Source organism: Sanguibacter gelidistatuariae (assembly GCF_900096585.1).
GTDB lineage: Bacteria > Actinomycetota > Actinomycetes > Actinomycetales > Cellulomonadaceae > Sanguibacter > Sanguibacter gelidistatuariae.
Genome location: NZ_FMYH01000002.1, coordinates 211,494 through 267,198 on the forward strand (window position 1 = coordinate 211,494; position 55,705 = coordinate 267,198).

General features: G+C 68.0%; 50 protein-coding genes, 6 tRNA genes and 1 pseudogene (2 of these 57 only partly in view). 30 read left to right on the plus strand and 27 right to left on the minus strand.

What is annotated here, in order from left to right; all coding sequences use genetic code 11:
* A protein-coding gene (locus tag BLQ50_RS05730; protein ID WP_093182000.1) for a DUF7144 family membrane protein crosses the window boundary here: on the minus strand, positions 1-199 show its 5' portion. Its footprint begins 194 nt before the window's first position; 199 of the gene's 393 nt are visible here — the first part of the coding sequence; it begins with the start codon at positions 197-199; its stop codon lies off the left edge, out of view.
* A 133-nt stretch (positions 200-332) separates the two neighbouring features.
* Between BLQ50_RS05730 and BLQ50_RS05735 the strand changes: the two genes are divergently transcribed.
* On the plus strand, positions 333-1,226 hold the full coding sequence (locus tag BLQ50_RS05735; RefSeq protein ID WP_093182002.1) for a formylglycine-generating enzyme family protein: 894 nt from the start codon (positions 333-335) through the stop codon (positions 1,224-1,226).
* Positions 1,227-1,247: 21 nt separating this feature from the next.
* Here the strand turns inward: BLQ50_RS05735 and BLQ50_RS05740 are convergent, their stop codons facing one another.
* Complete coding sequence (locus tag BLQ50_RS05740) at positions 1,248-1,457, minus strand: hypothetical protein (protein ID WP_093182004.1); 210 nt, start codon at positions 1,455-1,457, stop codon at positions 1,248-1,250.
* Between the two features lie 113 nt (positions 1,458-1,570).
* Between BLQ50_RS05740 and BLQ50_RS05745 the strand changes: the two genes are divergently transcribed.
* From BLQ50_RS05745 to BLQ50_RS05755, 3 genes are all read left to right on the plus strand, one after another.
* Positions 1,571-4,234, plus strand: a complete 2,664-nt coding sequence (locus BLQ50_RS05745; RefSeq protein ID WP_093182006.1) for a helix-turn-helix transcriptional regulator — start codon at positions 1,571-1,573, stop codon at positions 4,232-4,234.
* Positions 4,235-4,337: 103 nt separating this feature from the next.
* Positions 4,338-5,012, plus strand: a complete 675-nt coding sequence (locus BLQ50_RS05750; RefSeq protein ID WP_093182008.1) for a GAP family protein — start codon at positions 4,338-4,340, stop codon at positions 5,010-5,012.
* Between the two features lie 61 nt (positions 5,013-5,073).
* Complete coding sequence (locus BLQ50_RS05755) at positions 5,074-5,715, plus strand: malonic semialdehyde reductase (RefSeq protein ID WP_093182010.1); 642 nt, start codon at positions 5,074-5,076, stop codon at positions 5,713-5,715.
* Between the two features lie 81 nt (positions 5,716-5,796).
* Here the strand turns inward: BLQ50_RS05755 and BLQ50_RS05760 are convergent, their stop codons facing one another.
* The 6 genes from BLQ50_RS05760 to BLQ50_RS05785 form a co-directional block, all read right to left on the minus strand.
* Positions 5,797-6,756, minus strand: a complete 960-nt coding sequence (locus tag BLQ50_RS05760; RefSeq protein WP_093182587.1) for a carbohydrate ABC transporter permease — start codon at positions 6,754-6,756, stop codon at positions 5,797-5,799.
* Between the two features lie 46 nt (positions 6,757-6,802).
* Positions 6,803-7,765 carry a carbohydrate ABC transporter permease gene (locus BLQ50_RS05765; protein ID WP_093182012.1) on the minus strand — a complete coding sequence of 321 codons (963 nt, stop codon included), beginning with the start codon at positions 7,763-7,765 and terminating at the stop codon, positions 6,803-6,805.
* Positions 7,766-7,851: 86 nt separating this feature from the next.
* Positions 7,852-9,258: an ABC transporter substrate-binding protein gene (locus BLQ50_RS05770; RefSeq protein WP_093182014.1), complete on the minus strand. Its 1,407-nt coding sequence runs from the start codon at positions 9,256-9,258 to the stop codon at positions 7,852-7,854.
* A 2-nt stretch (positions 9,259-9,260) separates the two neighbouring features.
* Positions 9,261-10,997 carry a glycoside hydrolase family 13 protein gene (locus tag BLQ50_RS05775; RefSeq protein ID WP_175559036.1) on the minus strand — a complete coding sequence of 579 codons (1,737 nt, stop codon included), beginning with the start codon at positions 10,995-10,997 and terminating at the stop codon, positions 9,261-9,263.
* Between the two features lie 237 nt (positions 10,998-11,234).
* On the minus strand, positions 11,235-12,254 hold the full coding sequence (locus BLQ50_RS05780; RefSeq protein WP_093182017.1) for a LacI family DNA-binding transcriptional regulator: 1,020 nt from the start codon (positions 12,252-12,254) through the stop codon (positions 11,235-11,237).
* 80 nt (positions 12,255-12,334) lie between these two features.
* Positions 12,335-12,979, minus strand: a complete 645-nt coding sequence (locus tag BLQ50_RS05785; protein ID WP_217629111.1) for a TetR/AcrR family transcriptional regulator — start codon at positions 12,977-12,979, stop codon at positions 12,335-12,337.
* A gap of 114 nt (positions 12,980-13,093) precedes the next feature.
* Between BLQ50_RS05785 and BLQ50_RS05790 the strand changes: the two genes are divergently transcribed.
* Both BLQ50_RS05790 and BLQ50_RS05795 read left to right on the plus strand, forming a co-directional pair.
* Positions 13,094-14,566, plus strand: coding sequence for an MFS transporter (locus BLQ50_RS05790; RefSeq protein ID WP_093182019.1), 1,473 nt, complete (start codon positions 13,094-13,096; stop codon positions 14,564-14,566).
* Positions 14,567-15,009: 443 nt separating this feature from the next.
* Positions 15,010-16,371, plus strand: coding sequence for a DEAD/DEAH box helicase (locus BLQ50_RS05795; protein ID WP_093182591.1), 1,362 nt, complete (start codon positions 15,010-15,012; stop codon positions 16,369-16,371).
* Between the two features lie 18 nt (positions 16,372-16,389).
* Here the strand turns inward: BLQ50_RS05795 and BLQ50_RS05800 are convergent, their stop codons facing one another.
* Positions 16,390-17,481: a DNA glycosylase AlkZ-like family protein gene (locus BLQ50_RS05800; protein ID WP_093182593.1), complete on the minus strand. Its 1,092-nt coding sequence runs from the start codon at positions 17,479-17,481 to the stop codon at positions 16,390-16,392.
* 192 nt (positions 17,482-17,673) lie between these two features.
* Here BLQ50_RS05800 and BLQ50_RS05805 point away from each other — a divergent pair, with 192 nt between their 5' ends.
* Positions 17,674-18,069: a hypothetical protein gene (locus BLQ50_RS05805; RefSeq protein WP_093182020.1), complete on the plus strand. Its 396-nt coding sequence runs from the start codon at positions 17,674-17,676 to the stop codon at positions 18,067-18,069.
* A gap of 491 nt (positions 18,070-18,560) precedes the next feature.
* Here BLQ50_RS05805 and BLQ50_RS05815 read toward each other — a convergent pair.
* From BLQ50_RS05815 to BLQ50_RS05825, 3 genes are all read right to left on the minus strand, one after another.
* Positions 18,561-18,632: transfer RNA gene (locus tag BLQ50_RS05815), tRNA-Val, on the minus strand.
* 142 nt (positions 18,633-18,774) lie between these two features.
* Positions 18,775-19,632, minus strand: a complete 858-nt coding sequence (locus tag BLQ50_RS05820) for an aminotransferase class IV (protein WP_093182023.1) — start codon at positions 19,630-19,632, stop codon at positions 18,775-18,777.
* Positions 19,629-20,747 carry a chorismate-binding protein gene (locus BLQ50_RS05825; RefSeq protein WP_093182025.1) on the minus strand — a complete coding sequence of 373 codons (1,119 nt, stop codon included), beginning with the start codon at positions 20,745-20,747 and terminating at the stop codon, positions 19,629-19,631. The genes BLQ50_RS05820 and BLQ50_RS05825 overlap by 4 nt, the downstream gene beginning before the upstream one ends.
* 221 nt (positions 20,748-20,968) lie before the next feature.
* On the opposite strand from BLQ50_RS05825, the gene BLQ50_RS05830 reads away from it, so the two are divergent.
* The 3 genes from BLQ50_RS05830 (at position 20,969) to BLQ50_RS05840 (ending at position 21,252) form a co-directional block, all read left to right on the plus strand.
* Positions 20,969-21,040 (plus strand) — tRNA-Gly (locus BLQ50_RS05830).
* 44 nt (positions 21,041-21,084) lie between these two features.
* Positions 21,085-21,155 (plus strand) — tRNA-Cys (locus BLQ50_RS05835).
* Between the two features lie 22 nt (positions 21,156-21,177).
* Positions 21,178-21,252 (plus strand) — tRNA-Val (locus tag BLQ50_RS05840).
* Positions 21,253-21,623: 371 nt separating this feature from the next.
* On the opposite strand, the gene BLQ50_RS18575 is transcribed toward BLQ50_RS05840, so the two are convergent.
* Both BLQ50_RS18575 and BLQ50_RS05850 read right to left on the minus strand, forming a co-directional pair.
* Positions 21,624-21,791 (minus strand): hypothetical protein, encoded by a 168-nt coding sequence (locus tag BLQ50_RS18575; protein WP_175559037.1) that lies wholly within the window; start codon positions 21,789-21,791, stop codon positions 21,624-21,626.
* Positions 21,792-21,912: 121 nt separating this feature from the next.
* Positions 21,913-22,401 (minus strand): hypothetical protein, encoded by a 489-nt coding sequence (locus BLQ50_RS05850; RefSeq protein ID WP_093182028.1) that lies wholly within the window; start codon positions 22,399-22,401, stop codon positions 21,913-21,915.
* Between the two features lie 396 nt (positions 22,402-22,797).
* On the opposite strand from BLQ50_RS05850, the gene BLQ50_RS05855 reads away from it, so the two are divergent.
* Positions 22,798-23,445 (plus strand): type IV toxin-antitoxin system AbiEi family antitoxin domain-containing protein, encoded by a 648-nt coding sequence (locus tag BLQ50_RS05855; RefSeq protein WP_093182030.1) that lies wholly within the window; start codon positions 22,798-22,800, stop codon positions 23,443-23,445.
* A gap of 1,013 nt (positions 23,446-24,458) precedes the next feature.
* Positions 24,459-24,788: a hypothetical protein gene (locus tag BLQ50_RS05860; protein ID WP_175559038.1), complete on the plus strand. Its 330-nt coding sequence runs from the start codon at positions 24,459-24,461 to the stop codon at positions 24,786-24,788.
* A gap of 6 nt (positions 24,789-24,794) precedes the next feature.
* Here BLQ50_RS05860 and mgtA read toward each other — a convergent pair whose 3' ends face one another.
* On the minus strand, positions 24,795-27,485 hold the full coding sequence (mgtA, locus tag BLQ50_RS05865) for a magnesium-translocating P-type ATPase (protein ID WP_342672052.1): 2,691 nt from the start codon (positions 27,483-27,485) through the stop codon (positions 24,795-24,797).
* A 45-nt stretch (positions 27,486-27,530) separates the two neighbouring features.
* Entirely contained in the window at positions 27,531-28,553 is a 1,023-nt protein-coding gene (locus BLQ50_RS05870; RefSeq protein ID WP_175559039.1) for a universal stress protein, read from the minus strand.
* A gap of 243 nt (positions 28,554-28,796) precedes the next feature.
* Between BLQ50_RS05870 and BLQ50_RS05875 the strand changes: the two genes are divergently transcribed.
* The 3 genes from BLQ50_RS05875 to BLQ50_RS05885 all read left to right on the plus strand — a co-directional run bounded on the left by BLQ50_RS05875 (position 28,797) and on the right by BLQ50_RS05885 (position 32,267).
* Positions 28,797-29,777: an Acg family FMN-binding oxidoreductase gene (locus BLQ50_RS05875; RefSeq protein ID WP_093182035.1), complete on the plus strand. Its 981-nt coding sequence runs from the start codon at positions 28,797-28,799 to the stop codon at positions 29,775-29,777.
* A 180-nt stretch (positions 29,778-29,957) separates the two neighbouring features.
* Positions 29,958-30,548, plus strand: coding sequence for a DoxX family membrane protein (locus BLQ50_RS05880; protein WP_093182037.1), 591 nt, complete (start codon positions 29,958-29,960; stop codon positions 30,546-30,548).
* A gap of 141 nt (positions 30,549-30,689) precedes the next feature.
* Entirely contained in the window at positions 30,690-32,267 is a 1,578-nt protein-coding gene (locus BLQ50_RS05885) for a GAF domain-containing sensor histidine kinase (RefSeq protein WP_175559040.1), read from the plus strand.
* Positions 32,268-32,299: 32 nt separating this feature from the next.
* On the opposite strand, the gene BLQ50_RS05890 is transcribed toward BLQ50_RS05885, so the two are convergent.
* Positions 32,300-32,935 (minus strand): LuxR C-terminal-related transcriptional regulator, encoded by a 636-nt coding sequence (locus BLQ50_RS05890; protein ID WP_093182040.1) that lies wholly within the window; start codon positions 32,933-32,935, stop codon positions 32,300-32,302.
* A gap of 462 nt (positions 32,936-33,397) precedes the next feature.
* Between BLQ50_RS05890 and BLQ50_RS05895 the strand changes: the two genes are divergently transcribed.
* The 3 genes from BLQ50_RS05895 to BLQ50_RS05905 all read left to right on the plus strand — a co-directional run bounded on the left by BLQ50_RS05895 (position 33,398) and on the right by BLQ50_RS05905 (position 36,012).
* Positions 33,398-33,468 (plus strand) — tRNA-Cys (locus tag BLQ50_RS05895).
* A gap of 22 nt (positions 33,469-33,490) precedes the next feature.
* Positions 33,491-33,565, plus strand: a tRNA-Val gene (locus BLQ50_RS05900).
* A 299-nt stretch (positions 33,566-33,864) separates the two neighbouring features.
* A complete protein-coding gene (locus tag BLQ50_RS05905; protein WP_093182042.1) occupies positions 33,865-36,012 on the plus strand; it encodes a DEAD/DEAH box helicase in 2,148 nt (715 codons plus the stop codon).
* 598 nt (positions 36,013-36,610) lie between these two features.
* Here BLQ50_RS05905 and BLQ50_RS05915 read toward each other — a convergent pair.
* On the minus strand, positions 36,611-36,946 hold the full coding sequence (locus tag BLQ50_RS05915) for an ArsR/SmtB family transcription factor (RefSeq protein ID WP_093182043.1): 336 nt from the start codon (positions 36,944-36,946) through the stop codon (positions 36,611-36,613).
* Between the two features lie 77 nt (positions 36,947-37,023).
* Here BLQ50_RS05915 and BLQ50_RS05920 point away from each other — a divergent pair, with 77 nt between their 5' ends.
* Positions 37,024-37,476, plus strand: coding sequence for a nuclear transport factor 2 family protein (locus BLQ50_RS05920; protein ID WP_093182045.1), 453 nt, complete (start codon positions 37,024-37,026; stop codon positions 37,474-37,476).
* A gap of 156 nt (positions 37,477-37,632) precedes the next feature.
* Here BLQ50_RS05920 and BLQ50_RS05925 read toward each other — a convergent pair whose 3' ends face one another.
* Positions 37,633-38,028 carry a hypothetical protein gene (locus BLQ50_RS05925; protein ID WP_093182046.1) on the minus strand — a complete coding sequence of 132 codons (396 nt, stop codon included), beginning with the start codon at positions 38,026-38,028 and terminating at the stop codon, positions 37,633-37,635.
* Between the two features lie 618 nt (positions 38,029-38,646).
* Here BLQ50_RS05925 and BLQ50_RS05930 point away from each other — a divergent pair.
* Positions 38,647-41,322, plus strand: coding sequence for an arylsulfatase (locus tag BLQ50_RS05930; RefSeq protein ID WP_245700928.1), 2,676 nt, complete (start codon positions 38,647-38,649; stop codon positions 41,320-41,322).
* Positions 41,323-41,350: 28 nt separating this feature from the next.
* Positions 41,351-41,542: pseudogene (locus BLQ50_RS05935) on the plus strand (response regulator transcription factor); the annotation flags it as partial.
* Positions 41,543-41,741: 199 nt separating this feature from the next.
* Here BLQ50_RS05935 and BLQ50_RS05940 read toward each other — a convergent pair.
* Entirely contained in the window at positions 41,742-42,110 is a 369-nt protein-coding gene (locus BLQ50_RS05940) for a VOC family protein (protein WP_093182051.1), read from the minus strand.
* A 62-nt stretch (positions 42,111-42,172) separates the two neighbouring features.
* On the opposite strand from BLQ50_RS05940, the gene BLQ50_RS05945 reads away from it, so the two are divergent.
* Entirely contained in the window at positions 42,173-42,631 is a 459-nt protein-coding gene (locus BLQ50_RS05945) for a MarR family winged helix-turn-helix transcriptional regulator (protein ID WP_093182052.1), read from the plus strand.
* A 41-nt stretch (positions 42,632-42,672) separates the two neighbouring features.
* Positions 42,673-43,077: a VOC family protein gene (locus tag BLQ50_RS05950; RefSeq protein ID WP_093182053.1), complete on the plus strand. Its 405-nt coding sequence runs from the start codon at positions 42,673-42,675 to the stop codon at positions 43,075-43,077.
* A gap of 18 nt (positions 43,078-43,095) precedes the next feature.
* On the opposite strand, the gene BLQ50_RS05955 is transcribed toward BLQ50_RS05950, so the two are convergent.
* Positions 43,096-44,355: an amidohydrolase gene (locus tag BLQ50_RS05955; protein ID WP_093182055.1), complete on the minus strand. Its 1,260-nt coding sequence runs from the start codon at positions 44,353-44,355 to the stop codon at positions 43,096-43,098.
* Positions 44,356-44,730: 375 nt separating this feature from the next.
* Between BLQ50_RS05955 and BLQ50_RS18290 the strand changes: the two genes are divergently transcribed.
* Together BLQ50_RS18290 and BLQ50_RS05970 are read left to right on the plus strand one after the other, a co-directional pair.
* Entirely contained in the window at positions 44,731-45,096 is a 366-nt protein-coding gene (locus BLQ50_RS18290) for a hypothetical protein (protein WP_139185756.1), read from the plus strand.
* Positions 45,097-45,132: 36 nt separating this feature from the next.
* Positions 45,133-45,468: a YnfA family protein gene (locus BLQ50_RS05970; RefSeq protein ID WP_093182059.1), complete on the plus strand. Its 336-nt coding sequence runs from the start codon at positions 45,133-45,135 to the stop codon at positions 45,466-45,468.
* A gap of 48 nt (positions 45,469-45,516) precedes the next feature.
* Here the strand turns inward: BLQ50_RS05970 and BLQ50_RS05975 are convergent, their stop codons facing one another.
* Entirely contained in the window at positions 45,517-46,284 is a 768-nt protein-coding gene (locus tag BLQ50_RS05975) for an alpha/beta fold hydrolase (RefSeq protein ID WP_093182061.1), read from the minus strand.
* Positions 46,285-46,455: 171 nt separating this feature from the next.
* Between BLQ50_RS05975 and BLQ50_RS05980 the strand changes: the two genes are divergently transcribed.
* The 4 genes from BLQ50_RS05980 (at position 46,456) to BLQ50_RS05995 (ending at position 49,655) form a co-directional block, all read left to right on the plus strand.
* Entirely contained in the window at positions 46,456-48,066 is a 1,611-nt protein-coding gene (locus BLQ50_RS05980; protein WP_093182063.1) for an MFS transporter, read from the plus strand.
* Positions 48,067-48,151: 85 nt separating this feature from the next.
* Positions 48,152-48,715, plus strand: coding sequence for a potassium channel family protein (locus BLQ50_RS05985; protein ID WP_217629113.1), 564 nt, complete (start codon positions 48,152-48,154; stop codon positions 48,713-48,715).
* Between the two features lie 112 nt (positions 48,716-48,827).
* Positions 48,828-49,310: a DUF6325 family protein gene (locus tag BLQ50_RS05990; protein ID WP_217629114.1), complete on the plus strand. Its 483-nt coding sequence runs from the start codon at positions 48,828-48,830 to the stop codon at positions 49,308-49,310.
* Between the two features lie 33 nt (positions 49,311-49,343).
* The gene (locus BLQ50_RS05995) at positions 49,344-49,655 is read left to right on the plus strand and encodes an SHOCT domain-containing protein (RefSeq protein ID WP_093182064.1); all 312 of its coding nucleotides are present in this window, start codon (positions 49,344-49,346) and stop codon (positions 49,653-49,655) included.
* A gap of 21 nt (positions 49,656-49,676) precedes the next feature.
* Here the strand turns inward: BLQ50_RS05995 and BLQ50_RS06000 are convergent, their stop codons facing one another.
* From BLQ50_RS06000 to gad, 5 genes are all read right to left on the minus strand, one after another.
* Positions 49,677-50,348: a hypothetical protein gene (locus BLQ50_RS06000; protein ID WP_093182066.1), complete on the minus strand. Its 672-nt coding sequence runs from the start codon at positions 50,346-50,348 to the stop codon at positions 49,677-49,679.
* Positions 50,345-51,754, minus strand: coding sequence for a hypothetical protein (locus BLQ50_RS06005; protein ID WP_139185757.1), 1,410 nt, complete (start codon positions 51,752-51,754; stop codon positions 50,345-50,347). The genes BLQ50_RS06000 and BLQ50_RS06005 overlap by 4 nt, the downstream gene beginning before the upstream one ends.
* Positions 51,755-51,793: 39 nt before the next feature.
* Complete coding sequence (locus BLQ50_RS06010; RefSeq protein WP_093182069.1) at positions 51,794-53,179, minus strand: DUF2252 domain-containing protein; 1,386 nt, start codon at positions 53,177-53,179, stop codon at positions 51,794-51,796.
* The gene (locus BLQ50_RS06015) at positions 53,176-53,664 is read right to left on the minus strand and encodes a DUF1269 domain-containing protein (protein ID WP_093182070.1); all 489 of its coding nucleotides are present in this window, start codon (positions 53,662-53,664) and stop codon (positions 53,176-53,178) included. The genes BLQ50_RS06010 and BLQ50_RS06015 overlap by 4 nt, the downstream gene beginning before the upstream one ends.
* Before the next feature lie 105 nt (positions 53,665-53,769).
* Positions 53,770-55,170: a glutamate decarboxylase gene (gad, locus tag BLQ50_RS06020; RefSeq protein ID WP_093182072.1), complete on the minus strand. Its 1,401-nt coding sequence runs from the start codon at positions 55,168-55,170 to the stop codon at positions 53,770-53,772.
* A 373-nt stretch (positions 55,171-55,543) separates the two neighbouring features.
* Here gad and BLQ50_RS06025 point away from each other — a divergent pair.
* Positions 55,544-55,705: part of a DUF222 domain-containing protein coding region (locus BLQ50_RS06025; protein ID WP_217629115.1), annotated on the plus strand (this coding region is incomplete at its 3' end). The annotated region continues 883 nt past the right edge of the window; the window shows 162 of its 1,045 annotated nt.

Genomic DNA, 55,705 nt, shown 5'->3' on the forward strand with positions numbered 1-55,705 from the left:
CGAGGATCACGCCATAGATCAGGTGCACCCAGCCCCAGCTCTCGACGTCGAAGACGACGAGGCCGACTCCGGTGTCGACGTAGGCGTTGTCGCGTCCGAGGACCGCGACCAGCCCGGTCATGACGTTGAGCACGCCGGACGCCATGATGAGCAGTGCTGCGAACCAGATCCACCCAACCCACGCTGTTGCACGGGACATGAGAACTCCTCCCAGGTGAGCCCCGCCGCGGTGGCGGGGTCGGCCACACCCGGCGGAGCCGGGCGTTCGTCCTCTCAGCGTGCGACGGCCACCTCGCCGGGACATCACCCACAAACGGTGAGATAGTCGCGATATGGAGTTCGTCCAGATGCGAACCGTCCCCGGCGGGTCATTTCTCATGGGTTCCTCGCGCTTCTACGCAGACGAGGGTCCAGTGCACCCGCGCCAGGTGGAGTCCTTCGAAGTCGACGTCCATCCCGTGACGAACGTCGAGTTCGCCGCGTTCGTCGAGGCCACCGGGCACGTCACCGTCGCCGAGCGAGACCTCGATCCGGCGCTCTATCCCGACGTCGCCCCGGCCGACCTGCTCCCGGGGTCGCTCGTCTTCGTGGGGACACCGGGGCCCGTACCGCTCGACAACTGGCGGGCCTGGTGGGACTGGGCGCCCGGGGCGAGCTGGCGCCGGCCCACCGGTCCCGGCTCGGACCTGGAGGGCAAGGACGACCACCCGGTGGTCCAGGTGGCCCTGGCTGACGCCGAGGCCTACGCCGCCTGGGCGGGGAAGTCGTTGCCGACCGAGGCGGAGTGGGAGTACGCCTCCCACGGCGGGCTCGACGTCGGGCCCTATGCCTGGGGCGAGGAGCCCCGTCCCGAGGGGCGGCTCATGGCCAACACGTGGCAGGGGCGCTTCCCGTACCAGAACACCGGCGCGCTCGGCTGGGTGGGCACCTCCCCCGTGGGGACGTTCCCGGCCAACGGGTATGGCCTCCTCGACATGATCGGCAACGTCTGGGAATGGACGACGACGGACTACGCCGCGACCCACGTGGTCCACTCCTGCTGCTCACCGACGCCGACATCCGACCCGACGACCATCCCCCGCAAGGTGCTCAAGGGCGGTTCGCACCTGTGCGCCCCGGAGTACTGCCTGAGGTACCGCCCGGCGGCCCGCTCCCCCCAGGCGGTGGACACCTCGACCACGCACATCGGGTTCCGCTGCGTGCGGCGCCCCGCGACCCGGGCGTGAGCGTCCGCCTCGCCTGGTCCCTCAGGTGGCGGGCACGTCCGGAACCGACCGCATCTCGCTGACCCGGAGGCCAAGATCATGGAGCAGGACCACCACACCGCTCAGCGCGGCCGTGTCCGGCACCCGGCACACCAGGTCGGTGTGGTTGCCGTCGGGGGTCACCGTGACGTCGACGAAGTCGTAGAGCATGACCGCGTCGACCCGTCCCACGACTCGAATGAGGTAGAGCACTCCCGTCCCCTCCCTCCGCGTGGCCCCGGTTCCCTCACCCACACTGCCCGCAGGCGACCGGAGGCCACCTCATGCGCGCAGGATGAGGGCAACCGCCCCGTCGGGGTGCGGACGTGACGCCTGCCGCCGCCGCGGACGGTCACCGGCTCCCGGCCCGCAAGATCCACCCGCCCCCGCCGCCGTCCCTGCACGTCGTCCGGGGCGCGGCCGGCGCACGCCTGGCGGAGGGCGTCGAGGCGACCTCGGTCACCCTGCTCTCCGCCCCGACCGGGTACGGCAAGTCGACCCTGCTCGCCGCGTGGGCCACGTCGACCGCGCGGTCAGTGGCGTGGCTGACGATCGACGAGCTCGACAACGATGCGACGACCCTGTGGCTCGGCATCCGCGGCACCCTCGCGGCCGCCCTGGCGCGTGACGGGCGCGGGGACCCCGTCGACCTGGCCGACGCCGCACCTCCCCACCATCCCGACGACGCCGGTCCGGCGATCGACGACCTGGTCTCCCGCCTCGACGCGCTCACGCACCCCCTCGCGCTCGTCCTGGACAACGTGGACGAGATCCGCGACCCCGAGCCCCGAGCCATGCTTGACCGGCTGCTGCGCTACGCCCCGCCGAACCTGCGCCTGGTGCTCTCCGGGCGGTTCGACCCCCCGCTGGCGCTCCAGCGGGTGCGGGCCGCCGGCCAGCTCACCGAGCTGCGCCATCAAGACCTGCGGTTCTCCGCCCACGACGCCCTCCGGCTGGCCGAGCTGTGCGAGGTGCCGCTGACAGCGGAGGACCAGCGGGACCTGCTCAGCGCGACGGACGGGTGGCCGGTCGCCGTGAAGATGGCCCTCGTCGCGATGGCGCGCTCGCCGGCTGCGCTCACCCTCAAGCCGCTGCTCAGCCCGACGAGCCCCATCGCCGACCTGCTCGTCACCGACATCTTGGCCGGCCTCGGCCCCGAGCTGGCTCAGTTCGTCCTGCGGGCCACCACGTGCCGCAGGGTCGACGCCACGCTGGCCGACGCCCTCAACGGCGGGGACGACGGGGCGCGGCCTCTCGCGGAATGCGTGGACCGCGGTCTGTTCCTGGACCGGCAGGCCACGGACGAGGGGGAACCTGCGTCCTACCGGTGGCACGACTTCTTCGCGGCGCAGTGTCAGGCCAAGCTGGCTGGTTCGCGCCCCCAGCACTGGCGCGCGCTGCACCGCAGCGCCGCGCACTACTGGCGCCAGCGGGACCTGGACGAGGCAGTCACGCACGCCCTGCGCGGGGGCCGCCCGGCGCTGGCCGCCACCTACCTGCACGAGCGGTGGATCGAGCTCGTGCTGCGCGGGGACCACACCCTGCTGCTGACGCTGTGCCACCGGATCCCCGCCCCCCTCGACGAGAGCCCCGAGATGCTCCTGCTCATGGCCGTGTGCCACTACCTCGACGGGGACCAGACCCAGGCCGACCTCCTGCTGCGCCGCGCGGCCTCACGCAGCCAGGCGCCCGAGCGCAGCCCCGACGCCGAGCACCGCTTCGCCCTGCTCGAGCAGCTGCTCGGCGTCGTCATGACCAGGAGCCACCCCGATCTCGCGACGATGGCGACGATCGGGGAAGATCTTCTGCGCACCCCGCACCCGTCCAAGGACGCGGTCGTCCTCGCCGGGGCCGAGCACATCGTGGGCCAGCTGCTGGCCCGGGCGGGCCGGCCGGCCGCGGCGACCGCGCTGCTCGAGGCCTCGACCGCGGTCGCCATGTCGCGGTCGATGACGGCGCTGCGGCTGGCCGGGGAGTCCGAGCTGTCCCTCCTGGTCCGCGAGCGCGAGGGCTGCGGGGCCGGTCGCCGCGCCGCGCGGGCCGTCCTCGACGAGGCGGGACGGCTCGGCTGGTCGGGCACCCCGATCCTGGCCCCCGCCTGCCTCACCCTGGCCCTGTGCGAGTACGACCGCGACGACCTCGGCGCCGCACAGGTCTGGGCCGCCCGCGCCCTGCGCACCGTCCAGCGCGGGGACCGCAGCCTGCCGGCCCTGGCCCGGGCGACCCTCCTGGAGATCGCCCTGGCCACGGGGGACCCTGCCGCCACGGAGGAGCTGTCGGGCGCCCTCGCCGCCGAGGCGCCGTCGGGCCTGCCCCCCTCCTGGCCCGTCCTCGTGGCGGTGCTCGACGCGCGGCGGCACCTGGCCCGAGGCGAGACGGAGGCCGCGGCCGCGATCGTCGCCGGACTGGGCGCCGGTCCCTACCTGGCCGAGCACCCCGGTTCCCTGGTGTGGGTCGCGGAGATCTTGCGCCGGACGGGCGATGCGGGCGGCGCCCGCGAGGTGCTGCGGTCCTTTCCGCCAGACTGCCGGGCGAGCCAGCTGGTCGTGCGCCGGCTCGTAGTCGACACGCTCCTGGCCACCGCCGACGGCGACCGGGACGGTGGCCACCAGCTCCTCGAAGACGCGCTCGCCAGCGCCGAGCCCGACGACGTCAGGCGTCCGTTCACCGATCGGTGCCAGGAGCTCCTGCCGCTGCTGGCAGAGCACCTGGCCTGGGGGACCGAGCACGCGGCCTTCACCATCGCGCTGCTCGACCACCTGCCCGCCGCCCCCGCCGCCCCCGCCATGCCCTCCTACTGGTCGCTCACCCCGCGTGAGCACGAGGTGCTGCTGTACCTGCGCACGACCATGACCGCCGCGGACATCGCCTCGGCGGCCTTCGTCTCGATCAACACCGTCAAGACGCACCAGCGGGCGATCTACCGCAAGCTCGGGGTCGAGGGACGCCGGGAGGCCGTCCGGGTCGCGACCGACCGCGGCCTGCTCTGACACGCCATCCCCGCAGGTCACCCGAAGCGGATGAGGCCTTCGCCCCGGTCCCCGCGCCACGATGGGTCCACGGTCGACTCCACGGTCGACGACGGGAGGGGACATGGGCGCAGCCATCGGCCAGTCGCTGCCGATAGCCGTCGGAGTGCTCATCACCCCGACGGCGATCATCGCGGTCGTCCTCATGCTCGTCGGCCGGCACGGGGGGACCAACGGCCTCGCCTTCCTGCTCGGCTGGGTCGTGGGGATCGCGCTCGTCGGGACGCTCGTCGTCCTGCTCGTCGGCGGGGCTCACAACTCCGCCGACGCCGAGCCGCCGACCTGGACGAGCATCCTCAAGCTCGTCCTCGGTCTGGGCTTGCTGGCCCTGGCCGTCAAGGAGTGGCGCGCCCGGCCGGCCCCCGGCTCGACCCCACCGGCGCCGAAATGGATGGCAGCCATCGACTCCTTCACGGCCGTCAAAGCCTTCGCCCTGGCCTTCCTGCTCGGCGCGATCAACCCGAAGAACCTGCTGCTCGTCGTCTCCGGCGCCGCGACGATCGCGCAGGCGACTGCGTCCACGAGCGAGCAGCTCGGCGCGCTCGTGGTCTTCGTGGTGGTCGCGAGCATCGGTGTAGCCACCCCGCTCGTGGTGTACCTCGTCCTGGGATCGCGCGCGGCTTCCGTCCTCGAGGGGCTCAAGTCCTGGATGACCCAGAACAACGCCACGATCATGGCGGTCCTGCTCCTCGTCCTCGGTTCCAAGATGATCGGGGACGCCATCACCGCACTGTCCTGACGTGCCGCATGTCACACGCCATCTGGGAAGCGCAACGGGGTCCCCCGCGGTTGTCACCTGCATGACTACCGAAACCTTCACCCCAGTCGACGCCGCCTTCGACGACCTGCTCGAGATCGACGCCGCGACCGCTGACCTGCTCTTCCGCGAGGCGCGCACCGTCAACACTTTTGTCGACGAGGCCGTTCCGGACGAGAAGATCCAGGCCGCCTACGACCTCGTGCGCTGGGGACCCACCGCGCTGAACACGCTGCCGCTGCGCCTCTTCATCGTGCGCGACGCCGCAGCCCGCGCGCGCCTGACCGAGCACCTGGGCGATGGCAACAAGGCTAAGACCCTGGCCGCCCCGCTGACCATCGTCGCGGCCGCGGACCCGAACTTCCACGAGCACCTCGCAGTCCTCGCACCCCACATGGAGGGCGCGCGCGAGCGCTTCGACGCCGCCGGCGAGGAGATGCGCGGCGGGATGGCCCGCACGTCCGCGCTCATCCAGGTCGGGTACTTCATCGTCGGCCTGCGCGCGGCCGGTCTGCATGTCGGGCCGATGGGCGGCTTCGACGCCGCCGGGGTCGACGCCGAGTTCTTCGCCGAGAACGGCTGGAAGTCCCTGATCGTCCTCAACGTCGGCACGCCCGCCGGCGAGGGCGCCTCGCACCCCCGCCAGACGCGCCTGCGCTTCGACGAGGTCTCCCTCACCGTCTGACGCACGCATCGCCTGACGCACGTACCGCACACGACGACGCGCTGGCCCGCCCACCCGGGCGGACCAGCGCGTCGTCGTGCATCACCCCTTGACGGCACCGCCCAGCCCGGCCCCGCGCAGGAAGACCCGCTGGAACACCAGGAAGAGCACGATCGGCAGGACGGTCGAGATCGCGAGGGCTGCCATGAGCACCCCCTTGTCGGTCGTGTTCTCGAGCGAGGGCAACCTGACCGAGAGTGGCTGGAGGTCGGGGTTCTGCAGCACCAGCAGGGGCCAGAGGAAGTCTTTCCAGGACGCGATGACCGCGAAGACGGACACAACCCCCAGGATCGGCTTGCTCATCGGGAGCACGATGTAGCGGAACAGCCGGAACGGACCGGCTCCGTCCACCCGGGCGGCCTCGAAGACCTCACGCGGCAGGTTGTCGAAGAACCGGCTCACGAGCACCACGTTGAAGGCGCTGGCACCCGCGGGCAGCCACACTGCCCAGAACGTGTTGAGCATCGAGTGTCCGACGACGGGCGGGTTGAGCACGATCAGGTAGAGCGGTACGAGCAGCACGACCGCGGGCACGAACAGGGTCGCCAGGACCGCCCCGTTGATGTACTTGGCCCACCGGGGTCGGAGCACGGACAGCACATACCCACCGGTCGTCGCCACGAGGATCTGCATGAACCAGGACCCGGCGGCAACGTAGACGGTGTTGAGGAAGTACTTGCTGATGTGGACGTCGTTCCACGCCTTGTCGAGGTTGTCCCACGCGATCCCGTTCGGGAAGATCTTCAGCGGAGTCCGCAGGATGTCCTGGGTGGGCGTGATCGCAAACTTGGCGAGCAGCAGGAGCGGTCCCAGGCACCACACGACCAAGATGATCAGCATGACGACGTGCATCGTCCGCCAGGTCCGGCGGACCCCGTGGCGCCGCCAGTCGGCCGTCGAGATCGCCGAGCGGTCGTCCGGCTCGGGGGTTGCGCGGCGGCGACGCGCAGGTGGGCGTGACGGGGGGGCACCCCTCCGTCCGGGATCGGGGACCTGAGCCATGTTCGGAGTTCCAGAGGTATTGGTCGTGGTGTCGGTGTTGGTCACGTCAGCTGCTCCAACGCTTGGTCATACGGAAGTACACGATGGACATCACGGCGAGGAAGATCGCCAGCAGGAGCGAGAGCGCCGTCGCCTCGCCGTACTGGGCGCCCAGACTGTTTCCGAAGGCGTACTTGTAGACGAGGAGCAGGATGGTCACGGTGGCGTTGTTCGGCCCGCCGCCGGTGAACAGGTACGGCTCCAGGAAGACCTGCGCCGTCCCGATGATCTGCAGGATGAAGGTGATGAACAGCACCCCCCGCAGGTGCGGGAGCGTCACGTGCCAGATCTTTGTCCAGACCGTGGCGCCGTCCACCTCGGCGGCGTCGTACAGCTCGGGAGGCACTCCGGTGAGGGCTGCGAGGTAGATGATGACCGTGCCGCCCGCGGCGGCCCAGGTCGCCTGGAGCACGAGCGACGGCATGACCAGGTGGGGATCCTGCAGCCAGGGCACCGGGTCGATGCCGACCCACCCGAGGATCGTGTTGAAGACCCCGAACTTCGTGGGGTTGTAGAAGAACTTCCACAGCATGACCGCGACCACCGGGGGCACCACGACCGGCAGGTAGGCCAGTGCGGAGAACAGTCCCTTGCGCTTGCGGACCTCGCTCATGAGCACCGCGGCCAGCAGCGGGATCGGGTAGCCGAAGATCAGTGCGAGGAGCGCGAACCACGCGGTGTTGCGGATCGCGATCGGCAGCAGCGGGTCGTTGAGCACGTTCTGGAAGTTGTCCCAGCCCACCCACGTCGCGGCGCCCACGAAGGTGGTCTCCTGGAAGCTCATGATCAGTGCCTTGACGATCGGCAACCAGGAGAAGACGCCGAAGATCACCAGGAGCGGCAAAGCGAACAGGAGCGAGCTGAGACCACCCCCGCGGACCCAGGTCAGCGGGTTGCGGGGCCGCGCCCGCTCCCGGACCTTGCCTCCGCGTGGTGGCGGGCTCACGGGGACGACGACGTCCTTGGACATGCGGAACAACCTTCTATCGGGAGGTACGGGAGGCGACCTGCCCGACCGGAGGTCCGGTCGGGCAGGTCGGTGTTCAACTCAGCGGGTCATTCTTCCTTGCCCTGGTCGATGAGCGCCTGGTCCTGCGTGTTCGCGGTGGCGAGCAGGGCATCGATGTCCGCGTTCTTGTCGGTCAGGACCGCCTGGACGATCGGGTAGAGCAGCCCGTAGGTCGGCTGCGTCGACCGGCTGGGCTCACCCACGAGCGGCTGGTCGAACATGACGTCCGTGTACGGCTTCATGTGATCGAGGGGCACGTTGATCTGGTCCTTGACCCAGGAGAGCGAGAGCTCGTACTGGTCGCGGCTGAAGATCGGCAGCACGGGGGTTCCCACGGCCTGGTTCGCCGCGGCCCGGGTCGTAGCGTTGTCCACGGCCTGCGTCTGGTCGAGCAGCGGGCTGAGGTACCAGAAGTCGATCCACTTGACCGCTGCCTCCTTCTCCGCGTCGGTCGCATCGACCTTGACAGCAGCGAACGTTCCTCCGGTGAGCGCGCCGGCGTCGGCGCCCTCGACCGGGATCGGGGCGAGGCCGTAGGGGAAGTCGGCCGTCACGCCGTTGTTCTCGACGAGCGCGTTGTAGATGTCCGAGCCGGACGTGAACATCGCGATCTGGCCTGCCGCGAAGGCGGCGTTGATGTCGCCCCACCCGAGGTCAGCGCCCGGGTAGATCGAGTTGTCTTCCCAGCGCAGGTCCTTGAGCCACTGCAGCTGTGCCTTGACGGCCGGGTCGGTGAGGGTCGCGGTGTACGTCTTGCCGTCCGTGGTCTGCACCCGCCCGCCACGGGAGTAGGCGGCCGCGGTCAGCTGCCAGCCACCGGCGTTGTCGAGCGCCATCATGCCGTATCCCGGGACACCCGTCGCGTCGTAGATGGCCTTCGCGTCGGTGCGGATCTCGTCCCAGGTCGCCGGCGGCTTGTCCGGGTCCAGGCCTGCCTGGGTGAACAGGTCACGGTTGTAGTGCAGCGTGACGTCGTAGAAGGACTTGGCCGGGATGGCATAGACCTTGCCGTCGTCGCCGGTGCCGGCAGCGAGCGCCTCCTTGTTGAAGTCGCCCGCGTAGGACAGCTCCTTGAACTGCGCGTCGATGTCGGCGAGCTGCCCGTTCTGGATGAGCGTCTTGCCGTCCGTGAGCGGGATCTCGAACACGGTCGGCAGGGTACCCCCGGCCAGCTGCGTGGTGAAGGTCGAGGCCAACCACTTGTATTCCTGCGGCTCGACCTTGATGTCCGGGTACTTCGTCTCGAAGGCCGCGACCCGTGCGTTGAGCTGGTCGACGGCATCCTGCTTGGCACCCGGCTCGAGACCGGCGACCGTGATGGTCACCTGGTCCGCGCCCGCGGTTCCGGAGGGCTTCGTGGTGGTCGAGTCGTCGCTCGAGCTGCTGCATGCGGTCAGCAGGCCCAATGACAGGACGCCGGCCAGTGCCACCGAGGTGGAACGGTTGAACCTCATCATCACTCCTTTGTGAGGTGCGCCTGGCGGTCGCCAGGTCGCGATGTGGAAAGCGGTTGAGATGCTGCCGGGGAAGGTTCTGGGGCCAGACGCAGCCAGGCCGCGTCGTCGGACCCGAGCCGACCGGCCACGAGCGGGGCGCTCGCGAGCAGGAGCTCGGCGTACCCGGGCAGGTCGACTGCCTCGGGACCGAGGTTGACGATGCAGGCCACGTCGCCGCGGCGGAAGGCAAGGATGTCGGGGGCACCCGGCGAGGTCGGCAGCCACTCGAGCGGTGCCTCGGCGAGTGCGGGCTCGGCCCGGCGGATGGCGAGCGCGGCCCGGTAGAGGTTGAGCATCGAGGACGGATCGACGTGCTGGGCCTCGACTGTGAGCCCGGCCCAGTCCGCGGGTTGTGGGAGCCACGGTTCGCCGGTGGCGCCGTCGGGGCTGAAACCAAAGGGCGGCAGCGTCCCCGACCACGGGAGCGGCACGCGGCACCCGTCACGCCCCGGGTCGACACCCTGGGACCGGAAGTGCATGGGGTCCTGGATGGCATCCCGCGGCAGGTCCTCGGCCTCAGGCAGGCCCAGCTCGTCGCCCTGGTAGATGTAGAGGGACCCGGGGAGCGCCGCGGTCAGCAGGGCAGCCGCTGCGGCCCGTCGTCGGCCCAGGTCGAGGTCGGTGGTGATGCCGAAGCGCTTGGCGAGGAAGGCGAAGGAGCTGTCCACCCGGCCGTACCGGGTGACCGGGCGGGTCACGTCGTGGTTGGACAGGACCCAGGTGGCCGGGGCGTTCGCGGATGCGTGCGCGTCGAGGGTCGTCTCGATGGAGGCCCGCATCGACCGCGCGTCCCAGGGCCGGGCCATGAAGTCGAAGTTGAAGGCCGTGTGCATCTCGTCGGGCCGCAGGTACTTCGCGAAGCGCTCGATGTCCGGCAGCCAGACCTCCCCGACGAGGACGCGCGGGTCCTCGTAGGAGTCGGCCACGGCACGCCACGAGCGGTAGACGTCGTGCAGCTCGTCCCGGTCGACGTGCGGGTGCTGGCCGGGGCGGGGATTCTCGGGGACCTCGGGCAGGGCCGGGTCTTTGATGAGCAGCGCGGCCGAGTCGATCCGGATGCCGGCGACCCCACGATCGAACCAGAACTTCAGGATGTCCTCGTGCTCGCGGCGCACGTCGGGGTGGTTCCAGTTGAGGTCGGGCTGCTCGGGGGTGAACAGGTGCAGGTACCACTCCCCCGGCGTGCCGTCCGGGTTCGTGGTGCGCGTCCAGGTGTTGCCCTGGAAGTCAGAGACCCAGCCGGTGGGGATCTGCTCGCCATGTTCACCCTTGCCCGGGTGGAACCAGAACCGTTCCCGCTCGGGCGAGCCGGGCCCGGCCGCCAGGGCGGCCGTGAACCAGGGGTGCTCGATCGAGACATGGTTTGGCACGACGTCGACGATCGTGCGGATCCCGAGGGCCGCCGCCTCGGCGATGAGCAGCTCTGCCTCGGCCAGGGTGCCGAACTGGGGATCGATCGCGCGGTAGTCGGCGACGTCGTAGCCGCCGTCGGCGAGCGGGGAGACGTACCAGGGGGTGAACCAGATGGCGTCGACGCCGAGGTCGCGCAGGTACGGCAGGCGGCTGCGGACCCCGGCGAGGTCTCCGGTGCCGTCACCGTCGCCGTCGGCGAAACTGCGCACGTACACCTGGTAGATGACGCCGTGGCGCCACCAGTCGTGGGTCGTGAGTGCGCTGCGGTGAGTGGTGGGCTCCACGGTCGCGGGCTCCTCGTCGTTGGGGTGTGGGAGTCGCACCTTCGCGGTCCCTGCTTCTGAACCCAACGTAATTCTTTAACGCGAAGTACGCAAGAACTTGACATTACAGTTATTGAAATGAGACATAGGATGTTTCTCGCCCACGCTGGCCGGCCCAGGAACACCGGAGGCCGCCCCCAGCGGGGACGGCCTCCGGTCACGCTCGACGCGGCGGAATCCGCCGTCCCGTGGCCGCGGTCAGCCGACGCTCACCGTGCGCACCGGCGCCGTCGAGCGTCGCACCACAAGCTCAGGCTCGAAGAGCAGCTCGTCGCGGGCCACATCCAGTCCCGCAACCATCTGGGTCAGCAGCCCGACGGCGGCGCGCCCCATCGGCTCGATCGGCTGACGGACCGTCGTCAGCGCCGGATCGACCGAGTTCATCAGGGAGGAGTCGTCGAAGCCGACGACCGACACGTCATCGGGCACCTCGAGGCCGGCGCGCCGCACCGCCCGGATCGCGCCGAGCGCCAACGGGTCGGAGGCGCAGACGATCGCCGTGACCCCCGACTCCAGCATCCGCTTCGTGGTCGCCTGCCCACTCTCCAGGGAATAGTCGCTGTGCACCACCTGCGCAGGGGGCAGCGAGATGCCGTGACGGGCCGCGAGCGCCTGCGCCGCCGCGAGCTTGCGTTCAGAGGGGATGTGGTCTGCCGGGCCGAGCAGCAGGCCGATCTTCTCGTGCCCGAGTGACATGACGTGCTCGAAGGCGAGCTGCATCGCCACGACGTCGTCGCACGAGACAGAGGGGAAGTGCAGCGACTCGATCGCCCCGCTGATCAGCACGACCGGCAGCCCGAGGTCATCGAGCCGTTCGTAGTGGGAGTGGTCGGCGCGCCGCTCGGTGTACTGCCCGCCGGCAAAGATCACGCCCGAGACCTGCTGGCCGAGCAGCAGGTCCATGTATTCGGACTCGCTCACCCCGCCCGCCGTACGGGTGCACAGGACCGGCGTGAACCCGGCCTGGGCGAGCGCGCCTCCGAGCACCTCGGCGAGCGCTGGGAAGATGGGGTTGGTCAGCTCAGGAAGGACCAGGCCGACGAGCCGCCCACGCTCGCCGCGCAGCTTGGTGGGCCGCTCGTACCCCATGATGTCGAGCGCCGTGAGCACCGTGTCGCGCGTGGATTGGGAGACGCCGGGCTTGCCGTTGAGCACCCGGCTCACGGTCGCCTCGCTGACACCGACCTTCTGGGCCACCTCGGCCAGACGTTTGGACATGGCGTCCACTGTACTCAGGGGCGACCTGCTTCCGTGCTCGACGCCGCGCCGTCGGCCGGAGACGGTGCGGTGAATCTGGGTCAGGGACGCGAGTCGCTCGGACTGGACAGCAAGGCTGTCAAGACGTCGCGCAGCTGCGCGCCGAGCTCGTCCTCCGTGGCCGAGGCCAGCGGTTCCAGCCCTGTCGAGCGGAGCTGGACGATTCCCAGGGCGGCCGACAGGGCGATCTGAGCACGGAGCAGGAGCCGCTCGGCGTCGATCCCCGAAGGGCGCCATCCTGCTGCGACGGCCATCCGCTCGGCGAAGGACTGGAGGATGTTGCGTCGGATGGTGTCGGCCCCCTCGTCGCCAGAGGAGCGAAGCAGGAGGAGCATCTGCAGCGCTCGTCCGTCGTCGCCGCGTGAGTTCATCGCCCCCCTGAGCACGGAGGCCACGACCTGGTCGATGGTCATATCGGTGGCGTCAGCGCGGCCGAGGTCCTGCGCCGCACGCGACAAGCACGCCTCGAAGAGGCCCTCCTTGGACGTGAAGTAGCGATTGATGAGCGCCACGTTCACCCCGGCGTCTGCCGCGATGTCCCGAACGGTCGTGGCCGCGTAGCCGTCCCGAGCGAAGCGAGATCGCGCCGCCGCGAGCAGGAGCTGGCGGGTGTTGCCTGCGTCACGGGAGCGACCGCTCCCGGTGGCGCCTGGGTCGGGCATGGGCGCTGGGGTTCCGGCGTTCATGGCTCTCCTTGGTGTTGGTACGGACGAGCCTACCCCGTGGGTAAACGTCCGTTGACATGACGTCAGATCGGACTACCATCTACAAGTCAGCAACCGTTTACATACCGGAGCGTCATGTCTCACACGATCGAAGAGCCCATTGCGGGCCTGGCTCCACACGCCACCGGCCGCAAGGTCAACACCACCGCGCTCGTCCTCTACCTGTCACTGGGCGGGCTCTCATTTGCCGTTCTGCAGTCTCTGGTCGCCCCGGCACTCTCCACGATCGGGCATGACCTGGGTGTCTCGACCAGCGACGCCAGCTGGGTCCTCACCGCATACCTGCTGTCCGCGGCGGTGCTGACGCCGGTCGTCAGCCGACTCGGCGACATGATCGGCAAACGCCGAACTCTCATCGCCGTGCTCGCAGTCCTCCTCGTCGGCACCCTGGTCGCCGCGCTCGCCCCCACCCTCGGGGTCCTCATCGTCGCCCGCACGCTGCAGGGCGCCGCTGGCGCGGTCCTGCCCTTGTCGATCGGCATCGTGCGCGATGAGCTACCGCCCGAGAAGGTCGGCGTGACCATCGGACTCCTCTCCGCGATCTTCGGAGTCGGCGCTGGCGTCGGCATCGTCGCCGCCGGTCCGATCGTGGATCACCTCTCGTGGCACTGGCTGTTCTGGTTCCCGCTCGTCCTCGTGGCGATCGCGTTGCTGGGCATCATCTTCGGCACGAAGGAATCCCCCGTGCGTACGCCCGGGCGCCTCGACCTCGCCGGCACCGCCGCTCTGGCGATCTCGCTCGTGGCGATCCTTCTCGCGATCGGCAAGGGACAGGAATGGGGCTGGGGCTCGGGCAGGACGCTCGGCCTCCTCGCCCTTGGCGTGATCGCGATGGTCGCGTTCATCCTCATCGAGCTCCGGGTCACCGACCCCCTCGTCGATGTACGGCTGATGAAGATCCGGGGCGTCTGGACGGCCAACGTCGTCGCGGTCGCGTTTGGCTTCGCGATGTTCGGCACCTTCGTCCTCGTGCCGACCCTGCTCCAGCTGCCGGCGATGACGGGCTACGGCTTCGGCAAGTCGGTCTCCCAGGCGGGTCTGTTCCTGCTGCCCACCGTCGTGATGATGGTCGTCTTCGGACCGGTCGCAGGGATCCTCGTGCGCAAGGTCGGCGCAAAGCCGCCCATGGTCGTCGGCGCAGTCCTGGTCACCGCCGCATTCATCCTCCCGGCCATGTCTCACGGCCAGGACTGGCAGCTGGTGGTCTCCGGTCTGCTCACCGGCGCGGGGGTCGGCCTGGCCTTCGCCTCGATGTCCAACGCCCTCATCGAGGCCGTCCCAGCCGAACAGACCGGTGAGGCGATCGGCGTCAACACCGTCGCACGGACGATCGGCAGCAGCATCGGCACCGCAGTGATCGCCGCGCTAATCACGTCGCACTCCACGCCGGAAGGCATGCCCACCGACGCCGCCTTCACCATCGGGTTCGTCGTCTGCATCGGGGTGGGTGTCATCGCGATCATCGCCGCCCTGGCCGCGCCGTCCAAGCGTCAAGTCCAGGAGCTTCTCTCTCCCGACGACGAACGACAGCTGGAGATGGCCCGCTAGGCGCATCGCCTCCACGAACCCCGCCGCACCGGATCGAGCCCGTAGGACAGCCTCGATCCGGTGCGGCGTCGTCTCCACGTGCCTGCGCCTCGATCAGCATTTCGAGCTGCGCGACGGTGATGCCCCCGGGCAGGCTTCCATCATCGTCGCTCGGGCCGACGATGACATATCCAGGAATGGCTACCAGAGCCGCAGGGCCAGACCGGTCACCCTGCCTCATCGTCGCCACGTCCCGTGATGCCGACGAAAGGAGTCGGGCACAATGGAGGCGCAGCGCAGTGCATGATGCGCGCCCGACGTCGTGCAGTTCCCGCCGGTCGGCCTTGGTTGAGTCACAATCGAGCACACGGCCATCTCATGCGGCGAACCCGACCAACAGCCCGGTCCCCTTGGCAGAACGCATGGCGTTCTGCGTCGGTACGGGCACGAGAGGCACCATGTCCATGACGAGTTTCCACGACTTCGCCCTACCAGCCGCCGTGCGCCAGAAGCTCACCGACCAGGGCATCACCAGCCCCTTCCCCATCCAGGTCGCGACGCTTCCTGACACCCTGGCAGGCAAGGACGTGCTCGGCCGCGGCCAAACGGGATCGGGCAAGACGCTCGCGTTCGCGCTCCCCATGGTCACGCGGCTCGCGGCGTCGAGCACCAAGCGCCCGGTCCGCCGTCCGCGCGCCCTCGTGCTGTGCCCCACGCGCGAGCTCGCCAACCAGATCAACGCGACCGTCGAGCCGCTCGCCAGGGCCCTCGGCCTCGTCACCACGGTGATCTTCGGCGGCGTCGCGCAGGGCCGCCAGGTCTCGGCGCTCAACGGCGGCGTCGACATCGTCATCGCCTGCCCCGGCCGTCTTGAGGACCTGCTCAAGCAGAAGGTCCTCACGCTGGACTGCATCGAGATCACGGTCCTCGACGAGGCCGACCACATGGCCGACCTCGGGTTCCTGCCCGGCGTCAAGCGCATCATGGCGAAGACGCCCAGGCGCGGGCAGCGCATGCTGTTCAGCGCCACCCTGGACAACGGGGTGGACGAGCTCGTCGAGCGCTACCTCGACCGGCCGGCCGTCCACTCGGTCGACAGCGCGCAGTCCCCCGTGTCCGCCATGACCCACCACATCTTCGCCGTGCCCGACGCCGCCACGAAGTACGCTGTCGTCTCCCACCTGGCCTCGGGTGAGGGGCGCCGGGTGCTGTTCACGCGCACCAAGCACGAGGCCAAGAACCTGGCGAAGGCCCTCACCGCCCAGGGCATCCCCGCCGTGGAGCTGCAGGGCAACCTCGCCCAGAACGCCCGTGAGCGCAATCTCGAGGCGTTCTCCTCGGGCGTCGTCAAGGTGCTCGTCGCCACGGACGTCGCCGCGCGCGGTATCCACGTCGACGGGATCGAGCTGGTGGTCCACGTGGACCCGCCGGCCGAGCACAAGTCGTACCTGCACCGTTCGGGCCGCACCGCGCGTGCCGGCCAGGGTGGCGACGTCGTCACCATCATGCTCCCCGAGCAGCACGGCGAGGTGCGCGACCTGACGCGGCTCGCCAAGATCAGTGCGAAGCCCCAACCCGTGAGCGCTGGTGATGCCGTGATCAAGCGGCTTGTGGGTGAGGTCGCCGCCTACGTGAGGCCTTCAGGGAAGACGGGGTCCGGCCAGGCCGCGCGCTCAGCCCGAGCATCCGGCGCATCCGGCGCGAACGCCGGTAGCAGCACCGCCACAGCTCCTGCGGGCGCTGGTTCGGCATCCGGTGGGGCTCGCCCCGCTCGTAGCGGTATCGCGTCAAAGAGCAAGCGCGCCGGTGGGCAGCGTCGCGGCTGAGTGTCTCCTGCCGCTCCCTCAGCGGTGGATCGTCTCGAGCTCGAGCCAGGTCGCGAGATCGAGGATCTCTCGCTGCACGGCGTCACGGGTACCTGCCGTGAACGGGAGGTCCTCGTGGATCGTGTGCACGGTGAGCACCCCCGACTTCCGGTCGGCTGTGGCATCGAGTTTTCCCACGAGGCGATCGTCGTGAAGGATCGGCAGCGCGAAGTACCCCCAGCGACGCTTCTCCTTGGGTTTGTACATCTCGAGCGTGTATTCGAACTGGAAGAGCTGCTGGGCACGCACGCGGTCGTAGATGAGCCGGTCGAACGGCGAGAGCAGGGCTGTCCGACCGTCGAAAGCCTGGCCGAGCGCGGCCGGGTCGACGCGCCAGACGCCCGGCACCCCGTCGATCACGGCCGGCTCGCCGGCCTCCCCCACATCGACGGGCTCGAGCGGCATCTTTGTCGACTTGGCTCGTGCGATACCGAGCGCGACGAGGCGCCGTTCGTCGCGCACACGCAATGATTCTTCCGCAGTGAGCACGGGCGTTGGTTGAGACGGGTAGACACGCTCGGCGAGGGACCACAGCCGTTCGCGTCCCCGCCGCGCGGCAATGGCGATCTCCCCGCGCATCGCCATGAACTCGAGCATCTGGCCGACGTTGCGCTGGTGGGTCCACCCCGACGACTGCCACGGGACGATGCTCGTGTCGGGGATCTCGCGCGACAAGAGCGGCCTCGTCGACCGGGAAAACAGATTCAGGATGTCGCGGTGAAAGCTCGCGTTCTGTTCCAGCCAGCTCCGCGATCGTGGGCCTTGCGGCCACGCCGCCATCGCCGCCCGGAAGAGTCCGAGGTCTTCCATCGGGCGCACGAGGGCATCAAGCTCAAAGAGGCTGCGCTCCTGCTCGAGGGCGTGGGTCAGATCGGCCGGCCGATACGCGGACCCGAGCCTGCTCCACGCCACGAGGTCGGCAGTCGGGGCGATCGCAGCCGTGGGATCGATCTGCAACAGGGTGAGGTGCCGGACGACGTCGCTCAGGCTCGTCGGCCGCGTGGAGGCCAGCAGCTGCGAACTGATCGCGATACGACGGGCGGTGCGAGGGTCGAGGCGATGCGGCTCCATGGGACGACGGTACCGACACTGTGCGAGGGCGACGACGGACACGGCCGAGTTCTGGGCATCGCGCCGCTGCCCACCAGGTCGCGCCACGCACACCTCCTGGCGAGCAGGCAACAGCACGATCCCGTCGACCTTCGGGGCCATCGAGGTCACCACAGTCGATGGGGCGGCTAGTGCCGGCTGTATCCTGCTGCCATGAGGGCTGGTGATTACGGCATCGTCGATGGGGTCGAGTACCAGGTGAGGGTTCACGGCGACATGGTGACTCTCTTCTTGCCACGAACGCAGCCGTGCCCGCAAGGATGGGCGCGGTCGCAAGGCGACCGTTGGAAGATGAGGATTTCGCGCGCCAACGTCTCCGAGCTCTACACCGTCCGGTCCTATGCGAACTTCAATGGCATCTACGTGAGCGTCTATCAAGTGTTCCCAACGACGAAGACCGCGTGGATCTACTACATCGGCGGTTCGGAGGAACAACCGATACACCCTGCTTTTGAGCCAGACCCTGATCCAGGGATCGCTTGGTGGAATGCCACGGTTCCCTGGGACAGCTTGACTGACGTGGTCGAGCCAGTCATCCCGATCCGCTGAGACAGCTCGCACCCAAGGGGGACGCCAGGCCGAGCAGACGATCATGCTGCTCGACGGCAGCGGGCAACGACTCACCCTGGCGATCGAGGTCGCCAACGCGATCCGCCAAGGCGGCCCGACGGCGTGGACAGGTGGGAGGACAACGGGTTCGTGTTCACCACCGAGGCGGGCGGCCCGATCGACCCCCGCAACTCCCTGCGGGCGTTCAAGGTCGCAACGGCCGCGGCCGGTCTGCCGGCGAAGGTCACGCTCCACACACCACCATGCTCGACGGCGGCATCCACCTCAAGGCCGTCAGCGCTTCCCATGCAACGTTGATCCGATGACGACGAAGCAGCAGTGCCAACCCCGATCGCAGCCGGGGAATAGGGCCATCATCGCCACCAAGTGTGAGCCAGTTGGGGTACGAGTTGGGGTATGGACCCTCTCGGATACGCAAAAGGCCGCTTCTGCTGATATCAGAAACGGCCTCTGACCTGCGGTAATACTCGTGGGCGATACTGGGTTCGAACCAGTGACCTCTTCGGTGTGAACGAAGCGCGCTACCACTGCGCCAATCGCCCGATTGGCGAACACCTCACGCAAACGCTCGCCAGCACCGTTCGTGCCGGTGAACTCCGCGTGTGCGGTATCCGTGGAAGAGCGTAACCGGAGATTGCCCTCAGAAGCGAACTGGGTCCCGCTGCGGCCACCGCGACGGGCGCATCAAGGGTCGATCTGCTCGCCAGCGCGCCGGGTGAACAGCTCCTGCGCGGCCAGGCACAGCGGCCCCGGCGCGCACCCCTGGCCGTCGAGGGCGACGACCGGGACGACGTTGCGGATACTGCCTGCCAGGGCGAGGTGCACGCGGCCGGTCGCTACGTCGTCGAGCACGGTGAAGGGGAGCTCGTCGGGACGAGCCTCGCGCACGGGCAGGCCCTCCTCGACGCCCCATTCGAGCAGCAGCTCGCGGGTGATGCCCGCGAGCGGCCCGGTGGTCAGGTGCGGGGTGAGCAGCTCGCCGTCGCGCTCGACGAAGACGTTCGAGGCGGTCCCCTCGCACAGCGCCCCCACGGTGTTGGCGAGCAGCCCCTCGTCCGCCCCGCGCGCCGCGGCGTAGGCGTAGCCGACGACGTTCTCGGCGTAGGAGGTCGTCTTGAGCCCCGCGACGGCCGAACGCTCGTTGCGCACCCATGGCAGACGCACCACGCGGTTGGTCACCGCCGCGGGCCCGACCGGCCCGGCCGCCACGAGCACCGACAACGGCCCGTCGCCGCGCATCGACCCGAGCGGCGCCGCCCCGGCCGTCACCGTGATGCGCAGCCGCCCGGCCTGCTCCCCCGCCCGCTCCAGCACCTGCCCGACGCCGCGACGCACCATGGCCTCGTCGGGCGCCTCCAGGCCCAGGCCGGCCGCGGAGCGCGCCAGCCGGCGCAGGTGCCGGCTGAGGGCGAAGGCCTGGCCGCCGTAGACGGCGCACGTCTCGAAGAGGCCGTCGCCGACCGTGACGCCGTGGTCGACGGCGCTCAGCGCGGGTTCCTCGGGCGTCAGGAAGCGCCCGTCTTTCCAGATCACCACAGTCATGGCCTCAGTGTGTGCGCTGAGGCCAGGGCGATCAACCGGGCGGCCTTGAGCTCGGTCTCCTCCCACTCCCCCTGCGGGTCGCTGCCCCACGTGATGCCCGCGCCGGTGCCGAAGCGCAGGCGTCCGGTGGCGGCGTCGGGCAGACTGCGGGGATCCGCGTCCTCGGTCCACCAGAACGTCCGGATGCCGACGGCAAGCTCGGCCGTGCCGCGGTCTGCGTCGATCCAGCCGACGGCGCCGCAATAGGGGCCGCGCGGGGCGGTCTCGAGCTCGTCGATGATCGCCAGCGCGGAGGACTTCGGCGCACCGGAGACCGACGCAGGTGGGAACGTCGCCTCCAGAATCGTGCGCCAGACGTCGGGGGCGGTCGCCGCGTCCTCGAGCAGCTCGCCGGTGACTGTGGACACGAGGTGGACCAGACCGGGGTGGTGCTCCACCTCGAGCAGGCCGGTCACGGCGACCGTGCCCGGGGCGCAGATGCGCTGCAGGTCGTTGCGGACCAGGTCGGTGATCATGATGTTCTCCGCCTCGTCCTTGGAGGCCAGGCCCGCGGCCGTCGACGCGGTGCCCTTGATCGGACCGGAGATGATGACGGCGGGGCCTTCGCCGCCGGTGCCGTTGAGGCCGTCGACGCGGAGGAAGAGCTCGGGCGAGGCTGTGACCACCCACACCGGGTCGAGAACCGGGCTCCCGTCCGCACTCTGGGCATGGGGCACGTGGATAACGCCCTGGTAGGGCGCGGGGTTGCCCGCGGCGAGGATCGCCGCGAGGGCACTGGCGTCCGGCTCCTCCCCCTCCCCAGTCCGGGGTAGGGGAGCGCTGAGCACCCGGCAGATGTTGGCCTGGTAGACCTCACCGTCGCGGATGTAGTCCCGCACAGCGGAGACTGCGTCCGTGTACCCGCTCCGCGAGAGCGACGACACCCACGCTGCCGCGTCCGGACCCGTCCAGGCGGGCGCGTCCACGGCCACCTGGGTCGGCGTGGACCCGAGAGATCCACCTGTACGCGTCACGTCAGCGAAGCGCCAGGCCCGGGCGGGGCCGGCGAACTCGGCGACGACAAACCAGACACCACCGCGGGTGATCGCCTCCGGCTCCACGCGCAGATCAACCATTTCGACCGGCTGACGAGCCTCGATACCTGCGAAACGTGCGTATCCATCCACCCCTCAACGCTACCGACCGCCGGATCGTCCACACGCCACGACCACTCTCCCGCAGGTTTCCGCGGCTAGCCCCCGACCGGTGGGAGCCAGTTGGACGCCGACGGCAAAGTTCCATTAGAGTCTGTGACGCGCCGAAAACGCTGGAGAGATGCCAGTGCGTTCGAGAGCATGCGGACGTGGCTCAGTGGTAGAGCATCACCTTGCCAAGGTGAGGGTCGCGGGTTCGAATCCCGTCGTCCGCTCGGAGAGAAATCTTCAAGCGCAAGCCCGAAGGATAGATCTCAACGGTGGAGTGGCCGAGAGGCGAGGCAGCGGCCTGCAAAGCCGTCCACACGGGTTCGAATCCCGTCTCCACCTCGCAGCACAGCTAATTTCACATGGGCGATTGGCGCAGCGGTAGCGCGCTTCCCTGACACGGAAGAGGTCACTGGTTCGATCCCAGTATCGCCCACCAGCATGACAGCAGGTCAGAGGCCGTCTCGGAAGAATCCGAGGCGGCCTCTTGCGTTCGCTGGTGGGTGCGTACCCCTACCTGTACCCCTACCGGTTCTGGAAGATTTCCCTGGACGGGTGTGGATCTGGGTGGCGAACGGTGCCGGCGAGAGAGTCTCTACTGGCCCCTGCAGGGACTCGCGCAGGCTGTCCCGCGACGACCATGGCCTCGCGCGAGACGGCTTCGAAGACGTGGCCGTAGCCGTTGCCGTCGGCAGCGATCTGGACATCTGCACGGCCGAGGAACGGGCTCGCGACGTTGAGTGGGCGGTGCAGGAGGTCGGGTAGACATTCCTGCGTGCCCAATGGCCCAGCAAACGACCTGGACCCCCATCAGTCCCGAATGAACTGGACGCTGCGGGTCTCGATCAAGAGGTCGAAGGCACCGACAATGACAAGAAATCTTCCACCGGTCGCACCGCTGTGCCGTGGCAGGACCGTGACTTCGTCGACGCCATCCATACCCATTGAGGGTGGCAGCAGGTTCTCTTCGATCGCCACGTCACCGTCGTATCTGCGATGCCAGCTTTTCGTCAGCGCGTCACCCACTGATCTGCTGGTCGGTGCGCGATGTCGATCGGGAAAGCGAATCTCGAGGTGTGCGACGCCAGACTCGTTCGATTCAGTGCGCGAACACCTTGAGCGCCAGGATGGCCAACCCGAACATGCCCGCGATCATGGCGTTGAGCAGCGCGCGCGGCCACCCCATGTCCTCTTGCCTGCCGATCACCAACCCATAGGCGAACAACGCCACGATGCCTACCACCAGCGCAACCACGACCGCCGTTGCGCGATCGATGACGCCGACAACCCCGAGCATGAGCGCCAGCAAAATAGGCCAGGACGACTGCAGCATCGGCCACTCCGCGCGCGCCAGGGAGATCAGCTCGTCGCGTCGGATCGGCCTGCGCAGGACCATGCGCGCAGCGAGTCCGAGCGAGTAGACGTGGGCCAGCCAGAAAATCACGGAGGTGCCAAAGACCAGGAGCGCGGCCCGGTCGATCGTCTCGGGATCGTGGCCGGCAGCGGCCACCACGCTCGTCGCCAGGATCGTCCCGTAGATCGCCCCCGCCAAGTGATGCGCTTGCTGCACCAGCGGCGTCTGGGTCACCTGGCGAGCGTATCGCCGCGGGGTCCACCGCGCCCGTCAAGCTTCTGAGACAGTTCAGTATGATTTCCGGCTACGCCGCGACGGATTCGTCGCGGCCGCGGTATGCCTTGAGTGCGGCGGCCGAGGGCAGCCCCGCGCTGCGGACGTGAGGTCGGCGGCGGTCGTACCAAACCTGGGGCAGTCCCAATCGATCCTCGTGGGCATGTGAGTATTCTCCTGGACTCAAACAGGAGCGGCCTCGAACTGAAGCCTCGTGCTGTGGGGTGGACCTGGGGAGCGAAGAGTGCCGGTGAGAAATGGAACACCCCGGGCTCGCGCCGGCTCTCGCCCAAGGCATGACACCTTCAAACCCGACGATCGCTTCATCTGTAACACTATGACCGTTACAGTTGCAACATGCGAACGGCGGTGATTGTGCGAGCGAACGAGCTCGCTGCGGCCCAGTGGGGCCTGTTCACGGCCGCCCAGGCGCAGACGCAGGGGCTATCTCGCATGCAGCTCTCACGGATGGTCGACGCTGGCCTGCTCGACCGGCTCGAGTACGGGGTCTACGCCTCCCCCGCCGTCCAGGGCGACCATCTCCTCCCGCTACGGTCCGCGTGGCTCGCCCTCCAGCCGGCCCGCTCGGTCCAGGAGCGACTGGCCGATCTGCCCAGCGCCGGCGTCGTCTCCCACAGCTCCGCCGCCCAACTGCACGGACTAGGCGATCTCCTCGCCGATGAGCACGAGTTCCTCCTGCCCGACCGGTTCCAGTCCCGGCGCGTCGGCGTTCGGATGCGCCGCGCCGTCCTGGATGCCTCCGAGGTCACCATCGCCGCCGGGCTCCCGGTCACCACTGCGGCCCGCACGATCGCCGACCTGCTCGCCATCGGGCACGACAACGACCACGTCGCCACCGTCACCGCCGACGCCCTGCGCCTCGGCCTCACCGATCGCCGCACACTCGCGGTAGCGCTCGAGAATGCCGCGGCTCGCCGCGGCGAACCGAGCGGGGCGGCGCTGGTCGAAATACTGACGCGCACCCACACGAGGATGGACCAGTGACGGAGCAGGTGTACACCTCCGGTCGAGCCCTGATGGACCGAGGACCATCAACTATCCGGTCGGCGCGGGACCTGAGTGCAGGGCCTCCAGCCGGCGGCGGTGCTGGACTCCCTCATTCTGCTACCCGACGGCGAGTGCCTCGGCCCACTTGGTGTCGTCGAGGTACGTCGCTTCAGAGACCACAAGGCGGTGGGCCGCGACACGCGCCGCGTACCAACCTTCAATGGGAATGACGACTATCGAGGCAAGCCCTGCGGCCTCACCGCTCTGAGCTCGGCTCGCTAGGGGTGTGCTTCGCGGAGGACGCCCCTGTCCGAGTACGTCTGTGTTGATCCGCTGCCGTGTCGCGTTCGACCACTCCCGCAGCGCGTCCACTTCGATCCCGCCAGCACCGAGGACGGTCCGCCACGACTGATCGTCGCTCGTCTGCTCACCGAGAGCGGCAGCCCACCAGAGCGCCGACCACGCGACATCGAGATCAGCTGCATCGGGACGGGCGGACGCCCCCGTGTCCGGGGGTGGCGACGGATGGGGAAGCCCAGGGGGGCCGCCGAGACCCCAAGCAGCCCGCACGAAGAGCAGTTGGACCAGCGTACTCGGAACGTCGAACTCCATTGCAGCGCACCCTTCACTAGGAGACTCCCCGCTGGCAGGGAGCCACTCGCTAGTCGTCAGCAGATCGGTTCCGTGGAGATAAGGCCCAAGGCGCATACAGCACCAGACGCCGCTGTCACCGACCCCGTTGCCTTCGCCGAGTACCATCCATGGTCGCAGTGCCGGCGCGCCTCTCCCACCCGAGCGGAAGGGCCGGGCCTGGCTGACGGCGAGGACGGCGCCCCCGCCGGTAGGCACCAGCGAACTCCACTCCGCCGTGGCCGGGTCATTGCGCGGGGCGTACAGACCGACGGCCGTCAGGAGGTCGGCGCCAGCTGGATGAATCGCGGCTGCTTGCCGTCCGGCAGCACCTCCCACTTGTAGTACCCGATCGTCGGCACAGGGCCGTGGGAATCGCGATGGTAGCGCGCGGCTCGACCGCGGCCAGCGAATCGGCCGATGTGGTGATCCTCCGCGACGACATCTCGCTGGTGGCAACGGCACTGTCGGTCGGCCGGGAAACGGTGACTGTGGCCCTGCAGAGCATCTGGGTCGGCATCAGCCTCAGTGTGGCGCTCATGATCGTCGCCGCCTTCGGTGTCCTTCCCGCCGTCGTCGGCGCCTGGCTCCAGGAAGGCGTCGACGTCGTGTCGATCCTGTGGGCACTGCGCGCTACCGGAAGCGGCAGATCGAGAACGCCCACCCCCGCGCCGAGCACCTCCCACCCCTTGGCTGGAGTCGCCCCGTAGGCAGGCTCACCCGGAACGCGTCCGGGGCGAGCGAGTGGTGAACCTGGCGGCGCGCCGGCTCACGCGGTGGTGATATCCACGACGGCGTGCGGGAGCGTCGGCTGCGCCTGGTTGCTGCGCGGGTCCTGAGAAGAATCGCGCCTTCGCGATCTCGACGAGCACCAGATAGGCGACGACCATCGCAACTAGGACCAAGAAGAAGGGAAATGGGAGCGGGTGGAACCCGAGGATGCGTGACAGGGGTGAGTACGGCAACCAGACGCCGACGCCGACTACACCGAAGGAGGCCAAAGCGAGCCCGAGCGACGGGCGGCTGCGGAAGAATGGCACGCGGCGGGTGCGGATGGCGAAGATGATGAGCGTCTGGGTGGCGATCGACTCGATGAACCACCCGGACTGGAACTCGCTCTGGCCAGCGTGGAAGACGAAGAGCATCAGGGCGAAGGTCGCGAAGTCGAACACCGAGCTGATAGACCCGAACAACAGCATGAACCGCCGGATGTACCCGATATCCCAGTGCGAGGGCGTGAGCAGCTGCTCCGGGTCGACATGATCGCCAGGGATCGCCAGCTGACCGGTGTCATAGAGCAGGTTGTTGAGCAGGATCTGGCCCGGAGTCATCGGCAGGAACGGCAGAGTCAATGACGCCACAGAGGCGCTGAACATGTTCCCGAAGTTGCTGGACGCTCCCATGAGCACGTACTTGATGGTGTTGGCGAAGATGCGGCGGCCCTCCATCACCCCGGCGGCAAGCACTCCGAGATCCTTGTCGAGCAGCAGCACGTCGGCTGCATCCTTCGCCACATCCGCCGCGGTCTCCACGGAGATGCCGATGTCCGCCTGGTGGAGCGCCAGGGCGTCGTTGACTCCGTCGCCCAGGAAAGCGACCGACCTTCCCGACCGACGCAGGACCCGTATCACCCGCGCTTTCTGCTCGGGAGAGACTCGCGCGAAGATCGTGGCCGTCGCAGCAGCTTCTCTCAGCGCGTCGTCGTCCATCGTCTCGATCGTCGTCCCGATCAACGTGCCGCCAGAGGCGAGACCGATGTCGGACAGGACTTTCTGCGCGACGAGCGCATTGTCACCAGTAGCGATCTTCACACTCACGCCAAGAGCCGCGAGCGCATCGAGCGCCTGCCGCGCGTCTGACTTGGGACGGTCGAGGAACACGAGCAAACCGTCCAGGGTCAGCCCCGACTCGTCTTCGGGACGCAGGTGGTCGCGGTCCGTCGCCATCGCATGGGCGACGGCAACCACCCGGCCTCCTTCGGCGTACTCCTGGTCCAGAACGCCCTGAGCCTCGGCTGGGATGTCGACGCAGATCGCCAGCACGTCTTCGGGAGCCCCTTTGGTGACGATCATCCTGCCGTCGTGAGGGACGTCCACAAGGACGGTCGTCCGGCGCCGATCGTGGTCGAAGGGCAGGACATCGATGTGAGGAGCACCTGTGGTGGAGGTTGCGGCTGCTTGAGGCGACTCCCACAGGGCCGCGTCGAGGGCGTTCAGACCAGAGGTGGACACGGGTCGGACGGTGTAGTCGGCCTCTGTCGCGAGCAGCCCGAGCAGGAGGAGCTGCTCCTGGGTGACAGCCGAGCCGATAGGCAACACGGTGGTGAGGGATATCCGCCCCTCGGTCAGAGTGCCTGTCTTGTCGGTGACGAGCACGTCCATGTCGCCGAGGTCTTCGATGCAGACCAGTCTCTTCACCAAGACCCTCTGCTTGGCCAGTGCGCGGGATCCCGTCGCAAGACTTGCACTCACGACGGCGGGGAGCAGCTGCGGAGTGATGCCGACGGCGATGGCGAGAGAAAAGAGCAGCGAGTCGATCACCGGGCGGTGCAGCAGCACGTTCACGACGAAGATGACCGTCGTCAGGGCGACCGCCACCTCTAGCAGCAGCAACGAGAATCGACCGAGCCCTCTCTGGAACTCTGTCTGCGGCTGCTGGGCGCCCAGGGCGACCGCGATCCGACCGAACTGCGTCCGCGGGCCTGTGTCGACGACCACCGCAGTAGCCGCTCCGGACAGGACCACCGTGCCCATCAACACGCAGCAGTGCAGCTCCGCGATCGCTGCTTCGCCTGACACCACCGCAAGGCTCTTCGCGACCGGGAGGGACTCCCCCGTGAGGATCCCTTCGTCGCAGGAGAGGTCGTGGGTGTCGATCAGGCGCATGTCTGCAGGCACGACCGCTCCGATGCTCAGCCGCACGATGTCGCCTGGCACCACCTCGGTGACGCCGATTGTGGTTGCCGCACCGTCCCGGATGACCGCAGCCGTGTGCGTGATCTGGTCGTGGAGAGCATCGGCGGCCTGCTCGGCGCGGAACTCGTTGACAAACCCGAGACCGATGCTGGCCGCCAAGATCACCCCGATGATCACCGAGTTGGTGGCTTCTCCCAGGAAGACCGAGACCGTCGCCGTCACGAACAGCAAGACGAGGATCGGACTCTTCAGCTGGCGTCCGAGCACTCTCAGCGGCCGCGCACGATGTGCACGCAGGGCATTGGGACCGATCGCGGTCAGTCGCCGGCGAGCTTCCTCGGACGACAGCCCTTCCGGTCGGGCATCAAGCTGCTCCATCACATCGGGAATCTCCTGGGATGCCGCTCGTGCCAGCCGGGACGGCGGTCGGAGGTCCACCTCAGGGGGTTTCTGGTCCTTCATCACCGTTGTCGTTCGAGGTCTACGGATCATGTCGAGCTGCGCGCTCTGTGTGCGATCCAGCCAGCACACCGTGCACTACAGATCGGATGCCTCGAGGCGGGAGGTGTCTGCGATGGGCGGTTCGGCCGACGACGGGATGGCCAGCGGGACAAACTCAACAGGGCAATGAGCGTGCTGGACGAGCGCGCGGGCAATGCTGCCCGGAGCGGACAAGGCGAGCCGTCCTTCAATACCTCCGTGGCCGTGGCGCCCTACGACGAGGACGTCAGCATCCTTGGAGTGGCGAACGAGCGTTCGGGTGACGTCGGCGTACTCCATGTGGGTGGCGACGCGGACGTCCGGATATCGTCCCGTCCACTCGTCGACAAATGCGCTGATCACGCTCGCGGTCCGCGCTCCCCACTCCTGTTGAACCGACATCTCGTCGACGAGATACGCATACAGCGAGTCGAGTTTCCAACAGTGGACGACATCGAGGTCGGCAGACGTCTCGGATGCTATCGCGAACGCGTGCGCGAGCACCGAGGAGGAGACCGCCGAACCATCGACGGCGGCCACGACCCGACGACGCGCACGGTGTTCGTCCCACTCGCGAGTAACGCTCACCACTGGGCAGGAAGCACGCGCGACGACACCGAACGTCGTGGTCCCTGTGAACAGGTGCTCGAGAGCGCCTCCGGGCCGGTGACCGACCACAACAAGACGCGCGTCTGCGGAGGCACCAGCCAAGACCGAGACCGCCGGTCCTAGGGCGGCGTGCACGTCGACCGGCACTTTCGCGCCGGCGATCTTCTCGACGAGCACTCGAGCGTCGGCCAAGATCCCCCGACCCACATCCATGAGGCTGTCGCCGGTCAGCAATGGCCACATGGGCGAGATCGGCACGATCTCGTGGACCGCATTGACAAGCAGAAGGCCGCATCCGATCCGGTCAGCGCGGTGAACCGAATAGCGGACCGCACGGTCCGATTCGGGTGAACCATTGACCCCAACCACAATCGGCAAGTCCAAGTGTGTGCGCATGACGACCTCCAGAGACGGGCTGGGCTGCCTTCCACCACCAGTCTCCCTAGGCCACAACGTGGTCGGCAGTGCCATCAGCCTCTGGCGGCCCAGTCCATTCGGCATGACAACGAGGCACAGATCCCAACCAGATAGTTGTGGACCAGGCGTCCCGAGATGCCTCTTCTCCGATATAGGTCCATTGGCCGGTACCGGGGAGCCCTCTCGCCCTATCGAGGATGCCTCCGGGGTGATTGCGTAGTAGCAGAGGCCCTGGCAACTCACCGTGAGCCGACCATCCTGGGGCCAGCGGCTGCTGCGATTGAAAGGAGAAGCGACATGGACGTCGTCGATGCTCGCATCGAGAGGATTCTGACCGCGGCCGCGCAGGCTCCGAGCGTGCACAACACGCAGCCGTGGACCGTTCAGGTGCAGGGCAACAGGATCGCGGTACACGCCGATCCTTCACGCCAGCTGCGCCATGTCGACCCGACCGGTCGCGAGATGTATATCAGCTGCGGTGCGTTCTTGTTCAACCTGAGAGTCGCTGCTCGCCGGGAGTCGCTGAAGGCGGTCGTCGCCGTGCTGCCAAGCCCGTCAGACGACCTGCTCGTGGGCAGGGTCCGGCTGGAACCTGACGCGGGGCCGCACACGGACGAGCTGGAGCTGTCGGTAGCCGTCGGGAGACGTGCGACGTCTCGGGCCCAGTTTGATGATCAACCGCTCGACCTCGACGTGCTGCGTGAGATGCAGGAGGCGGCCCGGGACGAGGAGGCTGACCTGCGCGCGATCAACCCGTCGGACCCAGTGCGCACGCAGGTGCTCGAGCTGGTGCGCCGGGCGGAGGCCCTTGCCGCGGAGGATGCCATAGCCCGTAGTGAGGAATCGACGTGGACGGCGACCGACCCGAATCGCGAGGACGGGATCCCCGCTGACCTGCTCGGCCCGGCCACCTCTGACGACGAGGCTCCGGTACGCCACTTCTGGGGCAGCACGGGGTCAGGCGGCGCGGCGTTCGAGCACCGCTCGACGATGGCGGTCCTCTCAACCTCGGGAGACTCCCGCCAGGACTGGGTCGCGGCCGGTCAGGGGTTGGAGCACCTGCTCCTGGTCGCCACGACGTACTTCGTGCACGCCTCCTTCGCGACCACGGTGCTGGAGAACCCGACCACACGGCACGACCTGCGCCGCGCGCTGGACCTTGCCGGGCATCCGCAGATGCTCATGCGCCTGGGGTACAGCCGGACCCCACCGCACACTCCCCGGCGCACCGTCGAGGAGATCATCACCTCCAAGCGCCCTGAGGTCCCAGGTACCTGAGTCCCACAGCACCTTGGGTGCAATGCGAGTGTCGCCACACGTGCCGTGCCGAAGGGCCCGGGCCCAAGGGTCTCCCGGCCCTGTCGGGATCGTCCGACTCGGACGAGTGTGAGTGGAGAAGAGACTCACCCCCGTTCTGGAGGTCATCCCTGCGGGACGCCATGTCACAGGAGGAAGATCATGAGCACGACCCGAGAACCCCACCAGAACATACCCAGCGGCCCAAGCCGGCCATCGAGTCCAAGCGTCGCTGACCCCAGCCCGATCCGCCACCAGGCCCACGCCCAAGGTGCGTTGCGCTACGTCGGCGCGCTGATCCGCATCAGTCTCGGCTGGATCTTCCTCTGGGCCTTCCTCGACAAGCTCTTCGGTCTCGGTCATGACACTGCCTCCGACGCCGCATGGATCAACGGCGGGCATCCCACCGCGGGCTTCCTCAAAGGAGGCACCAGCGGTCCCCTCGCGGACTTCTATCAGGGTCTGGCAGGTCAAGCGTGGGTGGACTGGGTTTTCATGATCGGGCTCCTGGGTATCGGACTCGCGCTGCTGCTGGGCATCGGGATGCGCCTCGCCGCCATCGCCGGGGCCATCATGCTGGTCCTGATGTGGTCTGCTGTCCTGCCCCCGGCGAACAACCCCTTCATGGACGACCACCTGATCTACGCACTTGTCCTGGTCGCACTCGCACTGGGCAACGCAGGCAACACACTCGGTTTCGGTCGCCAGTGGCAACGCACCAACCTGGTGCAGCGGTGGCCGATCCTCACCTAGCGCATGGAACTCATCGTGCGGCGCAGGGGGCCGCACACGAGGGCACTAAGCCGCGAGGGCCGGAGACAGCGCCGGGGTCTCACCCGTGTCCGGCGCACCTCTCACCGGAAGGATGACGTGAAACGGGAATACGCTCAAGATGTGGACCGGGCCTCTGCCGAGGTGCAGGACGCGATAGAGCAGGCGGTGAGCGGTATCTCCTCCGACTTCGACCTGCGTGACCTGCTCGTCGGCGTGGTGCGCGCTGCGTGCACGCTCTCCGGTGCCCGCTACGGTGCGCTCGGGGTGATCGGCCACACCCGGCGACAGCTCGTGGAGTTCGTCACCGAGGGAGTCAACGACGAGGAACGCGCACGGATCGGCCCCTCGCCCATCGGTCGCGGCCTGCTGGGTCACCTCATCGACCATCCAGAGTCGCTGCGAATCGACGACCTGAGGACGCACCCCGCCTCGACCGGCTTCCCGCCCGCCCACCCCCCGATGACGACGTTCCTCGGGGTCCCCGTCAGGGTGAGCGGCCGTGTCTTCGGCAATCTGTACCTCACGGACAAGACAACCGGCAGCACCTTCACAGCCGACGACGAGAAGGCGGTCGTCGCCATAGCGCACCTGGCTGGTATCGCCATCGAGCACGCCAACCTCCTCGTGATGACCGAACATCGAGCGCGCTGGCTCGAAGCCACTGCACTCATGCCCGCCGACGTTCTGCGCGCCCACCTGCCTCAGAACGCCCTGGAGGCCGTGCTGCACGGCGCTCTCGACGCCGCCCAGGGGCTGACTGCCATCGCCATCGCACCCGCCTCTGCGGGACAGTTCACCGTCCGCGCCGCCGTTGGGGACCTCAGCACCGACCCGTCCACGACGCTCCAGACGCTCCGCCCAACCCTCATGCTCGCGATGGCCACTTCCAGCACCCGCTGGATCGACCTCCCTGTTGGTGGGGCTGTCATGACCCGGCTCGTCATCGACACGCTCACCCGCGGGGCGCTCATCATCGTCTTGCCCCAGGGAGGCTTCGCCGAGAATGTCGCCGACGACTCAGAATTCATCACGAACTACGCCAGCCAGGCCTCGCTCGCCCTCGAGAAGCACCACGCCCGGACCATCCACGAACAGCTCGCGGTGCTGGCCGAACGCAACAGGATCGCTCGCGACCTGCACGACGTGATAATCCAACGGCTGTTCGCCCTCGGCCTGCAGCTGAAGACGATCAGCAGCGCCGTGGAACCAGGGATCGCCGACCGGTTGCACGAAGTGATCGACGACCTCGATGCCACCATCGGTGAGATCCGCCGATCGATCGTCGACCTCAGACCAACGCACCAACAACGCTCCATACGCGCCAAGATCCACGGGCTGGTCACCGAGTACTCCCACGTCCTCGGCTACGCCCCAGCCTTAACCATCACGGGCCCCCTGGACACACTCCTGGACCCGGCCCTCCATCACCACGTCATCGCCGTCCTGCGCGAAGGGCTGTCCAACAGCGCGCGGCACGCCTCAGCCACCAAGGTGTGGCTGGCAATCGAGGTCACCCCCGCCCAGCTGACGTGCACGGTCACCGACGACGGCACCGGCCCCGAACAGCCCGGCCTGCGCAGCGGCCTCCGCAACCTTGCGGAACGAGCGGCCGAACTCGGGGGAACCCTCCAGATTGCCAGCCGGTCGCCCCGCGGCTGCACGCTCACCTGGACGGTTCCGCTCTCAGGAGTCGCATGACCCACCCCCATGAGCGCTGACCCCACCGTCTCCTAGCTCTGGATCTTCGTCGCCAGAACAGCCGCCTGGGTCCTGGACTCCAGCCCCAGCTTGGTCAAGATGCTCGAGACGTAGTTCTTCACCGTCTTCTCCGACAGAAACATCTGCGATGCAATCTGCCGGTTCGTCCTCCCCTCTGCTATGAGTGTCAGAACCTTGCGCTCCTGCTCGCTCAGGGACGCCAGCTCTGGTTCGTGGACCGGCCCACGGCGCAGCCGTTCAAGAACCCGTGACATCAGCGTCGGGTCGATGAGCGACTGACCTTTGGAGACGCTCCGCACGGCGGACACGACATCGGACCCGGCGATCACCTTCAGCAGGTACCCCGACGCACCCGCCATGATCGCCGCGAAGAGCGCCTCGTCGTCGTCATAGGAGGTGAGGATCAAGGTGTGCACACCCGGCGCCGAGGAGTGCAGTTCACGGCACACTTCGATCCCCGAGCCGTCCTGGAGACGCACATCCAGCACGGCCACGTCGGGGCACAATGACGGAACCTGCCGCATCGCCGCCTGCGCAGAACCCGACTCGCCAACAACCTCGATGTCCCCCTCAGCTTCGAGCAAGCCCTTGATCCCTCGGCGGACGATCTCGTGGTCGTCGAGCAGATACACACTGATGCGCTCCATAGTCCTGTTCTACGCCCACTGCTCACCCGGCACCATGTCCCGTCACGCACCTCCCGGAGGACGGTCCGCGCGCCCGTCTTGCCGCCTTAGCCCTTGCACACCCCTACTGATGGACTTCCACTGGTGCCGATCGGCGACTGGGAGGACTGCGTGACTCCGTGAACCGCTGATCGTTTCCCGACGCGAGATACGGCGATTCTCAGCCGGCAAGCGAATCGCCGGCAGCCTATATTCACTGACGCCACAGAAGTTGTGACATGGGTCTCACAGAAGCCGACGAGTTGGACCCACCGGCAACGTTCCACTAGAGTCTGGGACGCACCGAGACGCTGGAGCGCAATAATCCGGTGAGTAACGACTATAGTAGAGCATCACCTTGCCAAGGTGAGGGTCGCGGGTTCGAATCCCGTCGTCCGCTCGGAGAGAAATCTTCGTGCGCAAGCCCGAAGGATAGATCTCAACGGTGGAGTGGCCGAGAGGCTAGGCAGCGGCCTGCAAAGCCGTCCACACGGGTTCGAATCCCGTCTCCACCTCGCAGTACAGCTAATTTCACATGGGCGATTGGCGCAGCGGTAGCGCGCTTCCCTGACACGGAAGAGGTCACTGGTTCGATCCCAGTATCGCCCACCAGCATGACAGCAGGTCAGAGGTCGTTTCGGAGGAATTCGGGACGACCTTTTCAATTGCCTGGAGGGTCCATACCCCTACGCGTACCCCTACCGGATCTCGCGGACGGGTCTGGATCCGGCTGGTCGAGGACGTGATGTGCGACACGCAGCAGCTAGGGCGACGAGGTCTCGCGCAGGCCCGGCGTCGGAGCTTCAGGACTGCCTGTGACGCGGGATAGGGGTCGACCGACCGGTCCCGGGCCGACGTGGCATATTCGCGCCGCGCCAGAGTTGGCGTGCGGACGCTGAGAAGGAGGAGATGTGGCACGACGAGGCCAAGGACGGTCCGGTGGCGCACATGCTGCCCCTGGCGCCCAGCGCCGCCGCGACCCGCGCCGCACCGCGCAGGGGATCATCTCGGTGCTCGCCGAGGTTGCCCGCGAGGTCGACGGCGCCGTTCAGCGACCGCCCACGAGGCCCACAGTGCGCACGAAGTTCCAGGTCGTCGCGCTGCTCGTGCGCGAAGAACGAGCCCGGGTGATGGCCGACGACGCTCTGACGGCGGTCCGACGCGGCGAGGAACTCAAGCGCCTCGATGGTGTCGCGACGATGCTGGCCAGGACCGCTGCCCGGGACACCTCGCTGCTCGAGCTGCTCGCCGACGACGCCCGGGTCTCCGACGCGGCGCGCGCTTTCAAGGCGTCGGTGATGCGCGCCGGTGGGCTAGAACCGCCGGAGGTTCCCTCGCCGGTAGCTCCGACCGCGCCGGTGCTTAGTGCCTCAACCCAGGTGGTGCCGCGGTCGGTCGTTTCGCGCCAGCTGGCGAATCCATTCCTGGCTCCGGACTTCGCGGCTGCGGCCGAGCGGACGCCGACGCGCGCCCGCAGACTGGCCGGCTGGGAGCTGCTCGAGCCGCTCTTTCGATCCTTCGAGCGGGCCGCCACGGGAGCACCCGCTTGCATGGCCCTGCCCGACCCCCGGCCGGTGTCCGTTCCCCGCGGCCGGGACCTGATGCCGCACCAGGCTCAGGTCGTCACGGCTACGGCTCGCGGCCATCGCACGTTCCTGCTCGCCGACGAGCCAGGGCTCGGCAAGACCGCCCAGGCGCTGCTCGCAGCCCAGGCGGCCGACGCCTACCCGCTGCTGGTCGTGGTGCCCAACGTGGTGAAGGCGAACTGGGCGCACGAGGTGGCCCTGTGGACGCCGTCGCGGCGGTCCACGGTCGTCCACGGCGACGGCGACCGGATGGACGGCTTCGCGGACGTCGTGATCGTGAACTACGAACTGCTGGATCGGCATGTTGGTTGGCTCGGCGACCTAGGCTTCCGCGGCATGGTCATCGACGAGGCGCACTTCATCAAGAACAGGACTTCCCAGCGGTCCCAGCACGTCATTGCGCTCTCGGAGAGGATCCGCGCCCGCGTCGCCCGGCCGTTGCTGATGGCTCTCACCGGCACCCCGCTGATCAACGACATCGAGGACTTCCGAGCGATCTGGCAGTTCCTCGGCTGGATCGACAACACCGTGCCGCTGGGCGCGCTGCAGACCGCCCTCGAGAACACTGGGCTCACCCCGGCCGACGCAGGCTTCTCGGCCGCCGCGCGGGCCAGCGTGATCGACATGGGCATCGTGCGCCGCCGCAAGACGGACGTGGTCGCCGACATCCCGGCCCGCCGGCTCGCGGACCTCGTGGTCGAGCTCGACGGTGCGGCCGGCCGATCGGTCCGTGCCGCCCAGTCCGCACTCGTCGAGCGGCTGGTCGAGCGCTACCGGATGGCCCTGGAGATGCGCACCGGAGGCGCCACCGTCGACGGGATCCACCACGAACTCGTTCGCCGGGTCGCGGCAGCGGAGCTCAAGGACTCGAGCTCGAAGGCCGGTGGCGAGAACGTGTTCACGATGGTCCGTCGGATCGGCCAGGCCAAGGCCGGGCTGGCCGCCGACTACGCCGCGCAGCTCGCCCGCAACGTCGGCAAGGTGGTGTTCTTCGCCAAGCACGTCGACGTGATGGACCAGGCCGAGCAGATCTTCGCCGGCCGCGGCATCCGCTACGCCTCGATCCGTGGCGACCAGACGCCCAGGGTGCGGGAGAAGAACATCGCCGCGTTCGTCGACGACCCGGACGTGTCGATCGTGGTGTGCTCCCTGACGGCTGCGGGTGTCGGCCTGAACCTCCAGGTGGCCTCGAACCTCGTACTGGCCGAGCTGTCCTGGACCCACGCCGAGCAGACCCAAGCCATCGACCGTATCCACCGGATCGGCCAGACCGAGCCCGTCACCGCGTGGCGGATCATCGCCGCGCAGACGATCGACTCGAGGATCGCCGAGCTGATCGACGGCAAGTCCGGGTTGGCCGCCCGCGCGCTCGACGGTGCCCGCGAGGAGGACGTCTCCTCGTCCACGACCGTGCAGCTCGACACCCTCGTCGGGCTGCTCACCGACGCACTCGTCTCCGGCGCAGTGGCCTGAGCCCTCGTCACCGCTTGGGGATATGGCTGGTGGCTGCCGACCGGCGCATTCATTGACCTTGGGGTCTTCTCGATCCTCACGATCGGACCGTCGGCTTCTCGGTACCAGCGCTGCGCAACCGTTCGGCGGCAGCGGCCATCACAGGTCTCGGACTATCGGTGCTATATCTGGCCTTGCTGAATCGCGCTGGACCCGGTCGGGTCTGCCACGTCACGGCGTCGGCTACGACGTGCGTAGAGGCATAGAGTCCGTAGCCTCCTATCGTTGTGAGCGCAGGACTGATCGTCGCCTTGTTGCTGATCACCCGCTCGCGGCGGTGGCGACAGTCGCGAGGTTCTACCGGGCCGTCGCGTGGTCTAGTTCCCTTCGTGTCGTGGTCCTGATGCCGGCCCCTTCGACACGTTGACAGACCTGAACGCGTTCTTACCTGCCGTTGACGCCAACGACGAACACGTCGGCGTCCAACCGCCCGCCAAGGTCCGCACAGAAGCGCTTGGCCCGATCGACGTCAGCGACCGGGATGCCAACGACTTCTAGCCTGAAGTCGCCAGGCTGCGGGATCGGTGTGGTGTCGTCACGATTGGCCCGGCGAGGCCTTTCACGGTAGGTGGGAGGGAAGCGGTGTCGGTCCAGTCGTGGAGAGTACGGCGTCGAGGAGCCCGGGGAAACGTGCGTCGAGTTCCTTCCGGCGCAGGCTCATGATCACCGTCCGCCCCACGCGCTCCTGATGGAGGACTCCCGCCTGACGAAGAACGCGCCAGTGATGGCTTGCCGTCGACTTCGACACACCTGGAAGAACACTTCCGCAGGTCAGGTCGACGCCAGCAGCGATCTGGCGCACCGCCTCGAGTCGGAGGGGATTGCCAAGGGCGTCGAGGACCGCTGTCACGTCGAGCGCACCCAGGTCGGGGTGGTCCAGGATCTCGTGCGCCATCTTTCGAGAATACCCGAACGATCCACTGCGCGATGCTACATTGTTCGAAACAAGTCGAACAGTTTCAAGGAGCCCGCATGTCGCCCGATGCCACCTCGACCACCCGCCAGAGCACGGCCGATCACCGCCTTGTGGGGACCGCCGACCCTGCCGTTGGTCACGCGTTCTTGCGCGCCTACGCAGCTCGCGACTGGGACTCCCTTCGGGCACTGTTCCACGCAGACGTCACCTGGGACCTCCCCGGCCGCGGCCCGATCTCGGGCCGGGCTGCAGGGGTGGAGGCCGTGATCGACCGCGTGCGACGAATCGTCGACGGAGGAACGCGAACCCAGCTGCTCCACGTCCTGACGGGCAGCTCCGGTGTTGCCCTTTTGCTGCACAACACGGGGCGGAAGGCGGACGGGCGCCTGCTCGACGAACACCTCATCACCCTGCTCCGTACCAGGGAGGATCAGATCGCGGCGGTCGAGACGTACCTGTCCGACATCGAGATGATGCAGGCTTTCTTCGCTGAGCCTCCGACGACCTGAAGCCCGAATCGGCGCTCGTCAGCCTCGCACCAGGGAGCGATGGACGCCGACGCGATCGTGCGACGCGCGAGGGCCTCCGCCCACGACGACGGAGCGTCTTCCTGGGTGCACCCGGGAGACGAGACCCCGACGGCGTGCACGAGGATCTCGTACCCATCAGGGCCAGGCAACCTCGGTTCCAACAAGCGCGATTCCTACGGCGGATGATGGCGCGAGCGCTACGACATGCGTACCGCCATGCGTCAGTAGGTAAAGCCGTGACTCGCCAAAGTCCCATGACAGCGCGAGCATCCAAACGCCATCGATCGAGACCAGGACTGGGACCATGGCGACGGGAACCCGGTCAGCTGGCACATTACGCTCGGTGCCCCACTCCTCCAGGACCGCCGTGACGGGTACCCCGGTCGTGACAAGTGAGTCACCTAGGGCCCCGATATACGCACCGTAGTGGAGCAGAAGTACCGCTGACTCTTCGACCATGTCGGCATACACCGGGTCCATCCGGATCATCGCCCATAGTCCCTGCGGCGTCGTCGCGTACAAGGCGCCCATAGCGCGTCGAGGACCTCCGCAAAGTTCAGCGTCGAACCACAACTCACCTGTAGTCCGTTTACGCATCGGAAGACGACGCTGCACTGAGCCTCGTCGTGGATGCCCTGCTCAGCGTGTCGCGCATTGGGGGGACAGGCCAGTTCATATCAACTCCACCTTTCGCTCAGCACCACGGAAGCATGTCGCTAGGTCACTTCAGCAGCCGGTTAAGTCACAGGTGACAGACCCCGCTTCCCAGTCGGTCACGGTCCGTCGAGTGCGGACCTTGTAGGGAAGATACTCCTAATATGCACCTTCGGGATCCGGTCCGAGTGCAATGAGCACCACATGCGTGTCGGTCCTGTTCGAAGCATGGCGATCGTCTGTCTACCGTGCACCCCACGGGTCAGGCGCCACGATCCATCCACAGGGAACCACCACGGCGTGGACCTGTGGCCGTCGAGGTGGACATGAGCGCGGCCATGTCTCGTCTCCCACCTGTGCTAACCGCGTCATATCGCCCTAGCGATGACACACCACGTTGTCGCTGGTCAACTCCCTGACGAAGGGCAGCTTCCTCACGTGTCTCGGATCTGCCGCCGGGCAGCGGCCCGCGCCTCTGCCCGGTTCGGGGATCGGGTGGCCATTGCTGCCCACCTCGGGTCGCACGACCGATTTGAGAAAGCAGTCGCCGACTGCGCCGAGACCCGCGCCAAACAGAACGTCTGCAGCCACGGCGCCTGGTCGACGCAGTCGATTCCGGACGGGTCATCGCGCAGACCGGACCGTATCCCACGGACCCGCGTTCTCTGGCCGACTTCACTGGCCAGTTCACTGGCGCGGACCTTCTCACCCGCCGCGGATGAGGCGCGACCTAGCCCAGCGGGATTGTCTGGTAGTGCAGCGGTGGTCAAGGAACGTGACGCAGAGTCAGAGCGCATTTCAGGAGGAGGAGCCGTGAGCGTGCCATTCAAGGGCAAGGTCAACGTCGACATTCGGGACTCGGTGGAGGACTGGACGCCGTTCGCGCCGCCACAGGCACCCGAGGGCGCGCCCAACGTCATCTACATCGTCCTGGACGACGTCGGCTTCTCGGCCATGTCCTGCTACGGCGGGCCGATCAAGACGCCGAACATCGACAAGATCGCGGGCGATGGGCTCCGGTACACCCAGTGGCACACCACGGCGCTGTGCTCGCCCACCCGATCGTGTCTGCTGACCGGCCGCAACCACACCCGCAACAGCATGGCCTGCATCACCGAGGCTTCCAGCGGATTTGCCAACGCCAGCGGCACGATCCCGCCTGAGAACGGCATGTTGTCCGAGATCCTGGGCGAGCGGGGCTGGAACACCTACATGGTGGGCAAGTGGCACTTGTGCCCCACCGTCGAGATGAACCTCGCCTCGACCCGCCGCAACTGGCCCACCGGGCGAGGCTTCGAGCGGTGGTACGGCTTCCTGGGCGCTGAGACGAGCCAGTGGTATCCCGAGCTCACCTACGACAACCACCCGGTGGACCAGCCGAGGACGCCGGAGGAGGGTTACCACTTCGGCGTGGACATAACCGATAAGGCGATCGAGTTCATCATGGACGCAAAGGCGGTTGCGCCCCAGAAGCCGTTCTTCCTGTACTACGCACCCGGTGCCTGTCACGCTCCCCACCACGCACCCAGGGAGTGGATCGAGAAGTACAGGGGCCAGTTCGACATGGGCTATGAGGCGATCCGTGAGGAGACGCTGGAGCGCCAGAAGCAGATGGGTATCGTGCCGGCGAACACGGAGCTTCCCCCGATGAATCCGATCGGCACGTCCGAGACACGCCAAGGGCCCGAGGGGCAGCCCTTCCCGGCGCTGGATGTCACCCGGCCGTGGGATTCCCTCTCCGCAGAGGAGAAGCGGCTGTTTGGGCGAATGGCGGAGGTCTACGCAGGATTCCTCTCCCACGCGGATGATCAGATCGGGCGGTTGCTCGACTACCTCGAGGAGTCCGGCGAGCGGGAGAACACCCTCATCATGGTCGTGTCAGACAATGGTGCCAGCGGCGAGGGCGGGCCGGACGGGTCGGTCAACGAGATGTTGTTCATGAACGGCATCCCGGATGACATCACTGCCAACCTAGCCATGCTCGACGACCTTGGCGGGCCGAAGACCTACAACCACTACCCCAACGGCTGGGCGATGGCGTTCAACACGCCGTTCAAGATGTGGAAGCGCTACGAGTTCAACGGCGGTACGTCTGACCCGTGCGTGATCTCGTGGCCGGCCGGCATGAAGGCCAAGGGGGAGATCAGGGCGCAGTACCACCACGCGATCGACCTGGTGCCGACCGTCCTGGACGCCCTTGGTGTGCAGGCGCCCGACACGATCAAGGGACATACCCAGAGCCACTTCGACGGCGTGAGCATGCGCTACAGCTTTGACGACCAGGCTGCCGCGGGGCAAAGACAGACGCAGTTCTTCTCGATGCTCGGGTCCCGGGGCATCTGGCACGACGGGTGGAAGGCCGTCACCACCCATCCGACGCTCGCTGGCTGGGCACACTACAACGACGACGACTGGGAGCTCTACCACGTGGAGGTCGACCGCTCAGAGCTGCACAACCTCGCGGCCGAACAGCCCGAGAAGGTCCGCGAGATGGTGAACATCTGGTATGCCGAGGCCGGCGCCAACCAAGGTTTCCCCCTCGACGACCGCTCGGCCCTCGAGATCTTCGTCGCGAAGCGGCCACAGCTCTCGGCGCCGCGCGACCGCTACGTCTACTTCCCCAACCACGCCGAGGTACCCGAGGCCCAGGCAGTCGTCGTCCGTGGACGCTCCTTCGTCATCGGCGCGCTGGTCGACATCCCGGAGCCCGGCGCGCAGGGCGTCCTGTTCGCACAGGGCTCGCGGTTCGGCGGTCACGCCCTCTACGTGAAGGACAACCGGCTGCACTACGTGAACAGCTTCGTCGGAATGTTCGAGCAGATGGTTGTCGCAACCGACGAACTGCCGACCGGTACGGACCTGATCCTGTCGGCCTCGTTCGAGAAGGACGATGTCGATCCGCCCCCGGTGACGGCAGGCATCCTTTCTCTCTACTACGGCGAGACGAAAGTCGGCGAGGGTCGCATCAAGACCCAGCCGGGCAGCTACATGATCGCCGGTGAGGGCCTGTCCATCGGTCGCGACGTCGGCGACCAGGTGACCGAGGACTATCCCGGCGAGCGCCCCTTCCGCTTCACCGGCGGCACGATCAAGCGGGTCGCGGTTGATGTCAGCGGCGAACCGTATATTGACCTGGAACGCGAGGCGCAGGGGATGTTGATGCGGGAGTAGTGGGCCAGAACCAGATACCCGGCGGGAGCGGGAGGTGCTGCTCACCGTCGCCCGGGGACTGTCGAACATCGAGATCGCCGTCGAGCTGTTCATCAGCGAGGCGACGGTGAAGTCCCACGTGTCGGTGATCCTCCGCAAGCTCGGCTGCCGCGACCGCGTGCAACTCGTCATCGCGGCGTACGAGAGTGGGCTCCTCGGCGCGGCCGCCGTCGTGTCGTGACGCCAGTCATCAGGCTCGACCACTCGACAAAGCACCACGGTGTGGTCGAGATGCAGCCGTTGGCTGACCACTTCACGCCGAGGTCATCTAGCCGGCAGAACGTCGTCAGGTCAGCAACGCTGAAGGTAGCGTCACGCACGACCTTAGGGCGCAACCGCGACCTTCGGGGATCGGGGATCCTCCGGTGGCAGGTGGCTGATCAGGCACGGTCGTGGAGAGTGACCTGGTAGCCGTCGGGGTCGGCGAAGGTGAATCTCCGACCGAAGGGGCCGTCGATCGGCGCGGAGACGATGGTGTGGCCGTCGGCGACGAGAGCATCGTGAATAGCCTGGACGTCTGTGGCGTGGAGCCAGATCGCGGCACCGATGCCGGGCTGAGCAACGGATGCAAGATCGGTTCCGGGAACGATGTCACGGAGTGCGAACGCGATCGGCTTCGTCTCGAAGACGACCGCGTGCGGAGGTCCGGCCTGCGAGCGGACGAGGCCGAGGTACTGCTCGTAGAACGCCTGCGAAGCGTCGAGATCGCGCGCTTGGAGGGAGATGAAGTCGGGGCCGGTGGCGGGCATGGTGATGCTCCTTCTTTTCATGTCAGCTTTCTGACACAGTCAATGTATGTCAGAATACTGACATGAGTCAAGATGGGGTCGGCATCGACCTAGAGACGTCACTGGGCTACCTGCTGAAAGAGGCGTCGAGTGCCCTCCGCGCAGCCATGGAGGAGGTGCTGCGGCCGCTCGGGATGAGCGTGACGCACTACTCCTGCCTCGAGCTGCTGGCTCAACGACCGGGCTTGTCGAACTCCGAGCTCGCGCGGGGCGCGTTCGTGACACGGCAGTCGATGAACGTGCTGCTTCAGGCCCTGGAACGAGACGGGTGCGTGACCAGACCCGCGGAGGCCCCCGTCGGGAAGGTCCTTCCCACGCAGCTCACGCCTCGCGGCCGACGGAACCTGGAGAAGGCGACCGTCGCCGTCCGGTCCATCGAGGTCAGGATGCTGGCCGGCATGACCGAGACCGAGCAGTCAGGCGCGTTCCGGATCCTGAAGAGCATGATCCATTCACTACGCGACGGCAACGACGGCGCATAGTCCGCGCACCGGCGCACATCAATCCGAGGAAAGGCAGGCCCATGAGCACCCCCGCTGTCGGATCCGTCCACCACATCGAGCTGTGGGTCCCTGACATGGACCGTGCCATCGCGCACTGGGGATGGCTGCTGACCGAGCTCGGCTATCAGCCGTTCCAAGACTGGCCCGGTGGGCGCAGCTATCGGCTGGCCTCGACCTACATCGTCGTCGAGCAGTCACCCGACCTGGCCTCAGACGAGCACGACCGCAGGCGTCCCGGCCTCAACCACATTGCGTTCCACGCCGGCGACCGCGCCCGCGTCGACGAACTCACCGCCGCCGCACCCGCGCACGGCTGGACGCTGCTGTTCGCCGACCGCCACCCGCATGCCGGTGGCGCGAACACCTACGCTGCCTACCTCGTCAACACCGACGGGTACGAGGTCGAGCTCATCGCGGGCGACTAGATGGTTCTATCTCGAAAATCACTCGACTGTCGAGAAGAACGACAATGCCGCAACGACGTGCGCCTGCGTGGCTACACCCAGACTGGGGTCGATGGCTGGCGCGAAGAACGGCGAGTGGTTCGCCGGGATGTCTTGCGCCACCGTGCCGTTCTCCACTGCGGTGCGGTAGACGTCGGACGGCACTGACCCTACGGTCCAGTACGTGTACGGGATCCCGAATGCGTCCGGCAGTCTGCTGAAGTCCTCCGACGCCGTCGCCGGGCTGGTGTTGTAGACCACCCCGGGCCCGAAATGGGCGTTGAATGCTGCGGTCACCCGGGAACTGACGTCGGGATCATTGGTCGTGAGCGGGTACTGGTCGTAGTACTCGAACTCCGGCTCCCGAGGCGACCCTGCCGCGGCGCACTCGCCTCGCACGATGCGTTCGATCGAGGCGATGACCCGGCCCCGCAGCGCCATGTCATAGGTGCGCACGTTCAGCAGCAGGACCGCACGGTCCGGGATGATGTTGGACTTGGACCCAGCGTTAGACGCTCCCACGGTCACCACGGCGAACTCCCCCGGCATGGTCTCGCGCGAGACGATGGTCTGCAGGCGCAGCACGATGGCGGCGGCCAGAACCACGGGGTCGATGGAATTGTGCGGCATCGAGCCGTGCGCGCCCCGGCCGTGCACGGTGATCCTCACAGAGTCTCCTGCGGAGAGGATGGGACCAGCGGTCGTGCCGATGGTCCCGGCCTCGGTCGCCATCACGTGCTGTGCGAACGCCACGTCCGGGCGAGGCACCTTGGTGACCAGCCCGTCGTCGAGCATGGCGCGGGCTCCGGCTGCCGTCTCTTCGGCCGGCTGAAAGAGCGCCATATAGGTCCCGGACCAGGCATCGCGGTGATCAGCGAGCATCTTTGCTGCACCCAGGAGAGCGGCGATGTGCATGTCGTGGCCGCAGGCGTGCATGACACCGACGGTCGTGCCGTCGGTGTCCGTGACGGTCGTGGTGGACGCGTAGTCCAGGCCGGTCGCTTCGGTGACCGGAAGGGCATCGATGTCGGCGCGGGCGAGCACGCACACGCCAGGTCCGTTCTCCAGGACGCCGACGACGCCGGTGCCCCCGATGCGCTGGACGGCGTAACCCCAGGAGGCGAGTCGGTCCGCAACGGTCTGCGCTGTCGAATGTTCCTGCAGGCTCAGCTCGGGATTTCGGTGCAGCTCCTTGTAGAGATCTCGCTGCCAGTGCAGCTCCTGGTCCAGGTTCGCGAGCACTGCGTCGACGTCCTGCATGTGCCTACCTCCCTCGGGTCAGCCCGTGGGGTGGTCACCCCGATGCGTGCGAGCACGCTCCCCACATGGCCATATCGATCGTACTCCGCGCCCTCTCCGCGACAGCGGGCTTGCCTCGAGGGGCTTCCGCGGGCGTGTGGGGGCAATACGCTGCTGGCATGAACAAGGACCGTGTGACGCTCGGGCGCGCACCGCGCCCGACGTCGGGTGCGGACCTCGCGGAGCGGGTCTGGTACCTGCTTGCCACGGCCTTGGCGCGCGCCGGGAAGCCCGTCCGCGGGCTCGAGGGGATCACGGTCGACATGACGGCCACCATCCAGGACGGGCCGTTCGCCTGGCTTGAGCTGGCTGACGGCTCTCTCGCGGTCGAGCTCGATGGTGGTACCTCCTCGCGGGCGGAGGATCAGCCTGTCCTCCCTCGAGCTCGTCCTCACGTCGACGGGACCCAAAGACCTCTCCGTCGGTGCCTTCGCTCGACTGCGATGGGGAGTCCTCTCGGCCAGCGCTCGGATCGGCGCGACTGTGAGCATAGGCCGTGACATGCGTGGGCGGTTGAGCGACGTCACGATCACGAGCGGTCACCCCGTCATCGCCGCGGTCCTGTACGGGTTCCGCCGACGGATCTCCGAGAGCGAAGACCAAGGCTTCAACCTCGGCGCCGACCTCGGGTCGGGCATCCGCATGACCGATCTGTCGGTCGAGGCAGGCACAGACCTCGTGCTGAACGCACGGTTCGGCTAGCTCCGGACCGTCCGCCTTCCCGCCTAGCCTGTCCCTATGACGATTCTGCGTTCCATCGCGCTCTTCGCCGCCGCCGCACTCCTCGAGATCGGCGGTGCCTGGATGATCTGGCAAGGTCTGCGCGAGCACCGGGGGTGGGCCTGGATCGGGGCCGGTGTCGTCGCGCTCGGTCTCTACGGCTTCGTCGCGACGCTGCAACCGGACGCCAACTTCGGCCGGATCCTGGCCGCCTACGGTGGGGTGTTCGTCGCCGGGTCGCTCCTGTGGGGCTTTGCCGTTGACGGGTTCCGTCCTGACCGCTGGGACGTGGCAGGAGCCCTGCTCTGCCTGGCCGGGGTGGCCGTCATCATGTACGCACCCCGACCAGCCTGAACCGCACTCCTGCGCGTGCGCAGTTCCCCGGCACCACGAGGGGCGCGGCTACGCGACGCAGGCCTCCATCCCGGCCAGCGCCTGGGCGACCGCGTGAGCAAAGCCCGTCGGGTTGTCGAGCATCATCGTGTGCCCGGCATCCGTGACGACGTAGACGGGGATCCCTGCGGCACGCAGGTCGGGGTCGTCTCGGAGCCAGCCTGACCGGTCGCCCTCCACGACCGCGCGCGGCATCGCCAGAGCGCGCAGCACGCCGTCGAGCACCGGCATGTCTGCACCGAGCGCGTGCTCGGAGCGGTACATGGCCACGGGGTCGGCCAGGCGCATGGTCGCCGCCCAGGTGGTGCCGACCTCGGAAAGCTCGAGCGCGAAACCGTGCTCGACGAAGGCATCCTCTGTATACGGCTCGACGAACGGGCGAGGCGAAGGATGCAGGCTGGGCTCGGCCAGGACGAGACGGCCCACCAGGTCGGGACGGCGATCCGCGAGCAGGGTCGCGACGCCGCCGCCCATGCTGTGGCCGATCACGTCCGCTCCTGCGACACCAAGACGGTCGAGGCCTCGGGCGATGGCGTCTGCGTGGTCGACGAGGGTGTAGCCGAAGGACAGCGGACGGTCGCTCATGCCGAAACCCAGGAAGTCGATCATGAGGACCCGGCGTCCCGCCAGGACCGGCTCCGCGGCCGACCGTGCGAAGTAGATCGGGGAGCAGGATCCGAGGCCGTGCAGGTACACGAGCGGCGGGACGTCCCCGCGTCCTTCAAGCTCCACGTACCCCAGGTGTGCGCCCTCGGGTCCGACCTCTACGTGCTTCATTGCGTCTCCTTCCCCGCGACAGGTCTGGCCGACCGGTCGATCTGGCCTGGAGGTTAGCAGCAGGTACCGACGCCGCCGCGAGGTGACGCACCTCGGCCCCATGGCGGCGCCAGACCACGCCAGCGATACTCGAGGAAGAAGACGCGCACCCGACCGGAAGGCACACCGGACATGAAGAAGTGGTCCGTCCTGATCATTCTGGGCTGCGCGCAGTTCGTCCTCGTGCTCGACGGCACGGTGATGAACGTGTCGATCTCCACGGTCGTGGCCGACCTCGACACGACCGTGACCGCCATGCAGGCGGCCATCACGTTCTACACGCTGACGATGGCTTCGATGATGCTCCTCGGCGCGAAGCTCGGTGACGTGTGGGGGCGCCGTCGGGCCTTTGTCATCGGCTCGTGGATCTATGCGGCCGGGTCGCTCATCACGGCGCTGAGCCCCAACATCGTCTTCCTGTTCCTCGGCTGGTCGATCGTCGAGGGGCTCGGCGCGGTGCTCGTCATCCCTGCCGTCGCCGCGCTCATCGCCGACAACTACACCGGTCCCGACCGGGTCAAGGCCTACGCCGCGATCGGCGCGATCTCCGGGGCGGCCGTGGCCGCCGGACCGCTGATCGGCGGCTTCCTCACCACCTACGCCAGCTGGCGGTACGTCTTCGCCGGCGAGGTCGTCATCATGATCGTGGTCGTCTCCTTCTCCCGGGTGGTCACCGACTCCACAGCCCGTCAGCAGGTGCGCATCGATGCCCTGAGCGTGCTGCTCTCGGCGTCGGGGCTGGTCCTGGCCGTGTTCGGGATGCTGCAGAGCAAGACGTGGGGGTGGATCCGCCCGGCGGCCTCCCCCGAGATCGGCGGCGTGGAGATCACCCCGCTGGGGGTGTCACTCAGCGCGTGGCTGATGATCGTCGGCGGATTCCTGCTCTACGGCTTCGTCCGTCGCCAAGCCGTTCTCGTGCGCACCGGGCGCCCGCCGCTCGTGCAGATCGAGATGTTCTCGATCGCCGCGCTGCGCAGCGGGCTGACCGTGCTCGGCGCGCAGTACGCGATCACCGCGGGGCTGTTCTTCATGGTGCCGGTCTACCTGCAGATGACGCTCGGCCTCGACGCCCTGGAGACCGGCCTGAAGATCTTCCCGCTCTCGGTCTCGCTGATCCTCTTCTCGGTCGTCGGCACGCGACTGTCGTCCATCTGGTCGCCGCGCCGCATCGTGCTGTGGGGGCAAGGCATCCTCGTTGTCAGCTCGCTCATCCTGCTGGGCTCGGTCGACCTGGAGCTGCGGAGCGGCCTCTTCGGCGCGGGGATGTTCTGCGCCGGTGCCGCGCTCGGCCTGCTCGCCTCGCAGCTGGGAAACGTCAACATGTCGGCCGTGTCGAAGACGCAGACGAGCGAGGTCGGCGGGCTTCAAGGGGTGTTCCAGAACCTCGGCTCCTCCCTCGGCACGGCGCTCATCGGCTCCGTGCTCATCGCGGCCCTGACCACGTCCTTCGGCGCCGCGGTCGCCGCGAGCGACCTCCCGGCCGACGCGCAGTCGACCGTCGCCGGGCTCACCCAGGGCGGCGTGGCCATCGTCGAGGCCAACAGCGTGGACACCATCGCCGAACAGGCCGGCCTGACCGCCGCCCAGGGCCAGACCTTGACCGACATCTACACCGAGTCCCAGGTCTCCTCGCTGCGCACCGCCCTGTTCGCGCTGACCGTGATCGCCCTGGTCTCGCTGCTCTTCTCCCGCGGCGTGCCGGCGGTCAGCCCACGCCGGCGCCGCACGCCCACCTCTTCGTAGAGCGCGCCACGGGCGCGCTCTGCGTGGTGCCGGCTCACTCGCCGTGGATGAGGACAACCCGCGACGACCGGGGCAAGGATGAGGAATGGACACGCCCGGCGCGAGGTCGATCGCTCAGGAGCTGACCGCGTTCTGGGTGCGAACCTTGTTGATGATCGTCCTGCTCACCACCTGCTACTACGTACTGCCCGACAACGGCCCTTTCGACGATCGCGCGGCTGGCCTGCGCACAGGCGGATCGTTGCTTGCTCTGGTCGGCTTCGCGCTCGTCCTGCGGATCCAGGTCCGGGTGATCCGACGACGCCCCTCGGTCTGGGGTCGCTCGGAAGCCCTGCTCACCGTGCTCTACCTGCTCATCCTGGCCTTCGCCATCACCTACGACCGCATGGCAGGCTCGGCCGGCAACCAGATCGAGGGGATCAGCAACCGGACGGACGCGCTGTACTTCACCGTGACCGTCGTCTCCACGGTCGGCTTCGGCGACATCCACGCCGTCAGCACCGCGGCCCGCGCGGTCGTGACCATCCAGATGCTCGTCAACGTCTTCTTCGTCGGGGCCGCGCTGCGCCTGCTGACCGGGCTGGGCGGCAGCGGAAAGGGCGGCGGGTCCGGTACGGACGGCGACGCCAGGGGGCCTGGGGCGCCGTGACGGCAACCGTCTCGTCCGTGGAGGATGACGCGCGGTGACTCCGGACGCGGCAGCGTTGTTCGTGACAGATGCCACGACGGCGGGTACGGCGACACGGGGATGGGTGGTCACCATGACGGAAGAGCGTGCGGGCAGGGACGAGAACGCCGACGCGCTGAGCGCGTTCGAGGACATGGGACCGGTCGACTACATCGTCGTCGAGTTCCCCGGCAGCCGGTTCACGGGCCACGGCCTGCCCCTCCTCGTCGACCTCGTGGACCGAGGGGTGATCCGCCTCCTTGACCTCGTGTTCGTCAAGAAGGAGCTCGACGGGTCCCTGACCGGTCTTGTGCTCGCCGACCTGGACGCCGACGGCGAGCTCGACCTCGCGGTCTTCGACGGCGTGTCCTCAGGGCTGCTGGGCCAGGACGACATCGACGAGGCGGGAGCCGTTCTCGAGGCCGGGAGCTCGGCCGGGATCCTCGTCTACGAGAACAGCTGGGCCGGGCCCTTTGCCTCCGCTCTCCGGCGCGGCGGAGCGCAGCTCGTGGCGAGCGGCCGGGTGCCCGTCCAGGCCTTGCTGGCCTCGCTCGACGCCGCCGAGCAGCGCGACTGATCCCACCCGAACACCGTAGGAAGGACGACGACCATGCCCGGTCTGCTTCGAGGAGTTGCCAGAGTGGCGGTGGTCGCGGGAACCGCGACGGCCGTGTCCAATCGTGTCTCACGCCGCCAGGCCGGCCGGTGGGCTTCGCAGGCCCCGGAGCCGGAACCGGCACCGGAGAGCGCCCCGCCCCCGCCTCCACCACCCGCCCCGGTCGCCCCGGAGCCTGCCGCCCCGGCAGCCGGCGGGATGGACGACGTCCTCGCCCAGCTGAAGTCGCTCGGTGAGCTCAAGGAGCAGGGTGTTCTCTCCGAGGCGGAGTTCGAGGCGCAGAAGCAGCGCATCCTCGCCGGTTGAGGCGTCCTGAGACGACCCACCTCACATGATGTTCACCGCCCTGGCCACGACGAGCGTGGCCAGGGCGAGCGATATCGCCGACTCCGCGATCACCATGAGCTTGGCCGAACGCCTGAGCGCGGACACGTCCGTGGGACCGAAGGCGGTCGCGGTGTTGAAGGACAGCGCGAGGTAGTCCACGAACTGCGGGGCCCACCGCGGCGGCACGAGGTCGGAGTTGGCCATCTCCGGGAAGAGGAAGGCGACCCCGACCCGGTGCCGCGACGCGGCCCGCGCCGAGGCTCCCCCGCCGTCGAAGTCCCAGAACCACAGTGCGAAGATGATGACGTTCGTCGTCCACACGATCGCCCCGACCGCGAGCAGCAGCCCCGCCGAGTCGAAGGACGCTCCCCACAGGATGCCCTTGACCAGGCGGATCGCCGTCACCGCGTTGGCGACGGCGATCGACATGATCATCAGCCCCGTCGTCACCTTCAACCAGGGGCGTTGCCGGTCGATCAGGCCCGGGTCACCGGCGACCAGCACCCCGAGGAAGACCAGCAGGAAGGCCGGGAACACCCACCGCGGCGACACCAGGAACTCCTTCGGGAGGAGCTGGTGCAGCCCGCCCGCGGCGAGGGTGGCCACCGCCATCGGCCAGCGGTGCTCGGCTGGCGGCGCGGTGTCCTCGACGACGGGATCGTCGTCGGTCATGCCTGATTCACGGTCTCCGCCGCCGATTCGCCCGATGGCACCGGCGGTCTGGCCAAGAGCTCCAGGAGCGCGATCGCCGCGACGGCGACCACCGCGACGGTCACCACGATCGCCGGGGTCGGCGCCGGAGCCAGCAGGATCACCAGCCCCGCGAGCGCGATGATCAGGACCCGCAGGAGGGTCCGGTGCGCGTAGAGCCAGAGGCCGACCGGGCCGGTCGTGACGCCCCTGCGCTGCCCCGCGGTCCGGGCGGCCGCGAAGGCCCGGCCGATCCCGGCGCGCACGCCGCGCGCGGAGTCGCTCCCGCCTCCGAGGTAGGCCGCAGCGGCAACCACGAGACCGAGCACTGCCACCGTGCGCAGCGCCACCCGGATGAAGGCCACCAGCTGGTCGAAGACGATCTCTGCCGCGTCGAGCCGCTCGACCTTACCGGCCAACCCGTCCAGATACAGGCTGCGCCCGATGTAGAGGCCGATGCCCAGGACGAGCATCGAGGCCGCGAGCGCGAGCCCCGCGACGACCAGGGCCCGGGAGCGATGCACGGCGGTGAGCACGCCGACGGCGATCAGGCCGAGGCTGAGCCACGGCAGCCAGGTGCCCACGACGTCGAGCAGGGAGTATGCGTTCTGCAGCTTGACGAGCTGGGTGGTCTGCACGAGCGTGAAGGAGGCGTTGACGGTGGGGATGTTGGCGGCGACCGAGAAGCCGTCCTTGACGAGCTGCGCCTTGAGGGTGTCGATCACTCCGGAGAGCTCGATCGTCAGCTGCCCCTGGTCCCCGATCTGCAGGACGCTGCCGGGCTCTCCCTTCATGACCGCGATGAGCTGGGCGTGCGCCACCCGGTTCGCCTCGATCCAGGCGGTCTCGAAGGCGTCGCTCTCGACCACGGTCGTGGCCGCCTTGCGGATGAGCGACTGGATGCCGTCGGTGAGCGGCTGCTCGACCGCACCCAGGGCCGCCGCTGCTCGGGGTGGCAGGTCGGGGCGGTTCAGCGCAGACACCGCGTCGTGGACGAGCGTGGGCACGTCCAGCTGCTCCATGACCACCTCGGTCAGGCGGTTCTCGATCGCGGACTGGATGACCGGGTCGCTCGCGAGCGGGCCGACCGTCGCGACGTACCGGTCGGTGTCGGTGAGCTCCCGCTGCGCCCAGCTCGCGACGACGGCCACCGGGGCGAGCAGCACCCCGAGCAGGATGAGGACGAGCGCAGCCGCGGATCGTCCGCGGTGGCGGCGCCGGCCCTGGGCCTGCGCACCAGGAGCCTCGCTGCCCGACGACGCAGGTGTGGGCCCGGCCAGCGCCACCTGTTCGCGCAGGGCAGCGTTCTCCCGCTCGAGCTGGGCCAAGCGCGCGGTCAGCCGGGCTGCGTCGGCGTCTCCCTCGGTACGCGCCTCGTCGTCTGGCATCATTGCCTCCTTCCCGTGGACCCCATGGATCCTGGCTCCCTACACACCGGTCTGCGCGATCACCCGTCCCGACGTGATCGCGGCATAGAGCGCCGCGTGGTCGCGCTCGTTCTGCTCGGCATAGGTCTCGGCAAAGTCCGCGATCGCATGATCGAAGCGGTCGCTCGAACCGAGGTAGGCGGCGATCGCCACCCGGTCGCCCGAGCGGGCGTGTGCCCGGGCCAACGACTCCCCGCAGACCCGGCCGTAGAAGGACATCCCGTCGGCCACCATGTCTTCGACCGGGAGCGATGCCTTGCCGTCACGGAGCTGACGCACGTAGAAGTCGCGTTCGACTCCGTCCGGGCCAAGGGCCCGGTCCCAGCCGAGGAAGATGTCGTTGCTCGCCTGCATGAGCTGCTGCCCGGCGACGACCCGCTCCCCCTCGTGCGTGATGTCGTTGGGCGGCACGTAGCCGGCGAGCACGGAGGTCTGCGCCTCCTTGGCCTGCAAGAACAGCGGGTCGCTCCCGTCGATGCCCTCGAAGAGCAGGATCCACGCGCGGGTCCCCACGCTCCCCACTCCCACGACCTTTCGGGCAACCTGCGTGAGCTCGTACTGTGCCAGGAGGTGGCGGCGGTGCCTGGGGAGGCTGCGGCTGTAGGACTGCACCAGGTCGGCAAGGCGTTCGTAGGTCTGGGCGGCGCCCTCCTCTCCCCACAGCTCCTCGACGGGAACGATCAACGGCGGCTGGCTGATGATCCGTGGTCGGCCGTCGACCAGGGTGGTGAGCTTGGACAGCGCCTGGACGCTGTCTCGGGTGCGGGCCTTGTCGACGACGGCCTGGATCTGTTTCTTGCGCCCGGAGTCGAGCTTGCGGCCGATCCGGGACATCAGGTCCTCCATGTCGACGTGGGAGTACCAGACACTGAGGTTGCCCTGGTGGGCGAAGGTGCGCATCGTCTCGCGGTACCCCCGCACGGACCTGCGGACCATCTTGCGGCAGGTCTTGGTGGGGAAGCCGTTGGCCCGCCCGGCCACGTGCAGGCTCGTCGCGAGGCGTTTGACGTCCCACTCGAAGGGGCCCGGGTAGGTCTCGTCGAAGTCGTTGATGTCGAAGACCAGGCGCCGTTCCGGGGATGCGTAGATCCCGAAGTTGCTCAGGTGCGCGTCGCCGCACAGCTGAACCGTCAGCCCCGAGTCCGGGCTTCGGGCGAGGTCGGCGGCCATGATGAGCGCGCCCCCGCGGTAGTGCGCGAAGGGTGAGCTGACCATCCGCCCGGACCGGATCGGGACAAGCTCCGGCACGCGGGACAGAGCCTGGCTCTCCAGCAGCGCAACCGGGTCCGCCCGACCGTGCGCTGAATACTGGGAATGTTGCTCGAGCGGCACCCGGTCGCGGACGGACCGTCCCAGGTCCGCCCGTTCGCCGCGGGTCGGACTCACGCGTCCTCGGTCAGCTCGTGGGCGAGCTCCTTCTCGTCTTCCTCCGACAGCGAGGTCTTGAGCAGCGTGCCGCCGTACTGCTTCATCGCGTCGGCGAACTTGTCCTCGGTGATCTTCGAGGCCATGACGACGACGGCCGCGCTGCCGGGCTTGAGCATCTCCTGGACCTGGGAGCGGAACTCGTCGTCGATCCCTGACTTGCCCATCTTCCCCATGAGCGCGCCGAGCGCGCCGCCGAGGGCCAGCCCGACGAAGGGGACGAGGAAGAGCAGGCCGATGATCATCCCCCAGAGCGCCCCCGATGCGGCGGAGACCCCGACGATCTTTCCCGGCGTCTCGACGTGGCTCTTGCCCTCGGCGTCGACCTGCACGACGGCGAGGCCGGACAGCTGGACGACGAAGTCCTTCTGCAGCTGCATGACCTGGTTGTAGGCCTGGGTCGCGACCGCATGGTCGTCGTAGCCGATCACGATGAGCTCGGACATGGTGGACCTCCGTGGTGAGGGTTATGGTTCGGTACCTCTACCGTCCACCCCGGCGCCCGACGGGGCCTCATCCCAGATGGGTGAGACGACCTTCGCCGCGGCCGGTCACAGGTGGCTGAAGCCGCTCGACTCCTCCGGCGTCATCGGCACGGTGACCGGATGCCGGTGCATGTGGTCGACGGCGTCACGGAGGTCGTCGATGAGGGTCGCGACCATGTCCCGGCTCACGCCCTGGCGCACGAGGACACGCTGCACGGCGATGTTCGAGGCCGCGCCGGTCAGCGGGTAGGCCGGGACCTGCCACCCGCGCATGCGCAGGCGGTCGGCGAGATCGTAGAGCGTGTACCCAGGGTCCTGACCGTCGATGATCTTCCAGGTGACGGCCGGGATGCCATCCTGGGGGGTGCTGCCGAACACGATCTCGAAGGGCCCCAGGGTCGGGATGGTCGCCGCGAGCAGCTGACCGGTCTCGTAGCAGGAACCATGGATCGCGCGGTAGCCATCCCGGCCGAGCCGCACGAAGTCGTAGTACTGCGCGACCACGGGGCCGGCCGACCGGGAGAAGTTGATCTGGAAGACCGGCATGTCCCCGCCCAGGTAGGTGACGTGGAAGACGAGCTCAGCCGGGAGCTCGCCTGAGTCCCGCCACACGACCCACCCCACCCCGAGCGGGGCCAGCCCAAACTTGTGCCCGGAGGCGCTGATCGACTTCACCCGTTCCAAACGGAAGTCCCACACCAGGTCGGGGGCGCAGAACGGGGCCAGAAATCCTCCGCTGGCCGCGTCGACGTGGATGTCGACGTCGAGCCCCGACTCGGCCTGGAGGCGGTCGAGGGCCGCAGCCATATCGGCGATCTGCTCGTAAGCGCCGGTGTAGGTGACACCGAGCGTCGCGACGACGAACACGGTGTTCTCGTCCACCTGCTCGAGCATCTGCTCCGGTGTCATGGCGTAGGAGCCCGGCGCCATCGGGACCTCGCGGATCTCGACGTCCCAGTAGCGGGCGAACTTGTGCCAGACCACCTGGACTGGGCCGCAGACCATGTTGGGTCGGTCGCTCGGCAGGCCTGCCGCCTGCCGCTTCGCCCGCCACCGCCTCGTGGCCGCCATCCCCGCCAGCATGCACGCCTCGGAGGAGCCGACGGCGGAGGTCCCGACCGTGTTGGCCGCCCCCGGTGCGTTCCACAGGTCCGCGATCATGTGCACGCATCGCCGTTCGATCTCGGCCGTCTGCGGGTACTCGTCCTGGTCGATCATGTTCTTGTCAATCGCCCGGTCCATGAGCTCGTGGACCTGCGGTTCCTCCCACGTCTGGCAGAAGGTCGCAAGATTCTGGCGGCTGTTGCCGTCCAGCAGCATCTCGTCGGCGACGAGCTGGAACGCGTCGTCGGACCGGGTCGCGCCCAGCGGAAAGGTGTACTTGGGGACGAGGCCGCGCAGGGCACCGCTGCCGAACAGCGGGTCGGTCATCTCGTCGCGGATCGCGTCACGTTCGTGGAGGGCCATATAGCGATCGTCATGTCGCGGTGAGGCAGCGGCGTCATCCGACGGGGATGAACCTGCGGTCCCCGGATGCGCTGTGATGTCAAGGACCGCCACACAAGACGAAACTGCCAAAAACCTTGTGCCATAGACAAATGTTCGATAGACTTATCAGGAGAAACACGGACAGTTCCAACGAGGGTGGGAGGGTGCCATGAAGCTTGCAAGTCGGTTTCACGAGTTCCCTCAGTCCGCCTCGATGATGGCTGAGTGGTTCGAGGTGGCGGTCAACACTCTGCTTCAGTCGGCATCTGACCAGACCCCTGCAGACTCTCCCGCGGCGCCTTCTCCTGCGGTGCCGGAGGGGTTGTTGGCGCAGTTGGACCTGGTGGACGCGGTGACCGAGAAGATCGCCTCGACGGACCTGTCGGGGTTGGCGGGGTCGTTGGCGGCGGAGGTTTCCCAGCGGGTGCGCCGGGCGACCGACCGGTTGGCGGCGCAACGGTTGGTGTTGATCGGTCAGATCGAGGCCGAAGGGTCGTGGCGGGTGGAGACGATG

What these genes read in the sequence shown, in the direction of transcription:
- BLQ50_RS05735 (WP_093182002.1), top strand. Translation starts at nt 333, where the DNA reads ATGGAGTTCGTCCAGATGCGAACCGTCCCCGGCGGGTCATTTCTCATG.
- BLQ50_RS05750 (WP_093182008.1), top strand. Translation starts at nt 4,338, where the DNA reads ATGGGCGCAGCCATCGGCCAGTCGCTGCCGATAGCCGTCGGAGTGCTC.
- BLQ50_RS05755 (WP_093182010.1), top strand. Translation starts at nt 5,074, where the DNA reads ATGACTACCGAAACCTTCACCCCAGTCGACGCCGCCTTCGACGACCTG.
- BLQ50_RS05760 (WP_093182587.1), bottom strand. Translation starts at nt 6,756, where the DNA reads ATGGCTCAGGTCCCCGATCCCGGACGGAGGGGTGCCCCCCCGTCACGC.
- BLQ50_RS05765 (WP_093182012.1), bottom strand. Translation starts at nt 7,765, where the DNA reads ATGTCCAAGGACGTCGTCGTCCCCGTGAGCCCGCCACCACGCGGAGGC.
- BLQ50_RS05770 (WP_093182014.1), bottom strand. Translation starts at nt 9,258, where the DNA reads ATGAGGTTCAACCGTTCCACCTCGGTGGCACTGGCCGGCGTCCTGTCA.
- BLQ50_RS05780 (WP_093182017.1), bottom strand. Translation starts at nt 12,254, where the DNA reads ATGTCCAAACGTCTGGCCGAGGTGGCCCAGAAGGTCGGTGTCAGCGAG.
- BLQ50_RS05785 (WP_217629111.1), bottom strand. Translation starts at nt 12,979, where the DNA reads ATGAACGCCGGAACCCCAGCGCCCATGCCCGACCCAGGCGCCACCGGG.
- BLQ50_RS05790 (WP_093182019.1), top strand. Translation starts at nt 13,094, where the DNA reads ATGTCTCACACGATCGAAGAGCCCATTGCGGGCCTGGCTCCACACGCC.
- BLQ50_RS05795 (WP_093182591.1), top strand. Translation starts at nt 15,010, where the DNA reads ATGACGAGTTTCCACGACTTCGCCCTACCAGCCGCCGTGCGCCAGAAG.
- BLQ50_RS05800 (WP_093182593.1), bottom strand. Translation starts at nt 17,481, where the DNA reads ATGGAGCCGCATCGCCTCGACCCTCGCACCGCCCGTCGTATCGCGATC.
- BLQ50_RS05805 (WP_093182020.1), top strand. Translation starts at nt 17,674, where the DNA reads ATGAGGGCTGGTGATTACGGCATCGTCGATGGGGTCGAGTACCAGGTG.
- BLQ50_RS05820 (WP_093182023.1), bottom strand. Translation starts at nt 19,632, where the DNA reads ATGACTGTGGTGATCTGGAAAGACGGGCGCTTCCTGACGCCCGAGGAA.
- BLQ50_RS05825 (WP_093182025.1), bottom strand. Translation starts at nt 20,747, where the DNA reads ATGGTTGATCTGCGCGTGGAGCCGGAGGCGATCACCCGCGGTGGTGTC.
- BLQ50_RS05855 (WP_093182030.1), top strand. Translation starts at nt 22,798, where the DNA reads ATGCGAACGGCGGTGATTGTGCGAGCGAACGAGCTCGCTGCGGCCCAG.
- BLQ50_RS05860 (WP_175559038.1), top strand. Translation starts at nt 24,459, where the DNA reads ATGGTAGCGCGCGGCTCGACCGCGGCCAGCGAATCGGCCGATGTGGTG.
- mgtA (WP_342672052.1), bottom strand. Translation starts at nt 27,485, where the DNA reads ATGATCCGTAGACCTCGAACGACAACGGTGATGAAGGACCAGAAACCC.
- BLQ50_RS05870 (WP_175559039.1), bottom strand. Translation starts at nt 28,553, where the DNA reads ATGGCACTGCCGACCACGTTGTGGCCTAGGGAGACTGGTGGTGGAAGG.
- BLQ50_RS05875 (WP_093182035.1), top strand. Translation starts at nt 28,797, where the DNA reads ATGGACGTCGTCGATGCTCGCATCGAGAGGATTCTGACCGCGGCCGCG.
- BLQ50_RS05880 (WP_093182037.1), top strand. Translation starts at nt 29,958, where the DNA reads ATGAGCACGACCCGAGAACCCCACCAGAACATACCCAGCGGCCCAAGC.
- BLQ50_RS05890 (WP_093182040.1), bottom strand. Translation starts at nt 32,935, where the DNA reads ATGGAGCGCATCAGTGTGTATCTGCTCGACGACCACGAGATCGTCCGC.
- BLQ50_RS05915 (WP_093182043.1), bottom strand. Translation starts at nt 36,946, where the DNA reads ATGGCGCACGAGATCCTGGACCACCCCGACCTGGGTGCGCTCGACGTG.
- BLQ50_RS05920 (WP_093182045.1), top strand. Translation starts at nt 37,024, where the DNA reads ATGTCGCCCGATGCCACCTCGACCACCCGCCAGAGCACGGCCGATCAC.
- BLQ50_RS05925 (WP_093182046.1), bottom strand. Translation starts at nt 38,028, where the DNA reads ATGGGCGCCTTGTACGCGACGACGCCGCAGGGACTATGGGCGATGATC.
- BLQ50_RS05940 (WP_093182051.1), bottom strand. Translation starts at nt 42,110, where the DNA reads ATGCCCGCCACCGGCCCCGACTTCATCTCCCTCCAAGCGCGCGATCTC.
- BLQ50_RS05945 (WP_093182052.1), top strand. Translation starts at nt 42,173, where the DNA reads ATGAGTCAAGATGGGGTCGGCATCGACCTAGAGACGTCACTGGGCTAC.
- BLQ50_RS05950 (WP_093182053.1), top strand. Translation starts at nt 42,673, where the DNA reads ATGAGCACCCCCGCTGTCGGATCCGTCCACCACATCGAGCTGTGGGTC.
- BLQ50_RS05955 (WP_093182055.1), bottom strand. Translation starts at nt 44,355, where the DNA reads ATGCAGGACGTCGACGCAGTGCTCGCGAACCTGGACCAGGAGCTGCAC.
- BLQ50_RS18290 (WP_139185756.1), top strand. Translation starts at nt 44,731, where the DNA reads ATGGTGGTACCTCCTCGCGGGCGGAGGATCAGCCTGTCCTCCCTCGAG.
- BLQ50_RS05970 (WP_093182059.1), top strand. Translation starts at nt 45,133, where the DNA reads ATGACGATTCTGCGTTCCATCGCGCTCTTCGCCGCCGCCGCACTCCTC.
- BLQ50_RS05975 (WP_093182061.1), bottom strand. Translation starts at nt 46,284, where the DNA reads ATGAAGCACGTAGAGGTCGGACCCGAGGGCGCACACCTGGGGTACGTG.
- BLQ50_RS05980 (WP_093182063.1), top strand. Translation starts at nt 46,456, where the DNA reads ATGAAGAAGTGGTCCGTCCTGATCATTCTGGGCTGCGCGCAGTTCGTC.
- BLQ50_RS05985 (WP_217629113.1), top strand. Translation starts at nt 48,152, where the DNA reads ATGGACACGCCCGGCGCGAGGTCGATCGCTCAGGAGCTGACCGCGTTC.
- BLQ50_RS05990 (WP_217629114.1), top strand. Translation starts at nt 48,828, where the DNA reads ATGACGGAAGAGCGTGCGGGCAGGGACGAGAACGCCGACGCGCTGAGC.
- BLQ50_RS05995 (WP_093182064.1), top strand. Translation starts at nt 49,344, where the DNA reads ATGCCCGGTCTGCTTCGAGGAGTTGCCAGAGTGGCGGTGGTCGCGGGA.
- BLQ50_RS06000 (WP_093182066.1), bottom strand. Translation starts at nt 50,348, where the DNA reads ATGACCGACGACGATCCCGTCGTCGAGGACACCGCGCCGCCAGCCGAG.
- BLQ50_RS06005 (WP_139185757.1), bottom strand. Translation starts at nt 51,754, where the DNA reads ATGCCAGACGACGAGGCGCGTACCGAGGGAGACGCCGACGCAGCCCGG.
- BLQ50_RS06015 (WP_093182070.1), bottom strand. Translation starts at nt 53,664, where the DNA reads ATGTCCGAGCTCATCGTGATCGGCTACGACGACCATGCGGTCGCGACC.
- gad (WP_093182072.1), bottom strand. Translation starts at nt 55,170, where the DNA reads ATGGCCCTCCACGAACGTGACGCGATCCGCGACGAGATGACCGACCCG.